Origin of the sequence: Psychroserpens burtonensis DSM 12212 (assembly GCF_000425305.1) — a bacterium.
GTDB lineage: Bacteria > Bacteroidota > Bacteroidia > Flavobacteriales > Flavobacteriaceae > Psychroserpens > Psychroserpens burtonensis.
The window spans coordinates 1-57,671 of the sequence record NZ_AUDE01000023.1; the positions used below are offsets into that span (position 1 = coordinate 1).

The following is a 57,671-nucleotide window of genomic DNA, read 5'->3' on the forward strand; positions in this document are numbered from 1 at the left end:
TTGAGCGTGTTCTGGAATATAACTACCAGCTGTACTTCCTCTACTTGGCGTGTTTCTTTTTAACTCTCTTGATACTGTACTTTTATTGACACCAATAATTATTGCTATTTGTGTAATAGTAATTCCTGTCTCTAATAATGCAGAGATTTGATACCTTTGTGACAAGGTCAATTGTTTATAATGTTTCATTCAAAACGAATATAAATATTGAGCCTAAAATAGATGGGGCTAGCCCCATCTATTTTAAATATTCGTGTTGCACTTATAACTTGAACTTAGAAGTTGATAACTTATTATTTAAAATAGTTTTCGAGCTACTTTTTATAATTTAATTACTTTTCATATACATACTGATTTAATAGTTTTTGTTGGTCTTGTTTTATGCGATGATTAATTACAGCTAATTGAAGCTAAAGTGATCATGACGACGTAAAACTCAATAGCTTCTCCATTATCGTCAACCTCAGGGATTTCATTAATTCTTACATATACGGTTTGATTAACGTCAATATTATTATAAACGTCATTAGAAAGTATGGCATTTGTTTCTAGTTGAGCATCTTCTATTGTGTTATAAAACACTATTGGAAACTCGTCATCTAATTCTAGCGTGTCATAAATACACTCAGAATAGTCATCTAGTATGAACTCCGAAATCCCTTCGTCTTCGATAAGTTCACATTCTTCAAAAATGAAGTTACCACAATCTTCGAAATCGGCATCGCATCTACGGTGTAGTAGAAGTTCTCGGTTGTCATTGGTTAATAATAGTGAGTTTTCGTCTAGGTATATAACTTTCCAGTCAAAGTTGAAAAATTCTCCGATTTCAGCGGCGTTAATAAGACTTATATTGATATGTAATTCATCCTCTATAATTAAGGGTGACCAGGATCCAAATAAAAGTTCTTCACCAACACTTAACGTGGTAAAACCATCATTCTCGTAAAAATAACCTCCTAAATAGGGATTCTCATAATTATAACTGTAACCGATTTTTAATGCACAGCTTTGAATGAACGCATTGCATTCTACTAATTCTTCTTCGTTAAGGCAGTTGCCAATAGCCACTTTTAGTTCTTCTTTTGTGGTTATAATAAGTTCTTCGCCTGATTCTAAAGTACCCTTGATTGGGAAGCTTATGCTGATAGAATAGTCTATATCTAAATTGTCAAGAAGCGTGCTAAATTGTTCGTCATTTACAATGAAATTTGTGGATACATAAGCATCAGTATCATCAAAGATGAAAAGAGTTAACGGATAAATAAAATCAATACATGCGATGCTTTCGTCTGGTCGATCTTCGTCGTTTGTGATGTCTTTAATGTTATCATATAAATCTGAATCGGACCTTATAACTTCCACAGTACTAATATCGAGAACAGCAGAAAGCTTGTCATCTTGATCATATGAACAAGAGTTTAAAAAGAGAAGTATAGCTAAAAGTGAAAATTTATAGAAGTTCATAACGGACTGTTTCTTAATAGACTCTTAAATCTTTAAAAGGTTGCGTCGATATATAAATAATTTTTAAAATTCATTCAATATTTTAAACTTGAGTTGTAGTTATTAATAATGCTATCAGTCACTTTACTGAAATTAAAAATAACGAACTTAATGTTAGGCTTATATCTTAGTTCCTATAAGATATAAAAAAACCTCAAACAGAATTGCTTCCATTTGAGGTTTATAATTAGGATTAAAAGAAATTAATCTTCCTTTTTATCTTCTCTAGGTTTGCGATCATCAGTACGATTATCACGACCTCTATTGTCACGAGAACCTCTGTTATCACGTCCACTAGAACGTTTATCATCTCTTGGTGGTCTTGCTACATAACCTTCTGGTTTTGGTAAGATGGCCTTACGAGATACTTTTTCTTTACGTGTTCTTGGATCTTGTCCAAAATACTTCACATCAAAAACATCTCCCATGTTGACAACATCAGATACATTTTCTGTACGTTCCCAAGCCAATTCACTTACGTGTAATAAAACTTCGTTTCCTGGAGCATCCATATATTCTACAACGGCGCCAAAATCTAACATCTTGATTACTTTTACTTCGTAAACGCTGCCAACTGTAGGTTTAAATAAGATCGCATCTATTTTTGCCATTACAGCATCGATACCAACGCGTCCTACACCTAAAATTTCAACAATACCTTCTTCGGTTACCGGATCCTCGTTAATCACGATCGTCGTGTCAGTTTCCTTTTGCATTTCTTGAATCACTTTTCCACCAGGTCCAATTAAGGCTCCAATAAATTCGTTAGGAACACGTCTTGTCACCATTGTAGGTGCATGTTCTTTAACATCTGCATTTGGTGTAGCAATTGTATCTGTTAATTTCTCTAAGATATGTAAACGACCATTACGAGCTTGTTTTAATGCATTCACTAAAATCTCATATGATAATCCTTTTACCTTAATATCCATTTGGCAAGCTGTGATCCCATCTGCAGTACCAGTCACTTTAAAATCCATATCTCCTAAATGATCTTCATCACCTAAAATATCAGATAATACAGCATACTTTCCAGACTCTGCATCAGAAATTAATCCCATTGCGATACCAGAAACTGGTCTTATCATCTGCACACCTGCATCCATTAAAGCCATAGTTCCAGCACAGACAGTTGCCATAGAAGAAGAACCGTTAGATTCTAAAACTTCAGATACTACACGTACTGTGTAAGGACAATCTTTAGGGATCATTCCTTTTAAACCACGTTGCGCTAAATTACCATGTCCAACTTCTCTACGAGAGGTTCCACGAATTGGTCTTGCTTCTCCAGTACAAAAAGGAGGGAAGTTATAATGTAAATAGAAATTTTCTTCACCTTCGTAAGATGGCATATCTATTTTATTCGCGTCTCTTGACGTACCTAAAGTAACTGTTGCTAAAGCTTGAGTTTCTCCACGTGTAAAGATTGAAGAACCATGTGTTGATGGTAAATAATCTACTTCACACCAGATAGGTCTAATCTCATCAGTCTTACGGCCATCTAAACGTAAACCTTCATTTAAGGTTAAATCTCTAATGGCAGCTTTTTCCGCTTTGCGGTAATAATCAGAAACTAAACCACCATAGTCTGCTAATTCTTCTTCAGAAAACGTTGCCTTAATATCTGCTTTAATTTCAGCAAATGCAGCACTTCTTTCGTGTTTAGCCGATCCAGCTTTTGCTATAGCATATACTTTATCATATGCCATATCATGAACCTTCTGTTCTAAAGCTTCATCTGTTTTTTCTCCGTCATATTCACGAACTTCTTTCTTTCCGAATGCTTCAGCTAATCTTAACTGAGCAGCACATTGTAATTTAATAGCTTCATGTGCAAACTTAATGGCATCAGCCATTTCGTCTTCAGAAATCTCATCCATTTCACCTTCTACCATCATTACAGAATCAGCACTTGCTCCAATCATCATATCGATGTCAGACTCTGCTAGTTGTGCTCTGGTTGGGTTGATAACAAATTCACCATTTACACGACCAACTCTTGCTTCAGAAATTGCGCATTCAAAAGGGAAATCTGATAATTGAATAGCTGCCGAAGCTGCTAATCCAGCCATTGCATCTGGCATAACGTTTTCGTCATGAGACATTAATTGTATCATTACTTGCGTTTCTGCAGTATAATCTTTTGGGAATAATGGACGTAATACTCTGTCTACTAAACGCATCGTTAATACTTCACCATCACTCGGTCTTGCTTCTCTTTTGAAGAAACCACCAGGATAACGACCTGCAGCTGCAAATTTCTCTCTGTAATCTACCGTTAACGGTAAAAAACCAAGATCTTTTTGTTCGTAATTGGAAACAACTGTACATAACATCATACATTTTCCTGATGTAACAACAACAGAACCGTGTGCCTGTTTTGCTAATTTTCCGGTTTCGATGGTAATTTCTCTACCATCTCCAAGGTCTATGACCTCTTTAAATACTTTTGGAATCATAAATTTTTTAAATTCTAATTAAACAATGGTCGTTGCGTTGTTGTAGTTGTTGTGTGACCAATGAAAAACTGTTTGTCCTGAATTAATTTCAGGGTCTAGCTTCTTATTTACGATTGTTATACTCTATCGTAAGAGTTATATTTTTTTGGGCGTTACCCTGAAGGGTCGGGCTTTCACCGCTCGCTCCTCCTAAAGTTGGGAGCTCAAACATACTGTTCAATCCCTAACGCAAACAAAAAACCACGCTAATAAGCGTGGTTTTTGTATTGAGATTATTTTCTTAAACCTAATTCTTTAACTATCGCACGATATCTTAGGACATCTTTCTTAGTTAAGTAATCTAGTAAGCTTCTTCTCTTACCTACTAACATAACTAATGAACGTTCTGTATTGTAATCTTTACGATTGTTTTTTAAATGAGCAGTTAAGTGCTCAATTCTTTGCGTAAATAATGCAATTTGTCCTTCTGCAGTACCAGTATCGTTTTTCCCTTTACCGTGTTTTGCGAATAATTCTTGTTTTTCTTCTTTTGATAAATACATGCTAATATTATTGTAAATGATTTTTATGTACGTTGAAAGTCATTCTTTCAAGCTGCAAATATACTAATTTTTAATGATTTGTATCTATTTACAATGTTGGTTTTGTTTTTTTTACACAGAAAATTAAACGTTTTCATTTTAGGATAGTCTTAACTTCATATTAACATCAAAAATTAAATTATGAATTATCTAAATCATGAACTCAATGATCACAATAAAAGGGATGTGAGTAAAGTAATTACAAAATTAATGTTCTCCTTAGTCGTTTTAGGTTTGACATTTGCAAGTTGTAGCAAGGATGACACTGTTGCGCAAGAAGAACAAAATGAAGATATTTCAGAGGTAAGGCTTTCTTCTGAAATTGATAAAGCTGCGAGCGTAGTAGGAGATCTTATTATTGATGCTTACGAAGGGCAGGAGCTTAGTGATTCTAATCGACTCGCTGAAGATCAATTACGTAATGGATTACCAGATTGCGTTACAATTACAGTTGTAGCACAACAAGGCTTTAGAGAAGTAACGGTTGATTTTGGAACAGCAGGATGCGTCGTGAATGGACACGTATTTAAAGGTCAAATCGTATTCTCTTACACTAGAAATCCTGATGCACAACACGTTTTAATTACTTATGATTTAGTTGATTTTTTCTTTGATGCTAAAAACATCATAGGAAGTAAAACGTTGTTGAAAGAATGGTCAAATGATGATGGTAATCCGCAATTTACGCACACCTTAGAGTTGACTGTTATTTGGCCTAACGGAACACAAGCGAGTAGAGAAGGGCTAAAGATTAGAGAATGGGTTGAAGGTTTTGGTAGCGGAGTTTTTAGTGATAACGTATTTGAAGTCACGGGAAATTGGTCAACGACCTTTATTAATGGGAATACGCATTCTTATCAGGTCATAACACCTTTACGTCGCGAAATGATATGTGATTATGTTGTAAGCGGAAGTGTGGATGTGGAGCGTACAAATTTTGGAGGAACGTTTGATTATGGAAATGGAAATTGTGATAATCAAGCAACGTTTACTTTTAATAATGGAACTGAGATTGAAGTAATTTTAAATTAAATTAAGTATTGATTTTTAGTCAATTAAAAAGCGAGCCGTATGGCTCGCTTTTTTTATGCTCTTAAAGGTTGATTTGTAATCAAATCGATATACAAATTCACTTTGCTTTTTAAATTCTTTCGATGCGTTATAAAATCTAAGAACCCATGTTCTAATAAAAACTCAGAGGTTTGAAACCCTTCTGGTAATTCTTGACCAGTGGTATCTTTTACAACACGAGGTCCAGCAAAACCAATTAATGCGCCAGGTTCTGCAATATTAATATCTCCCAACATAGCAAATGATGCTGTTGTGCCACCTGTTGTTGGGTCTGTAGCCAATGAAATATAAGGAATTCCCGCATCTGCAAGTTGTGCTAATCTAACAGAGGTTTTTGCGAGTTGCATTAAAGATAATGCTGCCTCCATCATACGAGCGCCTCCAGATTTTGAGATGATCATAAACGGAATTTTATTGTCAAGCGAGTGTTTAGCTGCACGAGCAATTTTCTCCCCAACAACACTTCCCATTGAACCTCCAATAAAAGCGAAATCCATACAAGCAATGACTAAATCTTCACCCTTAGATTTTCCAACAGCAGTTTTAACAGCATCTTTTAGATTTGTTTTTTCCTGTGCGGCTTTTAAACGGTCTGGATATTTTTTAGTATCCTCAAATTTTAAAGGGTCTTTAGATGTCAATCCGGCATCTAATTCTGTGTATTTATTATCATCAAATAGAATTTCGAAATATTCTTTACTTCCAATTCTAACATGATAGCCATCTTCTGGACTGACATAAAAGTTTTGTTCTAATTCTTTCGTGTCAATTATTTTACCTGTTGGAGATTTATACCACAGCCCTTTGGGTGTGTCTTTTTTCTCTTCGGTTGAGGTTTGTATTCCTTTATCTTTCCTTTTGAACCAAGACATTAAAAATGATTTTAATTAGTAGTTAGTGGTGCAAAGTTATAAAGTATTTACATTATTAAGGTCTTCAAATGCCTTTTTTAAACGTTCAACAAATGATTGTTCTCCTTTTCTTAACCAAACTCTAGGGTCATAGTACTTTTTATTTGGGACAGTATCACCATCTGGGTTTCCAATTTGTTGCTTTAAATAGGCTTCTTTTTCTCCCATATAATCTCGAATACCACTCATAAATGCATATTGCATATCCGTATCAATATTCATTTTAATAACTCCGTAACCAATAGCTTCTCTAATCTCTTCTACTGTAGAGCCAGATCCGCCGTGAAAAACAAAATCAATATGATTATGTGGTAAATTATGCTTTTGAGACAAAAACTCTTGAGAATTTTTAAGAATTTTTGGTGTTAATTTTACGTTTCCAGGTTTGTAAACACCGTGTACATTTCCAAAGGCAGCAGCAATTGTGAATTGATTACTTACTTTGCTCAATTCTTCATAGGCATAGGCAACTTCTTCTGGTTGTGTGTATAATTTTGAATCATCAACATCTGTATTATCTACACCGTCTTCTTCGCCACCAGTGATTCCTAATTCTATTTCTAAGGTCATCCCCATTTTGCTCATGCGCTCAAGGTATGTTTTGCAAATCGCGATATTTTCTTCAATTGGTTCTTCAGAAAGATCAATCATATGAGAACTGTAAAGTGACTTACCAGTTTCTTTGAAATGCTGCTCACTTGCATCTAATAAACCATCAATCCATGGTAATAATTTTTTTGAGCAGTGATCTGTATGTAAAATTACTGGAACACCATAAGCTTCTGCCATTAAGTGGACATGCTTAGCACCTGCAATACTTCCTGCAATTGCTGCTTTCTGGTGTTCGTTACTTAATCCTTTTCCTGCGTTAAATTGTCCACCACCATTAGAAAATTGAATGATTACTGGAGCATTTAAAGCTGCTGCGGTTTCTAGAACACCATTTATGGTATTAGAACCAATAACATTTACTGCTGGCAAAGCAAATCCTTTTTCTTTTGCTAAATTAAAAATCGCTTGAACTTCTTTTCCTGTAGCTACTCCTGGTTTTATGTTGTGACCCATGATTGTTTTTAGTTAAATGTTAAGTTTCAAAAATACATAAATTTTGAATAATTTTAATGGTTTTTACGAGTTTCATGGCATAGATATTTACGCAAACGTTATCGTTTCTGAAGAAAAAAAAGGGAGAAAAGATACTATTAAAAAGGATAGTTGACTCCAATGTTGTAAACGGCATTGTTAAAGTTGTACTCTTTAAACCAACGATCGCCAAGTGCTCTAGAAGGGTCGTAAGTTTTGAAACCTATATCACCTCTTAATACGAAGAAACTAAAGTCATATCGAATACCGAAACCAGAACCTACAGCAATATCTTTTAAAGAGTCAAAACCACCAAAGGTTGCAGCCTCATCATCTACGTTGTCAAAAACATTCCAAATGTTTCCTGCATCAACAAAAAAGGCGCCATTAAAACGTCCTAATAAATTGAAACGTTGCTCTGCACTCAATGTGATCTTTAAATTGGCCTCATTAAATTCATTGGTAGTTAATGAACTTCCTGGGCCTAAATTATAGGCGCTCCATGCTCTAATATCATTTGGTCCACCAGCAAAGAAACTTTTTGCAAATGGGATGTTATCTGAGTTGCCGTAAGGTATTGCAATCCCAAAATAAGTTCGAATTGCAAACTCGTTTTTTCTTCCCAGATCCCAATGTTTTACGTAGTCAATTTCTGCTTTTACAAACTGAGAGAATGGTACGTCAAAAACTTCATATTTACCGTCTTGATTTTTAGTAAGATCTAAAACGTTTGAGAGGTTAGATAGTAAATTTCCAGCAAGTTCTAAACGTAATTTAAGGATAGAGAAGTTTTTATCAAATAAGTTTTCTCGTCTATTTTTTACATAATTGAAACTAGAGGAGAAAATGAGGTTGTCTTCGGTAAGACGTTCTTTACGTTGCTTAATATTGTTAACGGTAATGAAGTCATCATCGGCTGTTGTAATTGAGGTGTTGCCAATAACCACCTCATTTATAAATTGATCTGCAGGATTAAAAGAGCCTCCTTCACTTGCAGGATCTCTCAGGGTTTCATCTGGACCTATAAATCCAATATTTTGTGCTATCGTATTTAATCTTTCAAACGAGTTTTGATACACGCCAAAATAGTTGGCTGTATTAAGGTTTTTTACAAACTGTACATTCAATAAATCAACATTATTAGTTACTTTTTTTGAAGGGTACCAGTTGTAGTTTAAAGTTCCTGTTAATGCTTGTTTATCTAATCCAATATTTCGTTGACTGGTTGCGCTTAAATTGATTCGTGTACTAGGTGACATGTACTTAGGAACAATTTTTTCTGTTTTAAAGGGGAGAAAAAACCGAGGAATACTCAACCTAATATTTCCACCAATTTCATTAATATCAAAAAATTGATCATTACTGTTAGAGGCATCTTTAGAAGACCCAATGGCACCAAGCCCAGAAATTTCTAAAGTTTCTGCGCCTCTAAAGATATTTCTAATCAATAAACCAGTATTAAAGGCAAAACCTACGGTTTGTATATTACTTTGTGATATTTCAAAACTTGTTGTAAGCTCAAATTTTTTCTTCGGCACAAGGTATACGTTCGCAATCAAGGTCGAGTCTTGTTCATTAGGGACGTAATCAATTCGCGGATATTTAAAAGCTTGTAATTCGCTTAAATAGCGATAAGTTCTGGTTCTATCGATATCTTTAAAGATGTTTCCTTTTGTAATAAACATGGCATCTGTAATCGCTTTAGGCCTGAATTTTAATTTATTGTAACTGTATATATTATAGTTTTTAAAGTTTACAGAGTCTGTTATTGTTGAATCTCGGTATTCATTTTTATAATCTGTAAAAATATTAACATCCTTTATTTTATACCTTTTAAAAGGGACACGAGCTACTGAATCTTCATTTCTTATGGCTCTATCAGCAATGATTAAATCTGTATTAATTTTTTTATTAGTTCCCACAGTATCAATGTCAAAGGTGATGTAGTCTTGTCCAAAATAATAAAAACCAGAATTTCTAAGCTGTGTTGTTAATCGGTCTCGTTCACTAGCGTAATTGGCTTCATTATACTGCTGACCTTTTGAGATTAAAGAGCCTATCTTTAATTTAGAATTGTACAATGAATCTATAATTGGAGTCTTTATGTTAGATTTAATTGAATCTAAAATATAAGGGTTTCCAGTAGTAACATTGTAGGTGACTTTTGCTCTTTGTGAGCTGTCTTTTTCGGTATTAAAAGACGTTTTTACATCAAACCAACCCTTACTGAAATAATATTTTTTAAGTGCTAAGGCTGTTTTTTCTGCTCTAGTTTCATTGTAGATTGCAGGCGCTTCTCCAGTTTTTATGAGCCAACTATTGAGATTTTTTCTAGATTGGAGTTCTCTATAAAACTGTTTTTCTGAAAGTAATTTTGTTTTCCAAGCAACTTTTCTAGGGTTATCCAATACGTTTGCTTTTAAAATAGAATCGATATTTGGTCTTGCCAAATTGTAGATGTGAACACGTAATGGAGTGCCTAAAAGAGTACCGTTCGGTTTTTGGTATTGAAGGTTGTCAACAGTCTCAGTGGTGTTTTTCTGGTCATTAACCAAAACGGTATTACTTATCAATAAATGCTCATCTTTTTTAACACGCTTCATGACATCGCACGAGAATATCGTGCATATCAAACTAAAGATTAATAGTCTTAAACCGTTATATTTCAAAAGAGAGAATGTTTGCATTTAAAATCAATTCAAATTTACAGTTTAAATACTATTTACCAATTGAATTGAAAGTAATAAATCTATGACGTCTTCAATTAATTTATGGGATGTTGTTTTCATAAGTGAATAGGATAACAAATAATAGACCAAAAAAGTATTACTTTGTGTTTTCGTTAAAATCACAAAAATTATAAGCTATTTTATGTTAACCAAAAGCCACATAAAGTTAATTACGAGTTTACATCAGAAAAAGTTTAGACAACAAGAACAACTATTCGTGGTAGAAGGAATAAAAGGCGTTAAGGAGTTTTTGAATTCAGAATTTAAGTTACATCTATTATTTTCTACGGATGCTATTTTTGACGCTGAGACGATACTGGTATCTGAAAAAGAATTACAAAAAATTAGTGGTCTAAAATCTCCCAACACTGCAGTGGCTATTTTTAATATTCCGACCATTCTACCGAATGCTCAGGAGAAAAAAAACAGTGAGTCCAACGGATTAATTGTAGCACTAGATGATGTTCGTGATCCAGGAAACTTAGGGACGATAATCAGACTTTGCGATTGGTTTGGCATTAAGAACTTAGTGTGTAGCAATGCAACAGTAGATTGTTATAACTCTAAAGTTGTACAAGCAACAATGGGGTCGTTAGCACGAGTTGATGTTCAATATACAGATTTGGAAACTTATATTAAGGATTATAATCATGACGTTTTTGGCACATTCATGGATGGACATGAAATATATTCTCAAAACTTACCAGATTGCGGTATGATTGTAATGGGAAATGAAGCAAATGGAATTTCAGAATCTATTGAGAAATTGATAACTAAAAAGCTAAGTGTCCCGAAATTTGGTGATTTAAAAGCTACCGAAAGTTTAAATGTAGCCACTGCAACTGCTATTATTTTGAGTGAGTTTAAACGGTCGTAAACAGGTACAGTCTGTAGTCTCAGTTTTAGAGGGAAATAATATAGCGTTTGAATGATATTCAGGGAGATTTGTGTCTCTTAAAATCTACAATATTGAGTCGTTTTCATAGTCGTAAGTCATTAGGGGTTTTAATGAATATTAACGTTACGGAATCAATCAGAAGGGCTTTAGTTACATCAGTAAGTGCTGAAAACTTCTTTTATTGAAACGTAAAATTTAAGAAGACACCACGGGTTTTCATTGTAGTAACATTTCCAGTCCATGGGCTATTTGGATCTTCATCTCTAACTAATTCATCATTAAGTGCAAAAACACCACGAATAGACGGTGTGAATTTAAAATACTGATTATAGAAATCGATTCCAAAGCCTAGTTCATAAAACAAAACGTTTTTCTTGGTTCTAAATTGACCTGCGGCATTATCATCTGGATTTTCCTCGTTACTGGATAAATTAAGAGCAGCAGAAACACCACCAATAATAAAAGGTTTAAAGTTATTAAATCGTTTGGTCGATACTTTTAATAATAAAGGAAAATGAACATATGTTGATTTTACTTCACGCATTAAATCAGAACTGTTAGGTTCTAAACCCTCAAAATAAACAGGATCATATTGTAAATTTCTGGTCGTAATAAATAAACCGGGTTCAAAGCGTAAATCCAGATGATCGTTAAGCCTCAGGTTAGAGACTAAACCAACACTAAAACCGGTACTGGTTTCTACCAAGATATCTGGTTGATCTTGTTCGTAAGTAAATTGATAATCATAACTATTTAACCCAAGGTAAAAACCCCATGACAGTCTTTGCTTATCAAAATTTTCAATATTTTTTATTTTTTCCCTAGTAAATAATTGTGCTGAGGCACTTAGAGATATAAAAAACAGTATTAAAATTATAAGTACTCTTTTCATGTGTTTATAGGTATTGTTTTCAACGGTCACATGCTGTTTGCTATTAATCATTTTCTTGGGTGATAATGCGTTCAACTTGCTCGTTTCATAAATATGATGATAATGACTTGTAAACACGTTACGCTTTAGACGCTGTATAAATTGAAGCGACACCTAAAGTTTGTGGTTGGTCTTGCACGTTAGTAAACCCAATTTTACGTAAAATATTGTTTAAAACCTCACCATAAGGAAAAACAGATGCAGATTCTTGTAAATAGGTATAAGCAGATTGGTCTTTAGAAAAGAGTTTTCCTATCGTAGACATCACATACTTCGTATAGAATTTATAACCCTGTTTGAATGGCGTTTTGGTAGGTACAGAGGTTTCAAGAATGACAAATGTCCCCTTTGGTTTTAAAACTCTAAGAATTTCGGCTAGTCCTTTATCTAATGTTTCAAAATTTCTAACACCAAAAGCTACAGTTATGGCATCAAAGCTATTGTCTTCAAATGGTAAATTTTCAGAATCACCAACAACCATAATGATAAGCTTATCTAAATTTTTATTTTTAATCTTTTTTCTACCGACTTCTAACATGCCATTACTAATATCTAATCCAATAATTTCTTTGGCATTAGTTTTAGCTAAGCTAATGGCTAAATCGCCTGTTCCAGTGGCGATATCCAAAATACGCTCTGGATTGGTTTTTGAGACAATAGCAACCACTTTATTTCGCCATTTGATATCAATACCAAAAGATATAACACGGTTTAAACCATCGTATTCTTTTGAGATGTTATCAAACATTTGAGCGACTTGTTGCTTCTTATTCAAATCACTATCCTTGTATGGAGTTACTTTTGAGGACATTTCTTTTTTTTGCAAATATACTCAAATCTAATAGTATTAAATAATCTAAGCTCTAATTTACAAAAGCATTAATGCCATAATAATGATGTATATTTGTATGTTTTTTTGAATAAAATTCCCATGAAAATAATTATTGCTGGAGCAGGAGAAGTTGGATTTCATTTAGCCAAACTATTATCATACGAGTCGCAAGAGATTACCTTAATAGATACCGATAAAAACAGTTTAGCTTATGCAAGTGATCACCTAGATATTAGAGTCATTAAAGGTGATGTGACTTCAATTGCTATTTTGAGGGAAGCGAGAATTGATACGGCAGCGTTATTTATTGCTGTGACGTCCTCGGAAACTACAAATATTACAGCGTGTGTACTTGCCAAGCAATTAGGAGCTAAAAAAACGATTGCTAGAATATCAAATTCAGAGTTTTTAGATGAAGAGGATGATGTAGGGTTTACCAAGTTTGGTATTGACGAATTGATCTCACCAGAAAATTTAGCAGCAGCAGAAATAGAATTACTGCTCAATCAATACGGTTTTAATGATACCTATGAGTTTGAAGAAGGAAAGTTAACCATGTTGAGTTTGCGCTTATCTAGAACAGCTAGTTTTGTTGGTAAAACTGTTAGAGCAGCTGCAGAAGTGTTTCCAGAATTACATTTTGTACCTATTGCTATTCAACGTTTTGGAACACAATATACAATCATACCAAGAGGTGATACCGAGTTTAAAGAAGGTGATAAGGTTGTTTTTATGACATCGAAAGGTGGAGATGAAGAACTGTTTGAGCTTTCAGGTAAGGTAAAAGCCGAGCTTAAAAATATTATGATTTTAGGCGGAAGTAAAATAGGCTATAAAACAGCCAAAGACCTCTGTGAAAGCAAATTTAAAGTAAAACTTATAGAAAGTAATAGTGAAGTTGCTTTTGAATGTGCAGATGATTTACCAAATGCACTAGTTATTAATGGTGATGGACGTAATGTTGAATTGCTTGATGAAGAAAACATTTCAGATATGGATGCCTTTATATCAGTTACAGGGAATTCTGAAACTAATATCATGTCCTGCCTAGTAGCAAAATCTAAAGGTGTTAAGAAAACAATAGCACTCGTTGAGAATATGGATTATTACCAGTTATCACAATCTATTGGTATCGATACTTTAATCAATAAAAAACTACTTGCAGCCAATAATATATTTAGATATATAAGACGAGGAGAGGTAGTCGCAATGACTAAACTCACCAATATGAATGCTGAGCTGCTAGAATTTGAAGTGAATTCAAAATCAAAAATCACACAAAAGAAAATTAAAGATTTAGAATTTCCACGTTCAGCTATTATTGGAGGAGTCATTCGAGATGATATTGGACTTATTCCTTTAGGAGATTTTAAAATTGAAATGGGAGACAAAGTCGTAGTATGTTGTTTGCCTAGGTCGATAAGTCAGGTAGAACGCTTCTTTTTCTAATTACAAAACATGAAACAGTCATTCTATACTTTAAAGGACAAAGCCTTTGTTTTTTTAATGCTCCATGTGAACATCACAAAAGATAATACGAACACATGAAACTTAACTATAAAATCATTTTTCATTTCTTCGGTTTACTCTGTCTTTTCAATGGTGGTTTTATGCTATTGTCTACAATTATAAGTCTTATTTATAAAGACGGAGTCACTCTAGAGCTGCTTATTGCAGGACTCCTCGTTTTAGTTTTGGGTGGCGCTTTGATGTTTTTTACAAAAGAACACAAGAAGGAACTTAACAAAAGAGACGGTTATATTGTAGTGGCTTTTGGTTGGATTGTCATGGCCTTGAGTGGTACACTTCCCTATGTCATTACAGGAGCAATACCAGATTTTACAAATGCATTTTTTGAAACTATGTCGGGTTATACAACGACAGGAGCAAGTATTTTAAATGATATAGAAGCGATCCCAAAAGGGGTCTTATTTTGGCGTAGTATGACGCATTGGATTGGTGGAATGGGAATTATTGTTCTCGCAATCGCTATTTTGCCATTGTTGGGTATTGGAGGTATGCAGCTTTTCGCTGCCGAAGCGCCTGGCCCAAATGCCGATAAATTACATCCAAGAATTACAGATACAGCAAAACGTCTTTGGCTCATCTATTTTGGTTATACCGCTGCCGAAACTATTTTGTTGCAAGTTGCAGGAATGTCCTTTTTTGATGCTATAAATCATTCTCTATGTACGTTATCAACAGGAGGGTTTTCTACAAAAAATGCTAGTGTTGCCTATTGGAATGGTCAGCCTGTAATACAATACATCATTATTGTATTCATGTTTCTAGCGGGAACAAATTTTGTATTGAGCTATTTTGCTTTCAAAGGCAAAATTCAAAAAGCAATATTTGATGAAGAGTTTAAATTGTATTTTAAATTTATAGCACTTTTTACTCTTATCGCGGCATTCATTATCTATTTTAGAGCAGATTTTTCTATATCGTCTATTGATCACCCTATGGTTTTTGGAAAAGCCGAAGCGTCTTTTAGACATGCGTTGTTTCAAGTGATTGCCATTATTACAACGACTGGTTTTGTGACTGCAGATTATACCTTATGGACGCCGTTTTTGGTAGTTTTCTTTTTTGGGTTGATGTTTTTGGGAGGCTCCGCAGGTAGTACTTCTGGTGGTGTAAAAGTCGTACGCCATATGATCATGATAAAAAATAGTTTTTTAGAGTTTAAACGTGCATTACATCCCAATGCTATTCTCCCTGTTCGTTATAATAAAAAAGCAGTTTCAGGAGATATTGTATTTAATATTCTAGGCTTTTTCATCCTCTATATGTTGGCCTTTATCGTTGGTGCATTGGTGTTTTCTATGATGCAAATAGATTTTGAATCTGCAGTGGGTTTATCTGCTTCAAGTTTAGGAAATGTCGGTCCTGCGTTGGGTAATTTTGGGCCAGTAAATAATTATGCAGAGTTGCCAGCTTTAGGGAAATGGTGGGCTTCATTTTTAATGCTGATTGGTCGTTTGGAATTGTTTACAGTTTTGATCTTATTGACACCTTTTTTCTGGAGAAACCGATAATATAAGAGTTAAAGCATATAATAAGCTCAATACACCTTGCTTTTAAAGTTATCATTTTGTTTTTGCATAGCTAAAATTATGCTTTGAATTTTCGGCTTGTTCTAACCTATGGATAATTCAATTTCTGTGGATAAGATTAGAGCTGTCAACGCGGATATCTCAAAATAGTTTATAAATATTTTTTCTTCGGAAATATTAATATCCACGGGTGTTTCGAGAGTTTTACGTTGGTTTTTAACGGTTTACAAATGAAGTGTATTGTAACATTTTATTCGACTGCACGTCTTATTAGTGTAATCAATTAAATCAAATAATCATGGAATTAGTAGTAACATCACAAAAATTAGAGCCGTCACCCATACTTAGATTAGAAACCGAATTTGTTAGACCAGAGGGTTTATTAAACTCTCATTATAAGTCGGTTGTAAATTATAATATACACCACACAAATACAACATCAATCTTTGGTATTAAGCAACTCTTAAAAAGCAGACAATATCAATTTACTTCAAGTATTGAAACTCTCTTAAAATTGTCTGTGTTCGCAACAGTATTGGCGTTTATCTTATAACTCCAAAAATGTAAAAAGCTATTGGCGTTAATTCGTTTCTGTTTCGAGTAATTGAAACATAATTCTAATTTACAGTAGTGATGTCAAACTTCATATAGGATAAACTATTATTACAAGATCTTTTAACTGATACTACTGAGCATTTACTCATATTATCTTTTACATTTTATTCAAGACGTTGTCGGCGTACTTAGGTGTGTGCGGTTTGATATACTTTAATTTTGACAGTTGGATTGCTGGAAGATATTTTAGTGTAAATAAAGATATTATGGGAATTTCATCAATGAATGCTACAGTTGGTAATAATAGAAGTTTATTAAATAATGGAAAACGCGTTCCGTTTACTAAAATGAATAGAGGATTTCGTAAAGAATTAAGTTATAAGCCTTATGTAATGCCAATGGTTTCCCCTCATATTTTGAGACGTATTAGAATAAAAATTCGAAGAGAAAATAGAAGATACCTTATAAAGCAAATAAATATAGGAGGGTAAGGAGCAATGATGACCATGATTAATTCTTTAAAGAATAATAATCGAAGGAGAAAGAATCACTCAGCTTTTAATAAGGATAAGTCTAGACGCTATAGCAAAGAAAGACCTTATGGTTTTCCTGAAGCGACAGCAGAAGCTTTGGAAAAGATCAAATCAAATATGATTAGAGAGCAAAAGGCGGATTGTATTAAGACTATTTTGATATTTATTTGCATCGTCGTGTTAATTTTAATTATTATAATTTAAAAATATATGCGTTTAGGAGAATCCATGATACGCTTATTAAAGAGTAATAATAGTATTAAACTCGATAAGTCTTCGAGGTTTATAAAAAACTCTTGGAGATTATGAAAAGAGTAGAAAACCAGAATTTGATTTCCCTAAGGCAAGTCCAGAAGTATTGGAACAAATACGATTGAAATCAAAAAAGGATTATAAAAGAATTCAGATTGTTTTTCTGTCTTTTTTATAATCCTTGTTATTATAGCTGTTTGTATGGTATTTTATTTGGATACTCCTTAGCTCACAGCGTCTTTAATTCGTTTAATTGCTTCAATAATCTGCTCTTGTGACGCTGCATAAGATATTCTTATACAATCTGGGTTTCCAAAAGCCACTCCAGTTACTGTAGCAACATTTGCATGCTCTAATAAAAACAACGAGAAATCTGTGGCATTTTCAATGTTATGTCCTTTTAAGACTTTTCCGAAGAAAAAAGAAATATTAGGAAATACGTAAAATGCGCCTTCTGGAACATTGGTTTTAAAGCCTTCAACTTCTTCTAGTAATCCAAGGATTAATTCCCGTCTTACTTTAAACTCGTCAACCATAAATTGTATGCGAGATGGCGACTCATTTAGAGCCGTAATCACCGCACGTTGAGCGATACAGTTTGCTCCACTCGTGATTTGGCCTTGCATCTTGGTACAGGCTCTTGCTATATATTCTGGAGCTCCAATGTAACCAATTCTCCAACCAGTCATAGAGAATGCTTTTGAGACACCATTTACGGTTACAGTTCTATCAAACATATCATCAAATTGTGCCATACTTGCATGACTACCAATAAAATTGATATGCTCATAAATTTCATCTGAAATAACTATAATGTTTGGGTAGTTTTGAAGCACATCTGCTAATGCTCTTAATTCTTCGGTACTATAAACTGATCCACTTGGATTACAAGGTGAGCTGTACCAAATCATTTTAGTTTTTGGCGTGATTGCTGCTTCTAATTGCTGAGGTGTCAATTTAAAATCGTTTTCTATTGACGTTTTTACTTCAACAGGAACACCTTCATTAAGTTGAACGATGTCACTATAACTCACCCAGTATGGACAAGGTAAAATAACTTCATCTCCTGTATTGATTAAAACCGCAGCGATATTTGCTAACGATTGTTTTGCGCCTGTAGATACTACGATTTGAGAAGGCTTATAACTGAGATTATTATCTCTTTTGAATTTAGTAATTATTGCATCTTTCAATTCTCCATAACCATCAACAGGTGTGTATGAATTGTAGTTGTCGTTTACAGCTTGTATTGCTGCATCTTTGATATAGTCTGGTATGTTAAAATCGGGCTCACCCAAACTTAAACCAATAATATCTTTTCCTTCTGCTTTTAGCTCTCTTGTTTTAGCTGCCATAGCTAAAGTAGCAGACGTGGACATGTTTAAAACTCTTTCTGAAAGTAGGCTCATTGTGATTACTTATTTTTAAACTACAAATTACATTAAGCGATACTTGGCTTTCTGCCTAATTCTTTTAATTGCTGATAATGTTCAGAAATAGCAATCCAAATAGAATTGTACTCGTTGTAAGGTAAACTAAATTCATGAGCAGTTTCTCTTACTATTTTGGCTATATTCTTATAGTGAACATGACTTATATTTGAGAATAAATGGTGTTCAACTTGTCTATTTAAGCCTCCCGTATAAAACTCGATAATCCAACTTTTAGGAGAGAAATTAGATGTCGTAAATAATTGGTGAATGGCCCAAGTATTTTTCATTGTTCCATTTTCATCAGGCATAGGCATTTCAGTATTTGGCATTACGTGTGCTAGTTGAAAGACGACGCTTAGAATAATTCCAGCGGTGTAATGCATAATTAGAAATCCTATTAAAACTTGCCACCAAGCATAACCTAAAACGATAGGCAAGACCACCCAAATGGAATAATATAATATCTTACCAATAATTAACTTCGTCCATTGTGCAGTAGGATTAGGGAAATCACCATAAGATAATTTTCTTTTAAGATAGGTATAGGTTTGTTTGAAATCTGTCGTAATGGCCCAGTTAACAGTTAATAAACCATACAGTAAAAACGCATAATATTTTTGATATTGATGTATTCTCAACCATTTTGAATGTTTCGAAAACCGAATTATTCTCCCAGCATCAATATCTTCATCATGTCCCTGGATATTGGTGTATGTATGGTGTAACACATTGTGTTGTACTTTCCAATTATAGTCATTACCAGCCAATATGTGTATGCTACTTCCCATTAGTCTATTAACCCATTTTTTACTAGAAAAAGAGCCATGGTTTGCATCATGCATGACATTCATGCCTACGCCTGCCATTCCAATACCAATAACCATCATGCATATAATCTGTAACCAAGTTGGTAGATCAACGGTCAATAGTAACACTAATGGCCCAAGAAGTAATGAGAACATTATTATTGCTTTTATGTACAGCTTCCAGTTTCCTGTTTTTTTTATGTTATTTTCTTTGAAATAGCCATTAACGCGCGTGTTTAGCGTTCTAAAGAATTTAGCAGAGTCTGTTCTAGAAAAGGTTAAGGTTTGTTTAATCATGCTATTAATTTTTTGATACAAGGTGAAAAATCACATGTTTCTATTTTAGCAAAGATAATTAATAAAAGCTCTGCTAAGGATAATAAAATCTTAAAAATATCCACATAAAAAGACATACTTTTGTCAAAACCTTATAAAATGACGCTCATCCAAGAATATTTCCCAGATTTAACTGAAGATCAAATCCTACAGTTCAAAAAATTGGAAGTCCTTTATAAAGACTGGAATTTGAAAATCAATGTCGTATCTCGAAAAGATATTGATGAGTTGTATCTAAGACATGTTCTACATTCTTTGGGTATTGCTAAGGTGGTTCATTTCAAACCTAATTCTAATATTCTAGATGTTGGCACAGGTGGTGGGTTTCCAGGAATACCTTTAGCGATTCTCTATCCAGAATGTCAATTTCATTTGGTAGATAGTATCGCAAAAAAAATAAAGGTGGTGAACGAAGTCGTTGAAGGCTTAGGGCTCACAAACGTTACAACTACACATAGCAGAGTAGAGGACATTAATGGACAATTTGATTTTATTGTGAGCAGAGCTGTGGCTGCGATGCCAACTTTTGTGCATTGGGTCAAAGGTAAAATTTCTAAAACGCAAAGACACGATCTTAAAAACGGGATTTTATATCTCAAAGGAGGTGACTTAACTGAAGAACTAGAACCGTACAAAACAGCCACTATTTATAAACTAGAAGCGTATTTTAAAGATGAGTTTTTTGACACTAAAAAAGTCGTGCATCTACCGTTAAAATATCGCGGGTAAAAAACAGGCTATTCGAAAAGTTAGCAGAAATGATTGCGATGGAAAATAATCCTAAAGATAAGAGTTAAACAATTAAATTTACTTTTTAAACGAGCTCTTCTATTTACACAAATAGATAACAAAAGAAGACTAACAACACGATGGTTTTTTTATTGTATTTAAAAAATTATTTCGTTTTCTTATTTTAGTTCTAAAAAGCAGTTGAAATATTTAACGATAAGCCTGTGTTTTCAGGAACAAATCTACAAACGCCTCCAACACAAAATAATCCACCACGTTGCCTACCGTAGTTAAGTGCTACTCTAGTTGCGCCTTTTGTATAGCTTCCTCCAAAATTATAGTAATGATTTTGATCTTCTTCAATATCATTACCATAATTATAAATATCTGCAACGTAAAAAGCCACGTTTCGATTTACGACATACTCCAATGTAGCTCCAGCCCAATTTTTTAAATCTTTATTAGCAGATAGGTGTTGTGCTTCAAGTCTTATTGATTTTCCATTGCCAAATTTTCTTGTGGTTTCAGCAACGATAATATTAGAAGTTATTGCTTCATCATCGGGGATGTAAGAACCTTCAATGGCTAGATTTTTATTGATTTTTAAATTTTGGTAAAATAATACGCTACTCCAATCTTTAGACCACTTTTTCTTTACTTCAAAATTAATGTCTTTGTAAAGTTTTTCCCCAAATTTAAATAGCTCACTGGTGTAAGTTGAATTATCTTGATCAAATGTAGCATCCAAAAGTGACCAGTAAGACATGTTAGCAGTTAATTTTGTGCCATATTTACCGCCAATTTTTGATCCTTTTTTAAAGGAATAATAGATGTCGATTTGTCCACCAATTTCTCCTGCTTGTCCACCATAATTTTGAATAAATAATGGGGATTGTGCTTGATATAAATAGATATTAGACAAGGAGTAATCTTGTTGTTTTGTTAGTGCTGGAGTAAAATTAACACTTCCCATTCCAAAAGCATTGTTACCAGGTTTTACTAAATCTCTATCAGAGAAAAACGACATATTCTCTAAACGTCTAAATGTGCTAGATACTCCAAAGCCTTTAACGGTATAGCCTGTTGTTAGTAGCATGGCACTACCATCAAAGTATTTCCCTTCAATAATCTCTGGTTGTCCTAGTGATGCCGAAGAAAATGAAATATCTTCACCTTTCAAAGAATATTCCGAGTTAACAAAAAATTCACCAAAGTCTACATTAAATCTAAATGCATATGAATTAATTAGTTCAGGAAAGTCCTGAGTGTCAAAAGTGTTGTCTGGATCGAACTCATCAACAGGAGCTATGAAATCTTCGCTTTTACCAACATAACTTGCGCCAAAGTTAAATCGAGATAACCTTTCAATACCTAACACTTCTTTTAAATCAATATTTAAATCTAAACCAAATACGTCTCCTTTAGAATGTTCAAAACCAATTCTGTGTTTACCATATAATGCAGTCAAATTTAAATAATTGGTTGGCATGTATTTTATGCGTCCACCTCTTAAGGCATTATTGAGGCCTAATTGCCTTTCTTCAAAAGTCCTTAATAATAAGCCACTACCAAATTGCTCATAAAAATGACCTGCAGTAATATCTAGTTTTTTATTTCTAAAGTTGATGTAATAATTAGATAGTTCTGTCCCTTTATATTCAGGAAAGTAGCTTAGTAAAGGCAGTGGTTCGTAGCTTTCCACTTGCACGCCAATGGTAAAGTTATCTAAAAAACTATAATCTAATCGTAGATAGCTATTTGCTCTTAAATGTTTATTTGCCAAATCAAACTCAGGAATAGGGTCGTCGAAGTTTCCTAAAACGTTATCATTAACATACCATTGCGCATTAGACTCAAAACTACCTGCTAAGTTATTTGAAATTTGTTTAATTATAGATTCTTTTTCTTCAACTGTTTCTTGTGCAAAACTTAATATAGGAAGTATGAGCAAAAATAAAATCGCGATTTTTTTCATGTAAGGGTAGTTGATTGGCTTATTCTTAAGTTTAAGAATGTTTTTTAATTTCTTCAAAAAGTTCAGCTTCAGAACCTGGTGTATATCCTGAATGTCTGAAAACAATTTTGCCATTCTTAATTATTAATGTAAGTGGCACCGTAGAAGCTCCTAATTCTCTTTTTAAATCGTTATTAGTATCCAATAATATCGTAAAATCCCAAGCTTTTCCATTAACTAAGGGTTTTACTCTACTTACTGTTCTAGAATCGTCTACCGAAATTGCATAAACTTGAACGTTAGTTTCGTCTTGCCAATCTGTGTATACATCATTTATGGCATCTAATTCATTTTTACAAGGAACACACCAAGTTGCCCACAGTGACACAACAATAAGGTCATTATCTTCGCTTATCTCTTGTAAGGTTGTTCTATCACCATCTAAACTTTTAATTACGGCGTTAGGTAAGTTTTCCTGGGCTATAAGATTTAAACTTACTGCAAATAGTAGTATATAGAGAAGTTGTTTCATTTGTTAATTTTTTTGTTAAAATTAGTGTTTTATTATTGAAGATTTAAGCAAATAAATTATAAATTGCTGCTTTCAAATAAAAAAAAGTGAGATAATCTGACTTATTTTAATCAAAAACAAAAAATATACCAAAGATGAAAATTAAAAGTATTTTAAAAGAATTAGTAGTGTTATCCTTCGTGGTTTTTGCATTTGCTTGTAGTAGCTCCGATGATGATTCTGGTTCAGCAACTTCTATCACAGTAAGTGGAAACTCTTCGTCTGTTTTTGTTGGAGAATCTGTAACTTTTATAGTAGAAAACAATTTAGGAACAAATGTAACAGCGAGTTCAGAGTTAGAAATTGGGAATACAGTAATTTCAAATCCTTACACATTTAATATTGTAGGTGACTTTGAAGTTACAGCTACTAATGGAGGTTTAACAAATTCTACAATAATAACTGTACAAGCAGTGCCAGTGCCAACGGCAATAACAATTTTTGCAGATACTGATTCGTTTTGGTTTGATGAGGGTAGTGCAACGTTTGCAGTAACAGATGATTTAGGTAATAATATAACAGGACTTGTGACTTATGCTGCTGAGTCAGGTGCATTAACTAATCCAGCTACTTTTGCAAGTGCAGGAGTTTATAATGTTACAGCGGTTTTTACGTTGGAAGATAACACGACATTAACATCTAATGTCATTGAAATTAAAGCGGTGGAGTCTACACATACAACTAAAGTACTGGTTGAAGATTATACAGGAACTTGGTGTCAATATTGTCCGAGATTAGCATACGCTTTAGAACAAGCAGTTGCAGCAAGCGCTAATATCATTCCTGTGGCATTACACGATGATAATGATATGCCTTTTCCAAATATCACTTCACTATTAAATACTTTCGGTATAGATGGTTTTCCTCAAGGAAGAGTCAATAGAACAATTAGCTGGAACGAATCTACAAATCAGCCAGTTGCGCTCTTAGCTAACAGACAAAACATGGGGTTAGCAATAAACTCATCTATTTCTGGTACTACAATAACTGCAGAGGTAAACGTTCATTATGATTTAAAAGCTGATTCTCAAAATAGAATCGTCGTGTATTTATTAGAAAATGGTTTAGTATATCCTCAAGTTAATTTTTATAATGGAGATCCTTCTAGCCCTTATTACCAACAAGGAAACCCTATTGTAGATTTTGTGCATAATCATACAGCAAGGACAACGTTAACAGATGTTTATGGTGACGATATTCCTGTTGAAGATTCAGTTACTGGTAGTACTTATACTGCGAATTACACATTAACTGTTCCAGGAAGTGTACAAAACACTGGTGAATTAGAGCTAGTTGCTTTTGTAGTTGGACCAGATAATAGGGTGTTAAATGTTCAAAAAGCAGATTTAGGAGAGACTAAAGATTTCGACTAATCATATAATACATAATTTAAAAAAGGCTAGATATCAAATATCTAGCCTTTTTTTGTTCTAAACTGCTCACCATCCTTAATAATTAGGCCTACAGAATTTAGACAATATTCTAAATTAATTTAATAACGTACTTTAGAAAAGCGTAAAAAATAATATTTCGATACTAGTGGAAACAAGTGCTGAAAATGAACTTGGAACTAAAACAGAAAATTTTAAAATCCCTTTACTTAAATAATATCTTGTAGCGTTTAAAAAAAACAAGAACTACTAGTTGTTAAAAATTAGAGCGCTCAAATTATTGAAACGTTATAGTTGTCATTTCTTCAATGTTAGCTGATATAGGGTATACTAGAGTGTGTATAAAAGTTGTAAGAATAGATACATAAAAGAGGAGTCTGGTATAGGAAATAGAGGTTTGAATGGACTATGAGAATAGTTAAAGAACGAATTTTTTAAGTATTGAAATTAACTATTGACAAAAAAGCTCAAGAGCAATTAGAGTTTATGAAGATTTGGGATTTCTTTCAAATCATAAAGGCATCGATATACATTTTGAGTTATTAATATTAAGAAATTTAACCTATAGTTAAAACTTAGATTATTAAATTTTAATAACTTAAACTTATTTCAATGCACATGATGTAAAAAAAAGAGACTGGATAATCTAGCCTCTTTTTTACGTATCAAATTTGGATTTATTTACTTCATAATAACCTTAGTTCTGTACTTAAAGTTATTTTTCGTTATGATATTAAGGATATATACTCCAGAATCTAAATTTAACGGTATTGTTAATCGTCTATCTAGAGTTTGATTAGATTGATATACAGATTTACCAGTGATGTCAACTATTGAAATCATAGCACGGTCGAGAACCTTGTTACTAAGTATCGTTAAATCACTATCAATTGGGTTTTTCTGAATTTTAAGAGTGACAAAGTTTTCAAATTCAACGTTTGATAAGGTCTCTGGCATAATTTCACTTAATGCAAATGCCACATTTTGCTCTGTTAATTGTACGTGGTTCTCATTCTCATCTGGCATATACCAATTTACAAATGGTGTCGTGTTAGTGGTGTCACCCGAACTGTCAGGATCCCCTAGATTGATATCAAAAAACCAATCTATTTCATTGTTAGTAATCTCTAAAGCCATACCGCTTACAGAGGGTATAAAACTAAACTTATCTAGCTGTAATGCTAATATGAAATTATCAATTAATGGATCACCTCCCAAACCTTCTGTAAATCCTCCAAGATCAAAAAGACCACCAGATGCTGCATCTACACCATTTGAAAAACTAGGTGCTTGTGCGTTAACTTCAATATTGAAAATATCTATAAAGCCTAGAAAAACAACATTTATTTTACTTATTTGTGCAGTGGTATTAATTGCAGGTGTTAAATTGATTTGAATTGTCGCGTTTGTTGATGGCCCTACATTGTTAAACGTATCATCAATAACCGTAAATCCAGGAGTTATATCAGTTCCCATTAAAGATTGATATGGTGCGCCAATACCACTCCCATTTATCATCGATACATTTCTTGTGTTTTGAGGATATCCAGTTGGTGTTAAGGCATTAATATTAGCATCAAAAACGAGTTTATAGGGATGAGGTTCTGGTAACAACTTTGTTGGATCAAAATTAACATCACTACCAGCTAATAAATGTGATTCAAAATGATCAACTAATAATTGTCTTGCTGCTGGAGATTTTAAAAGTCCGTTGACAACAGGTTGCAATGCTTCAACGTTTAACCCGTCACCGAGACCAAAGCCAAGGAAGTTAAATTGATGTTGAAACGCTAAGGGAACATTAGCTCCTAGGTGAGGTGAGTCAAAAGAAATCCAAAGTCGTGTTTCATGATCTTGAGCATTGTTTTCCATGTAATTTAGAGCAAAACGTGAAATTAATCCACCCATACTTGGGCCGATAATGACCAGGTCTTCATCTCCCACTTTATTTGTGTTAAGTGTGTTGATTAAATCTACAAGTAACATGGAGTTGCGCTCAATAAAATCTGCACCGCCATTAACAAGAGTGCTTCCTGGATAGTCTATTTCATCAATTACTAAATCGCCATTGACATCAGTAGCATCATCGATATTTAAAAGTGTATTACCGGTGTCATCAAGTCTAAAATAAGAAGGGAAATTGAGTACAACGATGTCAAACCCTTCTGCTCTTACAAGATCTCCTAAATTTTGATTTCCTTCAGACCCTGTGAAATCTAATAAGTCATATAAACCAGAAATCGTTCTTGTGTCACCTGGATCAAACCCATCAATAAGAATTATAGGTTTATCTAGAATACCAGTATCTGTATCTAAAAACAGTTCATACTCACCTAAACCTGCAAATTCTGTAATACCAGTATATCCAGATAAATCTGCCGCAATAGTTGATTCAAACTCAATAGTTTGAGATTGACCGAGTAAAGGAAGTATTAATAGAAGTAAAATGTAATGTTTTTTCATTGTATATGAATTGAATTGATTTCGCCTCACAAGATACAACGTTTCAGTAAGTTAATTATGTGTTCCTAATGTTTTAGGGTGAAAAGCAAAAAAAAATCCTCAAACTGTTAAGTCTGAGGATTTATAAATAGAATTAAGTTTTAATTAACCTAAAAATGGATAACGATACTCCGTAGGTGTTACAAATGTTTCTTTAATCATTCTTGGTGAGACCCAACGTAATAAGTTAAGAACACTTCCTGCTTTGTCATTTGTTCCAGATGCTCTTGCTCCTCCAAATGGTTGTTGACCAACAACTGCTCCAGTAGGTTTGTCGTTAATATAGAAGTTTCCTGCGCAGTTTTGTAACACATTTGTAGCTTCCTGTATTGCATATCTATCACTTGATAAAATAGCACCAGTTAATGCATATTCACTAGTTTCATCCACAAGTTTCAATGTTTCAGAAAAATCATTTTCATCATAAACGAATATCGTCATTACAGGACCAAATAACTCTGTATACATGGTTGTGTATTTTGGATTAGTGGTCACTATCACTGTAGGCTCTATGAAGTAACCTTTACTTTTATCATAGTTTCCACCTACAATAATTTCAGCATCAGTATCCGTCTTAGCTTGGTCAATAAATTTTGCTAGTTTATCAAAAGAGCCTTCATGAATTACTGCGGTAATAAAGTTGTTGGTGTCTTCTGGAGAACCCATTTTAAAAGATTTCACATCTTTAATAACACGTTCCTTTACCGTCTCCCACATATTTGAAGGGACATAAGCTCTTGAAGCAGCACTACATTTTTGACCTTGAAACTCAAATGCACCTCTGGAAATAGCGGTTGCTACTTGTATTGGGTTGGCGCTTTTGTGAGCAACAATAAAATCTTTACCACCAGTTTCTCCTACAATTCTTGGATATGTTTTATAATTATGAATGTTATTCCCGATTTTTTTCCAGAGCTCTTTAAAGATAAACGTAGATCCGGTGAAGTGTAATCCAGAAAAATCTGGACTATCCATAACCGTATCTGTAATCATTTCTGGATCACCAAAGACAACATTAATAACACCAGCAGGAACACCAGCTTCTCTAAAAACATCCATTATGATTTTTGCCGAAAATATCTGACTATCACTAGGTTTCCAAACCACAACGTTACCCATCATCGCCATACAAGCAGGAAGATTTCCAGCAATTGCAGTAAAATTAAAAGGTGTTACCGCGTATACAAACCCTTCTAATGGACGATATTCTAATCTGTTCCAAGCGTCACTTGTACTATCTGGTTGTTCATGATAAATATCTGTCATGAACTGTACATTAAATCTTAAGAAATCTATCAATTCACATGCAGCATCAATTTCTGCTTGATGAACTGTTTTAGATTGTGCAATCATTGTAGCTGCATTTATTTTTGCTCTATAAGGTCCAGCGATTAATTCGGCAGCTTTTAAGAAAATACCAGCACGTTGTTCCCAAGGTAATTGAGACCATTCTTTTCTAGCTTCTAAAGCTGTAGCAATAGCATCATCTATATTAGATTTTTCTGCTACATGATAGGTTCCAACAACATGTTGATGATCGTGAGGTGCAGACATGGTTTTTGTGTTTCCTGTCGTTACATCCTTCCCGTTGATGTACAAGGGCACATCGATAGTTTCATTAAACATCTTTTTGTATGCCTGTAAAACTTCATCGCGTTCAGGAGACCCTGGAGCATACGATTTAACAGGCTCATTTATAGCTACTGGTACGTTGAAAAATCCTTTTCCCATCTTAATATGTATTTTTAATTTGGTTATTATTTTGTAACTGTAAAGTTACAATTTTTTGACGACTAACGAATTTCAAAGTATTAAAACAAGGTTAAAATAACCGGTAATTTTTTGTAAGTTGTCACCTTAATTATTACCATGAACGACGGAATAATCATAATCCTCGCCTATCCAGAAACCATTGTCTCACATGCAGAAGAATGGTACTCAAAGTTTTTAAGTTTTTTTTTCATCGGAAATAGAAAACACGTAAGAGCTGGTCATGCGGCTTTGGTTTTAGTTAATAAGTCAACAGGTGTTCTAGAATATCATGATTTTGGGAGATATATTGCGCCTGTTCCTAGCGGAAGGCTTCGTGGTAAAGAGACCGATTTTGAATTGCGTTTTCCAATTTCCGCAGAAATAAAGGATAATAGAATTGTAAATTTAGACGAGATCTTGAAGTTTTTGGCAACACATCCAACATTAACACATGGTAACGGAAATATGTATGCTTCGGTTTGTGATGTCATAAATTATAAAAAAGCGAGAGGGTATATAGAATCGATACAAAATCAGGGATTTATAAGGTATGCAGCTTTTGTAAAAGACGCGTGTAATTGTGCTCGTTTTGTGACAAATGTTTTGATTGCTAGCGTTACAAATACGTCTATAAAATCTAAACTTATTAAATCTAAAGGTTTTACGCCTAGTACAGTTGGTAATGTTGTTATTGCTGATACTGCGAACTATGTTTATATAGTATCTGACATTGGCAAAATCTCAAAGTTTAACTCTACAGTTAGTAGATTGAATAGACAGATGTTTCTAGATACTCTGAAAGGTCATGACAGAGGTTTGACTGGAAATCTAGAACCAGCGCACAACCATGTTAAAGGTGATCAAGCGCAATGGCTTGGTGGTATTGGAGTTGGAGCCTGGTTTGAAGTTTATAATCTAGATTCTAAAACCGAATACAGATTTCGACGAATTTCACCTGACGGACATGTGCATTGCGACGGGATCTATAAACTTACTTCAGAAGGTTTTGACTATAATTCAAACTATAAATTTTTGCATTATTCTAATTGTAAATTTTTTCAAATCAAACAAAACGAAACAACTTACAGATTTGAGTACCTGAAAAATTTTGACTTGGACAGAGAGTAGTACCGATAGAAGATTGCAAAACGAGAGGCTAAAAAGAAAGATTATTGGAAAACAATTGGTTTTTTACTGAACACTTTAGTTTAGCGCAAAAGGAGCACTTAATTTAAATGAAGGTATAGTTACCTTGAATTTTTTAGAATCTGTGAAATTAATCATATTGTAATGACCATGCATTGCACCAAAGGGAGAGGTGAGTAAGCATCCAGAATTATAGGTATGAGATTCACCAGGTTTTAAGACTGGTTTTTTACCGATTACACCTTCACCATCAACAATTTCATCATTATTAAGAGCATCTAAAATTCTCCAGTGCCTTGAGTTTAATTGAACAGAAACCTTACTTTGGTTCTCAATAGTTACTTTATAGCCAAACGCAAAATGCACCTTATAATTTTTATAAAATGTACCCTCGAAAGATGTTTCGACAGAGATTTTGATTCCGCATGTAACTTGTTGTACCATTAAATTGTTAAAATAATTTATAATTATAGATTAATTTTTAGACTAATTTCCACCCTTTTTTAGAATTAAGCAAATTTTTAACACTTTAAGGAGGTGCCTATCGATTAATTGAATTATAAATCGGTTGAACTCGTGAATTTTTCGATTGTTTTAAAGAAATGCATAATATCTTTTTCTTGTAAGAGGCTATTAATAGTGACCATTCTCACAAATTCTTGATTTTTAAAATTTCCGAAGCCAACCATAAGTTGCGAATCTTCATATAGTGCTGTGCATAATGTATGTGCAGGAATATCTTTGTAATTAAAACATATGGATATCGAGTCGTCAAAACTATATAAAGTATAATCTGGATGCTGATTGATATAGTCTCTAGCTATTTGAGCAAGATTGAATTGATGGTCAACAATCGTTTTTAATCCGTTACTTCCAACCGATTTCCATAAGGTCCAAAATTTTAAAGCATCATTTCTACGACCACATTGCAAAGAGGTTTTTCCTAAATTAAAATCGTCGTCATCTGTTTGGTATAGATATTCTGCATCGTTAGAAAACGATTGGTTTAAATGCTTTTTATCTTTTGCTACTATAATTGAACAGCTTAAAGGTGTGCCAAGCATTTTGTGAGCATTGACACTAAAAGAATTAGTGTGTTCAATACCTTTTACTAAATGCTTATACTCATCGCTAAAAATAACGGCACCACAATAGGCACCATCTAAATGAAGCCATACATCATGTTTTTTACAAACTTTACTAAGGCGTTCTACATCATCAAAAGCGCCTAAAACTGTCGTTCCTGCGGTAGCATTTACAAAAAAGGGTTGGTAGCCTTGTTCAATATCTTTTGAGATTTGCTGGTCTAGATCTGCTGCCAACATTTCACCCTTATCATTCGTTTTTACTCGTCTTACTTGATCTCTTCCAACACCAATAAATGACGCGTTTTTAGCGATGGAGTAATGCGAAGCTTCCGAAGTGTAAAGCGTCATTTTATTTGAAACTCCTGCTGTTCTCGCCGAAGGATTATATTTGTCTCTAGCCATTAATACAGCCATATAATTACTCATTGATCCTCCAGGTGCAAACGTGCCATCTGCAGAATCTGGATATCCAATCATGTCACAAATGGTTTTGAGTATAGTTTTCTCAATCCCAACTTGTGGTCCCGCAACTTTATAAGTGTACATGCTATTATTTAACATGACTGCTAATAAATCACCAAGTGTAGCTCTATCAATTCGACCGCCAAATAATTGATTGTAAAAGGAGGTAGAAGCGGTTTTAGGTGTGCTTTTTATAATTCCCTTCAATGTTTTTATAAAATCTTCGTCAATAGTTGGCTTATCATTTAAGCTGAGGTCTAATGTTTTGTAGAGTTTAGAAGTGTCAATAGGTGTGGCAACAGGATTGTTTTTCTCTTCGGAAATGAGATATTCTACTAGCTCAGTAAATAACTTTAGGTCTTTATGCATGTGTTAAGTTGATTCTTTAATTTTGACTTTTGTAAATTTATCCCTATTTTATCGAACATATTACTAAAAAATCCTTAAATCTTAAAAACGCATCTTGGAAACTCCTGAAAACATTCAAAAACTTGTAGACCTTTTAGCTAATAATTCAAATGAAGAGTATAATGCAGTGCTCAATGATTTTGATTTTAGTACTATAGATTTTAAACCTTACCAAAGTTGGTCTAGTAAAAAATACACCCGTAATTGCCTGTATAAGGATTTAAATTTTGAGCTCATATTATTGTGTTGGGAGCATGGTCAAGAAACTCCAATTCACGGTCATGATGGAGAGGATTGTTGGGTCTATTTATTGGAAGGGGAGATGAAAGAAGTGTTTTTTAACATGGACGACAATGATAACTTAATTGCAGATGATTCTCAAACCGTAGAGACCAATCAAGTCACATTTATGGATGATAGTCAAGGGTTTCACAAGTTGAAAAATGGTCATGATGGGCGATCTATGAGTTTACATCTTTACGCTAAGCCTATAGAGAATTGTGAATCTTTTGACGAAAAGTCACAGCAGTTTGTAAAAAGATCTCTAAATTTTGATACCAACAGCGATAAGTATTAGTTGGATATATTTACAGAAGTCGCTTCACCAAATCCAATGAGTTTATCAAAACGAGCCCCTAAGTCTCTGTAATACACTAATACTTTATAATTATTTTCTGTTTGCCAAAAATCACCACTAATTTTACCTTCGTCTAAATTACCTTTACTATCAACAATAACATACTTGTAATTATAAAATCCTTGTTTGAGTTTCATAATAGACTCATAGTTTCCGCTTTCAGAGTTAAATATTAGCTGGTTGCCTTTTTCTAGAGCATAATTATTATAGTTTCCATAAATATAAATTTTACTACCATCTGTCAATTTGGGATGTAAAAGAGAAAAATGAATATTTGTATAATCGGCTTCGATATCTACGTTGTCTCGATCTATTGCGGTTATTTTAAAATTTCCATTAATGTCAGGATTATAAGTATACGGTCTATCAAACCTCGGGATGTCAGTAAACAAATAACCATGATAAATGTCTTTTAAATCAATAAACTGAATACCAATATTAGCTGCTCTAACATCTTTATTTTCAAAAAACCGAAACTCATTACTTCCCCAAAACGATGTTTCGTTGAGATATCTGTAGATGAGTTCTTTTCCAATAATATATTGTGGTTTTACATTTTTTATAGCAGTATTGAGATTATTATTCTGAATGATAACTGTTTTAATCGTTTCCATTGGATTATTTAAATTGAGGCTACCCGAATTAATGATAATATCAACCGTTTGCTTTTCGTCAATAAAACGGACATCTCGTTTGCGCTTTATTTGTACTCCTACGCCAACTTCTTCTTTGTAGATCATGAATTTTCGTGTGAACATGAGTTCCTCATTTTCATCAAAAATAGAGATCAAATAATTACCTGTTTTTGTTAACGCTCTTGTTTGTCTATTAGGAATAGGTAGTTTATAATGTGAATACAGTTGAAAGGCATTGAATGAATTTTGATAATCTACAATTCTAAAATTATCAAATCCCTCCATATATTCCATTTTCACCAAGTTTGATTCGGTCCAATCATAATTATAGTGTTCAATAACATAGTAGAAATCTGGCTCATTAGCAGTTAGGACGTCAAATTCTAAATAAAAGGCTTCACCAAGTCTCAAAATAGGAAGTTGACCTTGTGGTGAGCTTCTACTTTTAAAGGTGATGGTTTTGATGTGTTCTGGAGGGTTGATTTCTTCGACTTGTGAAAATCCTTGAAAAGCAAATAATACTAGTAATAAGTGAATGGAAAACGTTTTAGTCATCGTATTTTTGTTTATAACTGTAAATATAAACAAAATCTGTGCCTTAAAATTATAGAGCTTATTTAGAATCGTTAAAAATAATAAACTTAAAATATAGGGCTATTATATTACTCAATAAATTCGTAAATTTGCACGGATTTTTAGTCAACTAATTTCAATATAAAGCGTATGTCAAAAGACATTAAGATTAAAAAAGGTCTGGATATAAAACTTGTAGGTGAAGCTGATAAAACAGTTGAACAAGCCATTATAAGTAATTTCTGTACAATACGGCCTGAAGATTTTCATAGTGTTATTCCTAAACTTGTAGCAAAAGAAGGAGCTACTTTACAAGCAGGCGATGTTATTTTTTATAATAAGTCAAATGAAGATGTGAAGTTTGTGTCTCCGGTTTCTGGTAAAGTCGTAGAGGTGCAAAGAGGACCAAAACGTCGCATAGATGCTGTTAAGATTCAAGCAGATAAAACTCAGTCTCACAAAGATTTTGGTGTATTCGATATGAATTCTGGTGCCGCAACAACCAAGGCACATTTATTAGCCTCAGGATGTTGGGTTTTTATCAAGCAGAGACCTTATGATGTGATTGCAAATCCAGAGAAATTACCTAAGGCGATTTTTATTTCTGGATATTCTACTGCGCCATTAGCTGCAGATTTAGATTTTGTGCTTGCAGGAAAAGAAGAGGCGTTACAAGCAGCCGTATCTGCTTTATCGAAATTAACTGAAGGTCAAGTTCATATTGGTGTTGGGTCGAGTAACTCACCATTGGCCAATATGAAAGATGCTACGGTTCACAAAATATCTGGTCCACATCCAGCCGGAAATGTTGGTACACATATTAACAAATTAGATCCCGTTAACAAAGGAGAAACGGTTTGGACGGTGAATGCACAAGATCTTGTGATTATTGGAGAATTGTTACTTACTGGGAAATTTAATGCTGAGCGTTTAGTAGCTCTTGCAGGTTCTTCTGTAAAAAAGCCAAGATACTTTAAAACGGTAATTGGTAGTGAAATAGCAACAATGATTTATGATAATGGCGTTGATAAAGAGGGTAATGATCGTATTATCTCTGGGAATGTGCTGTCAGGAAAGCAATTGAATCCAGATGGAAGCTTAGGCTTTTATGATAACTTGATTTCTGTAATTCCTGAAGGTGATGATTATGAATTTTTTGGCTGGAACAAACCAATATTTAATAAAATTTCGACGTCTAGAGCCTTAACATTTTCTTGGTTAAATCCTAAGAAAAAGTATGAGTTGAATACGAATACAAATGGTGAACATCGTGCTTTTGTAATTACAGGATCTTATGAGCAAGTATTTCCATTGGATATATTTCCAATGCAAATTTTAAAAGCTTGTAAATATGAAGATTTAGATGAAATGGAAGCTCTTGGAATGTACGAAGTTGCACCAGAGGATTTTGCATTGACAGAATTTATTTGTGTGTCTAAACAACCACATCAAGATATTATTAGAAAAGGATTAGACTTAATGCTTAAGGAAATTGGATAATTATTAAATTTTCTTTAAAAAATGAAAAATAGTAAAAGAGTATTCGTTTTTCAAAGTAAAATGAAACATATAAAAGATGAGTTTAAAAAGTAACTTACATACCCTAAAGGAAAAATATAAAGGAACTAAAATGGCGCCGGCGTTTAACGCACTCCACACCTTTTTATATTTACCAAACGAGACCACTCATAATGGAACTCATATCAAAGCTGCCGATGATTTAAAGCGTACAATGAACATCGTCATTATGGCCTTGTTACCTTGTTTAGTCTTTGGTATGTATAACGCGGGCTACCAACATTATGTAGCTTTAGGTGAAATTGAAAGATCGACTGGTTTTTTAGCGTCTACATTTTGGACGATGGATAACTTAATTGTAGGTATGTGGCAAGTATTACCATTGGTAATCGTGTCTTATGGAGTTGGTCTTGCTGTTGAGTTTTTATTCGCAGTAATCAAAGGTCACGAAGTAGAAGAAGGATACTTAGTAACGGGTATGCTAGTGCCTTTAATTGTTCCAGTAGATATTCCGTTATGGATGTTAGCTGTGGCAGTAGTATTTGGTGTTGTTATTGGTAAAGAGGTGTTTGGAGGTACAGGAATGAATATTCTAAATCCTGCATTAACCATTAGAGCTTTTTTATTCTTTGCTTATCCAACATGGATGTCTGGAGATAAAGTTTGGGTTCATGGAGCAGTTGAACGTGATCAAATGATCGCAAATGGTTCTAATTTAGATGCTATTTCGGGGGAAACAATATTGGGAAGTTATGCACAGAGTAATATGGTAGACTTTAGTTTTTTAGATATGTTTTGGGGATTAATTCCTGGTTCTGTTGGAGAGACCTCAAAGTTCTTAATTATTATAGGTGCACTATTCTTAATCTTTACTAAAATAGGAAGTTGGAGGATTATTGCATCGACATTGATTGGAGCACTTACAATGGGATTAATTTTTAACGGAGTTGTTTCTGCAGAATGGATTGGAGAAACAAGCAAATTCTATGGATTAATGAATGTACCATTCTGGCAACATTTAATTATTGGTAGTATTTTATTTGGAGCAGTATATATGGCAACAGATCCAGTAACCGCCTCTCAAACAAATAAAGGAAAATGGATTTACGGGTTCTTAATTGGTTTCATATCCATTATGATTCGTGTATTTAATCCGGCATATCCAGAAGGCGTATTCTTGGCAATCTTGTTAATGAATGTATTCGCACCTACAATTGACCACTATGTGGTTCAAGGAAATGTAAAGCGTCGTATGAGACGTTTAAAACTTAAAACTGCGTAATTATGGAAAAAAGAACAGATAAAAACGGATACACAATAATCTTTGCCATAATTATGGTAGTGGTTGTTGGGTCTTTATTAGCTTTTACAGCATCGTCTCTAAAACCAAATATAGCAGAAAACGAACGTATTGAGAAGCAACAAAATATTTTGTATGCTTTAGGTGTCAATGACAACGAGGGTGATGGTGATATTACATTTGTATCTACTAAAGAAGTTGCAGCGTTGTTTAAGACAAAAGTTTCAGAGCAATTAGTGTTAGAGTCTAAGGATGGTAAAATTATTAAAACAATGACCAGACAAGAATTTATGGATGCTAATAATGGTAAAGAACCTTACCTAATTGATGTCAAAAAACAACAGGCTAACGCCAAAGCTGGTGAATCTCGTTTGTTGCCTTTATTTGTTGGACAATCAAAAGATGGAGAAACACAATATGTCGCTCCAATTAGAGGTAAAGGTCTTTGGGATGCCATTTGGGGATACGTTGCAGTAGACAAAGATATGATTGTTAGAGGTGCATTTTTTGATCATGCAGCAGAAACACCGGGTTTAGGTGCGAACATTAAGCAACGGTACTTTATGGATGATTTTGATGGAGAGCATTTATTGACAGATGCTGGAGTCTTTAAAGGTATTAAGGTTGCTAAAGGAAATGCAGATCCTAAAAATATGGATAAGACAGATTATGAGGTTGATGCTTTAGCTGGTGCAACCATTACAGGTGACGGTGTATCTGCCATGATAAAGGCTGATTTTAAATTATATATGCCTTACTTCCAAAACTTAAAAAAAGTGAACTAAACTATGGGACTACTTTCAAAAAAAGACGCTAAGTTAATAACAGATCCGTTAGCAGATAATAATCCAATTACGATTCAAGTATTAGGGATATGCTCAGCCTTAGCAATAACAGCAGAACTAAAAGCGTCCTTAGTAATGGCCATTGCAGTACTTTTTGTAATGGGTGTTGGTAACGTTGTGATATCATTAATTCGTAACTTGATTCCTTCAAAAATTAGAATTATTGTACAGCTTATTGTCGTTGCTTCTTTAGTGATTATTGTAGATCAAGTACTTAAAGCTTATGCTTATGAGTTGAGTAAAACACTCTCTGTGTTTGTTGGACTAATTATAACAAATTGTATCATTATGGGACGTTTTGAGGCTTTTGCCCTCGGAAATGGGCCTTGGAGAGCATTTCTTGACGGAATAGGAAACGCTGTAGGATATGGTGTGATTTTGATTATTGTTGGATTCTTTAGAGAACTATTAGGATCTGGGACGCTATTCGGAATACCAGTATTAGGTGATGCTATTGAAAAAACAGGTTTGTACTCAACAGGTTATGAAAACAACGGATTCATGTTAATGCCACCAATGGCTTTAATTATTGTTGGGTTATTAATATGGGTACAACGTAGTAGAAATAAGGATTTAATAGAAGACTAAAAAAGGTATTCAGTTTCAAGTAGTCTCGTTCTAGTAACACGCAAACGGATAACAAAACTGAAGTATTAAAAATAAAAGACAATGATAGAACACATCGAATTATTTTTCAAGGCTATTTTTATCGATAATATGGTATTTGCAGTATTCTTAGGTATGTGCTCATACCTAGCAGTATCTAAAAAAGTGACTACAGCAGTAGGTTTAGGAGCAGCAGTGATTTTCGTTTTAGCGATTACAGTGCCTTTAAACTGGTTGTTGGATCAATACCTTTTACAACCAGGAGCCTTAATATGGTTAGGTCCTGAATATGCAGATTATGATTTAGGTTTTTTATCTTTTATCATGTTTATTGCTACCATAGCAACAATGGTGCAACTAGTGGAAATAGTAGTTGAGAAATTCTCACCTTCATTATACAACTCACTTGGTATTTTCTTACCACTTATTGCCGTAAACTGTGCTATTTTGGGAGGCTCTTTATTTATGCAATCTAGAGAAATTGAAACACTAGGTTTAGCATTAAATTATGGAGTATCTTCTGGTATTGGATGGTTTTTAGCAATTCTTGCAATTGCGGCTATTCGTGAGAAAATAAGATATTCTAACGTGCCAGCTCCTTTAAGAGGTTTAGGAATTACATTTATTATTACAGGTTTAATGGGTATTGGTTTCTTAAGTTTTGGTGGTATGTTAACAGGTGGAGATGAAGAAATAGTCGAGGAAGAGAAAACGGTTGAAGTTCAACAAACAACTGAAGATAATAAAGAGTTAGCTAATAATACTAAAATAATTGAATAGTATGATACTTTTAGAAGCAGGTACAATAGGGACAGTAGTAGCAACTGTAGCAGCGTTTTTAATAATTTCGCTTATACTCATAAGTCTATTATTATTTGTGAAACAAAAACTATCACCATCGGGTCCAGTAACGATCACAATTAATGGTGAACGAGAAATAGAAGTGGCATCTGGTAGTACATTACTAACGACTTTGAGTGCAGAGAAAATATTCCTACCATCTGCATGTGGTGGTGGTGGTACATGTATTCAATGTGAATGTCACGTCCTTGAGGGAGGTGGAGAAGCTTTACCTACAGAGACTCCTCACTTTAGTAGAAAAGAATTAGCAAATGGAGCACGTTTATCTTGCCAAGTGAAAGTTAAACAGAATATGGAAATTACAATTCCAGAAGAGGTCTTCGGAATTAAAAAATGGGAAGCTACTGTAGTTTCAAATTATAATGTGGCGACGTTTATAAAGGAGTTTGTTGTTGAAATTCCTGAAGACATGAACTACAAAGCTGGTGGATATATTCAAATTGAAATCCCTGAGTGTGAAATCAAATATTCAGATATGGATGTTGAAGCACATCCAGATGATCATCCTGGTGAACCAAATAAGTTTAAAGCTGATTGGGAGAAATTTGGCTTATGGCCTTTAGTTATGAAAAATAACGAAACGATTGAGAGAGCTTATTCTATGGCTTCTTTCCCTGCTGAAGGACGTAAAATCATGCTTAATGTACGTATTGCAACGCCTCCTTTTGATCGTGCGAAAGGCGGTTGGATGGATGTGAATCCTGGTATCGCGTCGTCTTATATATTTGATCAAAAGATTGGAGATAAAGTAACAATTTCAGGCCCTTATGGAGAATTCTTTATCAATGAGTCTGAAAGTGAAATGTTGTACGTAGGTGGTGGTGCAGGTATGGCTCCAATGCGTTCACATTTATATGAATTATTTAGAACCATAAAGACGGGACGTAAAGTAACGTATTGGTACGGAGGACGATCTAAAGCCGAGTTATTTTACATTCACTACTTTAGAGCATTAGAGAAAGATTTTCCAAACTTTAAATTCTATATGGCACTCTCTGAACCTATGGAACAAGACAACTGGAAAGTAAAAGAAGATCTTGATGCGCCTGGAGATGGTTTTGTTGGATTCATTCACAATTGTGTAATTGATAATTATTTGTCTAAACACGAAGCTCCAGAAGATATAGAATTATATTTCTGTGGACCTCCATTAATGAATCAAGCGGTTCAAAAAATGGGTGAAGATTTCGGTATTGCCGATGAGCACATTAGATTTGATGATTTTGGAGGTTAGAATTACTTCGAAAACAGTAATGTCATAGTCGATATTTTAAAAATTTGAATAAAAAACCAGCTCCTTAAGAGTTGGTTTTTTGTATTTAATAAAGTGATTAAAGAATAAGAATGCTATTGTAAAGCATTAATAGGTTAGGGTGTACTTTGGTTGGTTGTTTTTGACCTCAAATAGTTTGGTGTAATCCATAACGTTTGTCACATTATCTAATTGACACAATAATGTAATAACTGCGCAGAGGCCATTAAATAATACTTCTTTGTCTTGTGGATTTTCTGGTCTTTTATGATATCGTTTAAATGGTAATTGGTAACCACATGCGCTTAGAAAAGTAGCTTCAACCTGTAATAATTCTTGAGGTGTATAGCCATTAAAACGCCTATTTAGCATTTGGTGTACATTTCCGAGGTAATTCAGTTTAAGAGATCCGTGATGGTCAGAGAGGTGCTGCCAAGAATCTGTGCGGTCTAATATATTACCTACTGCACAACTTTTACAGCATTCAGGATGTAGTTCGTTATCATGATAAGCGAGATAGAGTTTTTTAATGGCTTCTTCTAGTCGTTGAGGCGTTTTCATAGTATCACTTGTTGAAGTTTCTACAAAAGATACAAAAAAAATAAAAGTGAATACAAAACTTTAACAGTGTATTACCCGTTAGAGATTATCTAAGTCTTGTTGATTTTCTTTGCTTTCTTTTTTCATCTTTATGTAACCCGTCACTAAACGTACTCCTAATCTTGCAAAAAGTATAATGGCAATTACCATCACGATATTAAATCCGTCCATAATATTATTTATATTCCATGATTAAAAATACAGCAGTGCTATCTCCAATATTAAGTACTTCGTGTGTAGAAATTTCAACTTTGCTAAAACTATAACCAGTTGGAACAGTAACCTCTCGAGTTCCTGTGGTATCTTTTATTCTGAATTTACTTCCAGCCAGTGTATAAGCAAAGTGCGGATTGTGATAATGTTTCTCGTGACCAACATTAGGAGCAAATGAACATTTTAAAACTCTTAAGTTCTCGTTGTCTTCTATAACTTCGCACACAGCTTCATTATTCCAGCCAGCTTCTAAAGGATCTGGTAAGCCACTTTGGTTTTCGCAATGTAGCAGTATTAACGACAGAAAACAGATAAATGTTACCTGATAAAGTATTTTTAGAGGAAGTTTAATACGCATTTAATTGGGGTTTATTTATGCCCATGAAGGTAATGAATTTTTGCCTAAAAAAAGGGACTCACCTATTTGTCGTCTTACGAGTTGTGATTACAATATGTGCAGCATCAAAATATTTTCAAAGTTCCTAACCCTCTTTTGTGAGGCGTGATACTAATTATGATGTTATTATCTCTGATATTTTTATATAGAGTCTATTCATTAATGTGTTGTGCAATCTAAATCCTAGTCATTACAATATTGATTTTGCCAATATCATAGCGCAGCTACTTTTTATATTCTTATTTCGGAAATGAGCAGTTGATGAATAGGAATAAAAAGGTTAACCTTATTTTCAATCTTTGTTTAAATCGTCTTGTATCAATTGATTCAATTTGTGAAGAAGCTGTATCATCTCTTTGTGAGCGGCCGCAATTCCTGTATTGTTCATTACTGAAAGTTTTAGTCCATTTCTAAATTCGTTTTTCTTTAGCAATTGGTTCAATTCAGGGATTACTGTAGCGGTATGTATTTGTGATGGGTGAATAGGTGTGGCCACTCCAGTTGCAGCTGTTTTTTGAAAGTCCAATGCATTGAGCATTTTGCCATTTTTTATGGAAACATTGTATAGATACTCCTCGTACTCCCGATACATGTGATGCTCACCATTATTTATGTATACATACATTTTATCTAGTTCTAATAATTGATTTTTAATAGAATCATTAGTGATGTAATTGAGATTACCTGAGCTCACTAATTCTTTGTAAGTATTGTTTGTAGGAATGAAGATTAATCTTTGAAAAACTTGGTTTATAGTCATTTCTAGTGAGATGATATCACCTGCTGTTTCCAGAGTTTTAAAATCGAGCATGCGAGCAGCAGCTTGAGCTGTTGCTGCCCTATATTTCATGATACTGTCGTTGTTTTTAAATTCTATTGTGATATCTGTTTGCACGTTTTTTAGGTATTTTATTTCTTGCTTGCGAGACTTTCTGTCCTCATTACTATTATTAATGGTCAGGGCGATTAAAATCCCAATAACCACAAGAATGATTTCGCCCAAGGCATAGAGTAAGTACCTACTCACTTTGTTTTCTTTAATCATATTTTGGCGTAGGTTTCTGAAGAATTTTATCATTTTCAATATTTTATTTATCGAGCTCTTGGTTTATCAATATAATAATTTGCTCTGTCGTATTCATCATGTTTTTGTATTCTACAATAAGATCTTCACTATTAAATTGAGCGAGAACAAAGCCATTTTTAAAAGTTCTGTTTTCTAAAAGGGTTTTAACTTCTGTTAATTCTAATTCTGGAAGTGTTTCACTTTTACTAACTTGTGCTTTTAAGTTCTCTATAGAGGTGTCTAAATCAATAATTTCAAAAAATTTGTCGTAGAGATAGCGTTCATAATCTTCTTCCATTTCACTTTCAATAAAACGTATAATGCTGAGATTGTTTTGTAGATTTTGCAAGCTATCTTTCATTGTTTTATTAGATAGGATAGAAAGTTGTCCAGAGTTTAAGAGCTCTTGGTAGGTATTGTCATTGTTCTCAAAAGGATACCATTCCATAACTGTCAAGGAATGAAAATTAAATGCATCTACATCCAATGTTTTTTTTGCATTGAAAAAATCTAATACTAACTCAACAGACGTAATTGTATTGTTTCTTTCAGCTATAAAATTTTTGAGTGATTTCAAATTGAGTTTTAAGTCTATTTTTATGTTTTCTATATAGACCTTCTCGATAGTTCTTTGCTTTCGGTTTTCGCTCCAATTATTAATTTGCAAGGCTATTAAAATACCAAAAACCACTAAGATTATTTCGCCAAGAGCATAGAGGAGGTATTTCGTAGTTTGATTTTCCTTAATCAAGGATTTACGGGTGTTTCTAAAGAGTTTAATCATATTTGTTTTCTGAGAAAGTAAATGTCTTTATGGTTTTGATGAAAGTGCAACAGAAATCAATTTAAAGTATAACTTTTATTACATGTTTATTGATGTCTAATTCTTATACTGTTGTTATTGTATCAAAGTTCTTAATTTATTTTCAATTGATGTATTCAGTTCTTCTGTTTTTTCGAATAATTGCTTGTAGAAGCTATATTTAATAGCGTTAATAAATAGACTCTCTACTAATGGTAGCTTAAATTCTTCATCCTTTTGTAGTGTTTTCATTCCAATTGTTGATCTGCAACGCAATCAAGATACCAAGAACTACAAGGATGATTTCGCCAATGGCATATTTGAAGTATTTACCTGTTTTATTCTCCATAAGTAGGTTTTGACGTATTTTTCTAAATATTGTAATCATAAGCTAGTGTTATTTAAGAACAACCAACGCTTTGTCTATTTCATTAGTCAACTCATTTATCCTAGTGATCATATTTATATAAAAATCGATGGTTACTTGTCTAAAGAATATACTTTCGTTTAAAATAATTTTAAAGGCATCATCTTGTTTTGCTTCGTCAAACTTGTGTAATACAATAGCTTTTTTTTTAAATTCTGGATTATAATAATCCTTGCTGTCTGGATTAGAAAGGATCATCTCTGGTGCATTGGGATCCAATTTACAATATTTTAGAAAATAAGGTAGTTTTACATTATACGTCTCATAAGCAGGTAAATCATTTTCGATTTTCTTAATAGCTGTGCTAAAAAAATCGTAAAATCTTGAAATATCATTTCGTAAAGAATTATTAGTTAAAATACCAATGTCGTTATTTTGAAGATTTGCAAATGTAGATTCATGTAGCACAATTATTAAAGGTGTTGTGAGTGCAGCATTGTAATCTATGACTGTTGCTGGATAATCTAAGTCGCTTGTCAAAAAGTTTAATAATTTTTTTTCCTCATTGATAAACGTAGAATGATACTTAATATTAAAATTAATATCTAGTGTATCTAATGTGAGGTCTTTTTTTAGGTTTTCTAAAAGAACGATTTCTAAAGTTCTAGCTTTGCGTTCTTCTTTCCAATTATTTACTTGTAACGCAATCAAAATTCCAATAACCACAAGGATAATTTCTCCAATGGCGTAGAGTAAATATTTTGAAGTTGTATTTTCTTTAATCATGGATTTACGTATATTTCTAAAGACTTTAATCATCTTAAAATTGAAAATAAATGAACTGTTCGCTATGGCCTTGAGAAATAGAAATTAGAAAAATCATTATAGCCCAAGTTACGCCTAATATTAGTGGTGATATTTTATGAGACATTTCTTTTAACGATGATTTTCTCATTATCCAATGACAGATAAACAACAGGCTAATAAGTACAAGAACCTTAATGATATCAAACGATTGTAGGATTTTATCACCATCTGGATTCATGAAAAACATGGAGCTAATCATGTTTTTTGCAGTTGAAAACTCCCGAGCTCTAAAAAATACCCATGTAAAGTTGACTAAGATATAAGTAAGTAGCGCAAATAGTACTCCATTAAAAGCATTAATTTTTATATGAATGCGTTGTTTTAAAACACGCTCAGCCACTAGGTATAATCCATGTAAAGCACCCCAAATGACAAAAGTCCATGCTGCGCCATGCCACAAACCACCCAATAACATGGTAATCATTAAAGCGACATATAATCTTGTAATGCCATGCTTATTTCCTCCTAATGGAATATATAAGTAATCCCGTAGCCATGTGGATAATGAAATATGCCAACGTTTCCATAAATCGGAAAAACCAATAGAAGCATAAGGATATTTAAAATTGTCTGGTAAAATGATGCCTAGCATCAATGCAATACCAATAGCACAGGTAGAATAGCCTGCAAAATCAAAGAATATTTGTCCAGAAAATGCTAACGTACCTGTCCATGCATCTAAACCATGCAGGATGCTTTTTGAACCAAAAATTTTATCTGCAGTTCCCGAAAGTAATGTGTCTGCTAAAACAACTTTTTGAAAAAGGCCTATAGTCAATAGGAAGAAGCCCCAAATAAACTGTTGTGTAGTTGCTTTTTTCTCTTCGTAAAATTGGGTAATTAAATCTTGAGCACGCACAATTGGACCAGCAACTAATTGAGGAAAAAAAGTGACATACAATGCAAAGTCTAAAAACGTTCGAGCGGGTTGAATCTTTTTTTTATAGAGATCAATAGTGTAAGACATGGTTTGGAACGTGTAGAATGAAATACCCATTGGTAAAATAATATCCATTGGTAAGGCTTCATAATCAAGACCGATTGAACTCATTACTAAGGTAAAATTCTCCAACAGAAAATTTCCGTATTTAAAAAATGCTAAAAACCCTAAATTTACGACCATACTCAATAGCAACCATAATTTCCGTTTACCTTGACGTTCTTCGACTGCTAGTTTTTTTCCGGCTGTGTAATCAACAATGGTTGAAATCCAGAGCAGAATGACCAACGGTGGATTCCAAAGGCCATAAAAAATATAACTTGCCAATAATAGAATGCGTTTTCTATTATTCCAACTAAAAATATTGGCATAATACAGTACTAAAACAATAACTAAGAATACGATAAAGCTCAATGAATTGAATAACATAATTAGTTGGTTTTAGAATTAGTAAACGCATCATCTTTTGTTAAAATCGAGACTAAGGTTTTTGTGAAATAGATAGCATCTTCATACGAAAGGTGAGACTCTTCTGGGCATTTAAGATCTTTAAGTGTATCATAATCTTCAAAGTGATAACTTTTTACGCGTGCTTGTTTTACTAAGTCATCCCAAAACTCGGTTCTTGGTAATACTTCATGTTCTCCAACGCGTGTGGCTCCACTTGAGGGTAATCGCACTAATATGACATTTCCGTTTCTTGCTTTGAAGGTATTGAGGTCTTTTAGAAAAAAGGCCATTGTAGAAGCCTTGTCAGGTGGTGGTACTCCGTTTCCGAAGAATTCCCAAACTTTTATAATGGTATTTGCAAAAGCGGTGTCAGTTGCGGTGCGAGAGGTCATGGCCATATTCCGGTTGGTATCGACATCTCCAAAATAGTAAAATGGTGGTGCAATGGGAGCGCCCGTTCTGTTACCGATTTTTACTTGACGTAATAATGATTTCAAATCGATATCATCATCCCATTCTTCTTCATCTGCAGATACAAAAGCAAAGCTTTTTTGTAACGGAACAGATAATTCGTAATTAATACGCTGTGCATAGGTTCTGTCTTGATAATGATTAACTTTAGACTGCGACCTTTTCCATGGAAAAGCCTCTGGAAATGTTGTAGAAAAAAATAGTCCAGGTGTAACGCCTATGATTATGGAACCATTATAAGTTGTGTTATTGACGATATCATGAAATGTAGGTAAAGGCGAAGACCCTGTGGATGCGAGTTGAATAAGCTTTTTTCCTGTGAGTTGTTCAAATGGTTTTAGTTGAATATCAAAAAAAGCACGTGAAGATCCTAAAACGATAATATCCTCTTTTGTTGCAGTTTCTACATTTGCACGATGTTTTGCCCATAAAGCTTTTTCGTCATTTAGTGTTGGGTAATAACCTTGTAGTCTCCAGTAAATTTCCCATGAACTCAATAGCACGAGGCTTAATGCTATTGTAATGACTAAAGATTTTTTTAAATTCATGATGGTTGGTGTTTAGTTAGTGCTTAGGAGCTTCACTTCGGTAACTGTCAAAAAGCGTCTTCGTATGCATTTGATCAAATTGTTTGGTGTCTTCATAGTGTCGAAAGAGCCATAGTTAAAAGATAAGAGCAGTTAAAAATTTTAATACCTTCAATTAGATATGTTTTTAGTGGTTTCTAATTTTTAGTATAAAATATTATCAAATACTCGTTCTAAGTAGCGCTCTTTTGGTGAGAAATTTTTGTCGGAGAGAAATACTTCAAGAATTTCTTGCTTTAACTTATTGAGTTCTGTTGGTGTATATTCATGATGATTAATAGCATCTTCTATTTTTTCAAAACAATCATCTTCCTCGTCACAACAAAACTCATTGTATAATTTGTCAAAGGTTTCTGGATCGGTTTTAGATTTAATTAAATTAATTTCTGCTTCAGATTGTTCTTGGTCTATTTTAGCACTGAGTAAAAGAATATAAATTTTCAACTCTGATTTTGACCATTTTGCTAATTTGTTTTTCATAATTTAATTTAATGAGTTGTATTCTTTTAATGTAAATTATATTGATTTTTTTAAAAAGCCAATGCTAGGGAGAAAGGAATTCTCTTAGTCAAAAACTTCTATAAAAGTATGTTGTTTAACTTATGTCAAGTTAATCGACAGTGGGCTTATTGTCAACCACATATTCATGTGGTATTAAAAAGACTATTTGTGATGTTATGCTTTACTAATTTTGTGAGTAATTTGATTATGAAAGGTTTTATTCAAGAGGAAAGTTGAGTCTTTTGTTAATACGCGTTGCTTTTTTATAATAGCAGAAGAATCATCAAAAAAAAACATAGGATTTTCATTTGTGACTACTATTCTAATTTTTTGTCTTGTATCGAATTCTTCGTATTCTCCTTATAAAAGTTTTACAAATAATGAATATTAACTGATTTGGGCTTTATTTAAATTATTTTAAATCAAGAAGAGGCTCTTTAAATAGTCGAAATTCTTGCTTATTTACTTTTGTAGCTAGTGTTCTTTATATGTAAAGTAATTAAAGGAAAACCAGTGCCGGTCCAAGGCCATAGATGTTTACTTGTTCTATTTGGAGTACTAGGTTTTAACGGTTATTTCTAAAGCATTCTAGGATTTATTTAGAGTTCATTATCAATTAATACAATAAGTTGTTCGCAATAAGTTTTCATTTGTTCTAATTGCTTGTTGATAACGCTGAATTCGTATATAGCCATAACAAAGCCATTTTTCTGTTTGGTATCTTTTAACATGGCTTCAAATTGCTCTTTAATTAAATCTCTATTTTCGCCAGCTTCACCGTTACTCACGTAGTACATGTAATTTTGAACAATTGAATTCATATCCATCGTATTAAATGAGAGCTCGTACAACTACGTTTCTGGATCATACCTAAAATGTGCTTCTTCATCTTTCATGATTTTATAAAGCGATTCCATATTAAGTAAAGTGTTTTTGATGGAGTCGTTTGAAAGTAAAGCTAGGTTGCCAGAATTCATTAATTCTTGAAAAGTGTTATTAATTGGAATCCAGAGGTCTTTAAATCTTCATAAAAAGCCCTATTCACCTTTATGACTTTCATTCCATATACAGGGCCAAATAACGAATCAAGTTTAGGACTGTACTCGTAATTTGGGTTTTCCATAAGTTTCTCCAACTGTTTGATAGACTTTTGGATATGGACTAAATTTTTAAGTTCAGCTTTCATCTTATTTCTATCTACTGTTAAACCTTCTTTCGATTGAAGCAGGATTTTGATTTCTTGAATGTCATCTTTTTGATTGCTATTCCAATTATTGATTTGTACAGCAATTAAAATACCAACGACTACCAGTACAATTTCGCCGATTGCTTAGATGAAATATTTGGATGTTCGATTTTCTTTAATCATATTTTGGCGGATTTTTCGAAAGAATTTTATCATTGGTTATTTTGAGTCTATTTCGTTATCAATCAATTTTAGCATAGCATCCAATTCCGTTTTCAATTCTTCGTAGTAATTTTGATTAAGATATCTAGCGGTTAAAATAAAATCCGTCAGTTCATTTTCTAATTTTTGAGATTGCAGTAAATGAAGATTTCCAAGTTTAAATTTGCTTTCTTTTATATCGAAGGTGTCTCCTTGGGCATCTGTAATCATTTTTTTCGCATTGCCATCAGCATTCATAATTGCTATTATATCTCTTCTGACAACAGCATGTTCATCTTCTTGAAACCTAATTTTAGATAGTAGCCCTTTACTTGACGATAAAGCAAATTTTAATTTAGCATTACTAAAAATAGAAAGTTTTCCCGAACTAATTATTTCGTCCAATACCGCTTGATTTGGATGGTATATTACCTCCCAATTTGTCATTTCCATAGCTAAAGTGGAAAATTCCTTTTCGGTAATTGCGGGAATATCGGGACCCATGAGATCAGAAATTTTTAAAGCATAATCGGCATTACTTTTATTGACAGCTATCACCTGTTCTAGTTTTTGGTGACTGTATTTAAACTCTTCTTTTAAAGCAACGAGATACTGTTGCTCAATACGACTTTGTTTAGAATCCTCATTCCAATTGTTAATTTGAAGGGCAATCAAAATACCAATAACCACAAGGAAGATTTCGCCAATGGCGTAGAGTAGGTATTTACTAGCTTTATTTTCTTTAATCATATTTTGACGAATTTTTCGGAAGAATTTAATCATCAGTTAGTAGTTGTTAAATCATATTCCTTTTGAATGTCAACAATGAGACTTTTGGCGTTTCCTTTTGCCCAAGACATATAAAACATATAGGTTTTTAAATCTATGGTACATTGGGCAATCTCATTGTAATAGTCTGTTAATGTCAAAACTTGCGGTTGTAATAATTGTAAATGTTCCATTTTTTGAATCGCGCCAAAATCGTAATCAACTGAAAACGTATCAGAATTCATAGCATCGTAAGATTGAATATACCCATCAAACGCTTTAAAACTGATAATTTTTTTTCTGATGGTTTGCAAATTTTCAAAAGCTCTTTTAGGATTAAACTCTGGCACTGTAAATGCTATTCTTTCGTAATAATCGGAAAGCTCTTGTACTAGTGCTCTATTAGCAATACCTTTTACTGAACCAGAATTTATGAGTTCGTCATAAGCTGATTTATTTAAAACTGCCTTACTATAATCTGTAGCATATTTAAACGAATAGTAATATATATTCGCTGTCTCATCTTTTCCGTCTATAGTATTACTTATGGACGCTCTTAAAGAATCTAGACCTTGAACAATAAAGGTATTAGTTTTAATGTTGTTTTCACATCTAAGGATATCATAATTTAAATTTTCAATAATTTCTTTCATAGATGCCAATTGATGTGCTTTTGTCTTTCTGTTTTCATTCCAATTATTGATGTTCAAGGCAATCAAAATCCCAATGACCACGAGGATGATTTCTCCAATGGCGTATTTGAAGTATTTGGTTGTTTTTCCTTCGGAAATGTAACGTTGTCTAATATGTCTAAAGAATTTTATCATGGTTATGGTGTATTCAATTCATTTTCTATCACACGGATTAATTTCGCATTTTGCTTTATTAATAGCTCTAAAACATCAATGTTGTTTACAATTTTTAGAGAGGCTTCAAAGAGTATTTGCTGGAATTCCGTGTCTTTTGAAAGTGCTATGAGTTCTGCGCTATCAATAAAATCGTAAGATAAGTCCTGTACGGTTGTATTTTTATATTTATTTTCAAACCAATTGGTAAGCTTGTACATTTTTTTAGTTCCTAAAAAAATGCGCATTTTATTTTTTATAACGTCCTCTAGATCAGAGTAGATATCGTCCATATCTTTCATTTTCCTGAAATAGATTAATATTTCTTTTCTAATGCTTTCATTGGTGATTTTTGTCGCTAAAAAGGGATCATTTTCTTTTGTTATTGGATTGTAATAAGGCAAAAATCTAATAATGCTAGGGTTCTCTATGACAATTGTGCTATCATTTTTTACACCTATTTTATATAACTGTTCCTGTAAAAAATCGACGTCTTTAAGTTCTTTAAGGTTTTTACCATAGGAAACGGAATCTGATTTGATGTCCAATAATAGATTGCTATAAACATCCCGAAGATTACGATTTTGTTTTCGTTGTTCATTCCAATTATTAATTTGAAGCGCAATCAAAATACCAATAACTACGAGGATGATTTCGCCAATGGCGTATTTGAAGTACTTGGTGGTTTTGCCTGTTTTCATAAGGTTGTATCTTATTTTTCTAAAGAACTTTATCATTTGCTAGTCTAGTTTTATCAATCTCTAAGTACTAATTCTTTATCAATGGCTACCAAAAGCGTATCGCCTGCTGTTAAAATGCGCCTAAATACTTCACGTCTATAGACATTATTTAAAGCTTGTGTAGAATTTAAATAATTATCTAAAGATAGGTAGGTTGCCGATTTTGGATTGTTTATCCAAGTGGTATCTATGGTTTTTAAATCTAGTCGTGGATTTTTAATCTGCCTTATCAAAAGTTTGTAGGGATGCATAGCTGGGTCTAACTCATATAATTCGGATAGTGCTGTGTTTACACTTCTAATATATTCTATATGTGCTTCTACCAGTAAATAGTATTTATTAATCCTTTTTTTTAGTTCTTTATTCTTCATAGCATACATACTGCCAGAATTAATCATTTCAGTATAGGTATTCTGGTTGATAAATAATTCATTCCAAAAAGTACTATTTAAGCGAGTTACCGAATCTATGTCTTTAACGGTCTTGGCTTTGTAGAATAAGTCTAAACCAAGTTCTAAATCTTTTTCATACGTTGCAAATAGAGAGTCCTGATTCTGTAAATTTGAAATATCCGCTTGTAAATCATTTTTTATATTTACCAGTAAGGCGACTTCTTTTTTTGATGCGTTTTGTGTTTCTTTCCAAGTGTTAAGCTGCAACGCAATTAAAATCCCAATAACTACAAGGATAATTTCGCCAATGGCATAGAGTAAATATTTTGAAGCTTTATTCTCTGTAATCATTTTTTGTCTAATTTTTCTAAAAATCTTAATCATAGGTAGATAATTTTGCTTCTATATGTTGTAAAATTTTTGTTTGTATGTCATAAAGTGTCGTAGCTCGTTTTACAATAAAAAATGTATTAAGACTTCTTGAATGAATATAATTTTCGAAGATGGGACTTGTTAAAATGTTTTGCTCATCCGTATCAAAAGCACTTTTAGTAGGTTGAATTAGGGCGTTTTTAAAATTTTTAGATTGATAATTTTCAATGATAAATGAAGCTTGTTGCGTTTGGTTATCATAGATTAGTTTTGTGCTTAACTTATAATAGTCATAATTTAATTGCCAGTCGGCTATATAATTTTTGAGTTCATCATCTACAAGTACTAATTTTTCTGACGCTAATGTGGCTATGGAAGCATTAAATTCTGGTACGTATATCGTTGAAAACATAAGCGAATCGAGTTTATGCTTCTCAACTTCTATTGGATTAGGGCTTATTAAACTTGATAATTCAGCCGTACTCGCCTTGACAAATTTATGCTGTTCTAACTTTAGTTGTAATTCGGTTTGGTTTCTCGAAAATTCATCTTTCATTTGTAAGAGCACCTTGTAGGCCTCTTTTTCTAATTTATTATTTTCGTTCCAGTTATTAATTTGTAGGGCTATTAAAATCCCTATAACTACTAGGATGATTTCGCCAATGGCGTAGAGTAGGTATTTTGAAGTTCTGTTTTCCTTAATCATATTTTGTCTAATTTTTCGGAAGAATTGTATCATTATATTTTTCTTTCTAATTCGGAATCAATTAATTTAACGAGTTCTTTGCAAACTAAAATTTGTCTTGCCATTAATTCACGTCTTGACGTATTACTAAATCCTTGAATATAATTTGCGCTTTTATAAAATGCCAAATAGGTTGGTGCGTTTACGTTATGAACCCACGTTGTATCGATATCTTTTATATGTATAGGTTTCGTTTTAAGTCTATCCCTGAGAAGTCCATACCGAAACAAATCGGGAAGGTTTGCTATGTTTATTACTGAATTATTGATTTGAATAAATGCTAAAGAATAATTGTTTGCTTCGGCATAAAACCGCGTAATTTTTGTTTTGAGTGTTTTATTTTTAAGATTATAAAACTTTCCTGTATTGAGCATTTCGTCATAGGTGCTTGATGTTAGTGGAAACACCTTCAATTGGGTAACAATCAGTGTGTCAATTTGTATAAAATCTTCAACGTTTGGGTTGTCATTAAATAGTTTTAAACCATAGGCAGTTTTTTTCTCGAAAGTTGCATAAAGTGAATCTAGACTTTTAAAATCTACAATGTTGGTTTGGATTTCTTCTTTTAAGTTTTCTAGGTCATCGCGTTCCTGAACAATTTTGATTCGGTTTTGATTCCAATTATTAATTGCCAAAGCAATCAAAATACCAATGACTACTAAAATGATTTCGCCAATGGCATATTTGAAGTACCTGCCTGCCGGCAAGGCAGGTTTGCCTGTTTTTCCTGTTTCCATGAGGTTATATCTTATTTTTCTGAAGAATTTTATCATAGCTTTTTAAAAATAATTTTACTATTGCTCTCAATAATCGTATCATTTTCTCTTGCAAAATATGTAAAGAAATTTCTGCCTCGAGTAACCATTTGATTTTTAGAAAATGGAATCACTTCAACAGCGACACTATCGCCTTCAATTTTTAAAAAAAGGTTTTCGTTTTCCTTGTAGATTTTAAATTTGTTAGGTAAGGTTGTACTCTTAATTAAGGAATCATTTACTGTATTTGCGATGGCTTCATAGCTACCTATAAATGGTTGTAACTGGTCGTTTGTATATGTAAAACTGGGATTTACGTCAGCTTTATTTAATAATGTGGCAATTTCAGTATAGTAATTAATAGCGTTTGAGCGGTATGCGAGTGCTACGCCAAGGTGATTTCTAATTGCCAGCGAATTAAAAAAGTAAACTTTATTTTTATAACCGTAGTCTTCTAACATGTAGTTGTAATAATTTTCATCTCCAACTGCTGTATCGTCTGAGAACCAGGAATAGTTATCTGAATAGAATTTTATGTTGGTCTTGACGGCATCCAATAATTCTTTATCAAAGTCATCAAGACTTGCTTTAAGTTTTGAATCTAAGGTGTTTAATTTCTTTATTATGGGCTTATAGATTATAGGCGTGTTTTCCCTATTTGCAATTAAAAGCTGATAGGCATCATTAGTTAATTGAAATTGGGTGAATAGCGTAGTCATATTAATAAATTCTGGGTGCATTGGGTCTGCATAAGTTTCTTTAGTTACGCGGTTTTGTTTGACAGCCCAAAAGACACTGTCCTTTTTATGGAAAAAGTCTATTTCATTTTCAATAGTCGCAATGTTGACATTGAGCTCATTTAAGACCTCTTCTAATAGGATGTCAATTTTTGCTTGTGAATTATGGATTTCATTAAGATTATTTAAATACAAAGCAATTAAAATACCAATGACCACAAGGATAATTTCGCCGATAGCATATTTAAAATACTTTCCAGTTTTGTTTTCCATTAGCAAGTTTTGTCTAATTATTCTAAAAAATTTTATCATCTTAATGAATTGAGATTGTTACCATCATCTATTTTGAATCTATTTTCTCGTAAATCGCAAAAACGTTGATACCACGAGAGATATAAAGCTGGTCTTTTTTTTGTCTATCAAACACAAAAAAAGCATTATATGAATCTATGAAAAAAGTATTTTTATCATAGTATAATAAATTTATCTGAAAATTGCTTTCACTTGGTTCGAATTCCAATTGACCGTCTTTTAAGGTAATATTTACTGTTTCGTCCCATATGTCTGTATTTATAGTTTCCTTTAATTTGTAAGTACCAACGTAATTCTTTGAAAAAGTGGTGTCCTTATATGTATAACTCACACTATCTGGAATGTCATCTGTACTGCCAATAACCTCTTGAATTTTGAGATATAGGTCGATAGTTTTTACTCTATACTGATTACTTAATGCAAAAATATTTATCCTGTAACTCATGTAATTGCCCACAAGATTTTTATAGTTTTTATCATTAAGGTAATAGTCGATTTGTGCATCATTTTTTATGCCTTTTAACTCATCTTGATACCAATCAAAATTACTTTCATCATCTATATTTTTGTAAACCGTACTTCTAATTTTATCGTTGGCAACGTCGATATTTGTTTTTAGAGTAACATACAAATCTTTAATTTCAGGAAGTAAGTCTGCATATTTTTCTGGCACATTATCTATGTTTCCTTTGAGGTTATCAAAACCATTGGTCACAATTTTAAAGTCGCGATAGTTATAGCCTATTCTGTAAAATCCGGATTTTTTAATATCTTCTGCGGTGTATTTATTGTTTAGAAAAGCCTTTGAAATAGAATCTGTTCTTACGTGATAATCAAAAATCCTATTAGAGGCTTTTAAATCGGTTACAATATCATTTTGTATTTCTTTTAAAATGCTTGTAATTTTTGCGTCGTTGTTTTTTTGCTGATTCCAATTGTTGATGCTCAACGCAATCAAAATCCCAATCACCACTAGGATGATTTCGCCAATGGCATAGAGTAGATATTTGGAAGTTCTGTTTTCTTTAATCATACTTTGGCGAATTTTTCTAAAAATTTTTATCATAAATAGAATACGTTATAGTTTACGTTTTTAGTATTTTCAATACTTTACCGTAAGTTAATTGTCGCCAAATCCATTCCACAGGTCCAAATTTGAAATGCTTTAACCACAGTTTACTTAGTACTATTTGAAGTAGAAAAACACCAATGGCAATAGCCATAATAATTGAGAATCCAAATTTACCAGCATACCCTAATCCAATTCCGTAGAAAAATGAGACTCCAAAAAAGGTTTGAAATAAATAATTAGATAACGCCATTTTTCCAACAGGCGCAAATGCATTTAATAGCTTTGGTTTTTTTCTGTACAGCAATGCTAATCCTGAGGCAATTGCTATAGCTAATGGTACAGTTCCAAGGGCGTAAGAAACCGTTTTAATGAAATCCCAAAGCGGTTCTTGGCTTCCGAAAAACACAACATAAGTTCTAAAGGTGCTTATTGGAAGTCCGATAACAAACCCCCAGATTGTCACTTTTTTCAGAAATTTGGTGTCGTTTAATACATCTTCTTTTAATAGTTTCCGTCCTGCCCAAAGCCCTAGTAAAAAGATACCCAGTACTTTGAAAACACGTCCTTCGTCTAAGATGGCACCAATGCGACCAAAGGTGTTACCTATATTATATTTAAAATAATCCAATAAAATTTCGTTGGATTGAAACTGCTTAAAATCAGGATATATTTTGCCATTCCACACTTCTGTAGCGAAGCCACGTTGTTCGTAATAAGCACTGGATAATTCGAAAAAAAAGTCGGCATAATTTAGTTTGGTAACATAGACAAAAAGCCAATTTGCTATCGGAAACAAAATGAGAATACTACCAAACACGATTAGTTTTCTATCAGAAAAATTCACGAAGCCAATTAAAACAAAGCCAAGCAATGCATATAAAGTGAGGATGTCTCCTAACCAAAAAAGACACAGATGAATTAATCCAATAACCAAAAGCCAAAACATGCGTCTTCTAAAAAAGGGCGCAAAGGGTTTATTACTAACATCTAATTTATAAAACTGCATGGCACAACCAATACCGAATAAAAGCGAGAAAACGGTATAGAATTTCCCATCGACTAAGGTGTGCATTATAAAATCGAAAGTTCCATCAAAGGCAAATGTTGTACCTGTAAAACGATCTTCTAACGGAAAGGAAAAATAACCTGAAAAGGTTAAAATATTTGCCATAAATATGAATAAGATAGCAATACCACGAAGCACATCTAAAAAATCGATGCGATGCTCCTTTTGTACTGGTATTATTTTGGTTGGGTTGGTTGGTGTTATCATTATAAGCTATTGTGCAGTGGTTAATTTTTAGTTTTATTCATTTCCCAATTCTTGTTTAATACTGTCTAAAATAGACTGGATCTGATTTCGCATGTCTTCTTGTCGTTTTAATCTATTAAACTCATCAAAAGATTTTAGAAACAAATTGCCAAAGTAGCTATCATTTGTAAAGAAAGATTCAGAAATAGCAAGGCTGTCAATTGATATAGGTTTATAATCAAATTTATCCCTAAAATAACTACCTGCTATTTTTAAAAAGAGATGATTTGTTTCTTTATTAAGCTCTTGTAATAAATGCATAGAATTCTCTTGATCTTCAAATCCAAGCTCATAGTCTGCCATAAACTGTGCTAATAAATTTCTTAAGTTTTCATTTTGTATGAGGTCAATTTTACCAGCACTGGTTAACGAGTTGTATGCTCCCGTCACCAGTTCTTCACGGTGCCAAGATGTACCATAACCGATAAGGTAAGTTAAGGAATCTAAATGCGTATCATAATAGTGGAATTCCGTTTTGTCCTGTCTTTCATGAATATTTATTAAGGTTTTACTGTAGCGCATTACTTTAGACTGCGACTTTATGGTGCCCTCAATTCTGTCTTTAGATACCATAAAATCTGCTTGCAACGCTTTTAGGATTTTAATTTCTTCATTTTTTGCTTTTCGGTTTTCATTCCAAGTATTGATTTGAAGAGCTATCAAAATTCCAATGACCACGAGGATAATTTCGCCTATGGCATATTTAAGGTATTTACCTGTTCTGTTTTCCATAATTTGTTTTTGACGAATATGTCTAAAAAATTTAATCATTTT

57 protein-coding genes and 2 pseudogenes (1 of these 59 running past the window's edge) are annotated in these 57,671 nt (G+C 33.2%); 16 read left to right on the forward strand and 43 right to left on the reverse strand.

Annotation, left to right across the window (positions count from 1 at the left end; genetic code table 11):
• The 4 genes from H593_RS18970 to rpsO all read right to left on the reverse strand — a co-directional run.
• Positions 1-189, reverse strand: a 189-nt coding sequence (locus H593_RS18970) for a helix-turn-helix domain-containing protein (protein ID WP_037052093.1), incomplete at its 3' end; no start/stop codon positions are given.
• A 201-nt stretch (positions 190-390) separates the two neighbouring features.
• On the reverse strand, positions 391-1,464 hold the full coding sequence (locus H593_RS0110735) for a hypothetical protein (RefSeq protein WP_028872455.1): 1,074 nt from the start codon (positions 1,462-1,464) through the stop codon (positions 391-393).
• A 242-nt stretch (positions 1,465-1,706) separates the two neighbouring features.
• Positions 1,707-3,962, reverse strand: coding sequence for a polyribonucleotide nucleotidyltransferase (locus tag H593_RS0110740; RefSeq protein WP_028872456.1), 2,256 nt, complete (start codon positions 3,960-3,962; stop codon positions 1,707-1,709).
• Positions 3,963-4,234: 272 nt separating this feature from the next.
• On the reverse strand, positions 4,235-4,504 hold the full coding sequence (gene rpsO / locus H593_RS0110750) for a 30S ribosomal protein S15 (RefSeq protein WP_028872457.1): 270 nt from the start codon (positions 4,502-4,504) through the stop codon (positions 4,235-4,237).
• A 180-nt stretch (positions 4,505-4,684) separates the two neighbouring features.
• On the opposite strand from rpsO, the gene H593_RS0110755 reads away from it, so the two are divergent.
• The gene (locus H593_RS0110755; RefSeq protein ID WP_028872458.1) at positions 4,685-5,575 is read left to right on the forward strand and encodes a hypothetical protein; all 891 of its coding nucleotides are present in this window, start codon (positions 4,685-4,687) and stop codon (positions 5,573-5,575) included.
• A gap of 53 nt (positions 5,576-5,628) precedes the next feature.
• On the opposite strand, the gene accD is transcribed toward H593_RS0110755, so the two are convergent.
• The 3 genes from accD to tamL all read right to left on the reverse strand — a co-directional run bounded on the left by accD (position 5,629) and on the right by tamL (position 10,295).
• The gene (gene accD / locus H593_RS0110760; RefSeq protein WP_028872459.1) at positions 5,629-6,486 is read right to left on the reverse strand and encodes an acetyl-CoA carboxylase, carboxyltransferase subunit beta; all 858 of its coding nucleotides are present in this window, start codon (positions 6,484-6,486) and stop codon (positions 5,629-5,631) included.
• Positions 6,487-6,522: 36 nt separating this feature from the next.
• Positions 6,523-7,590: a class II fructose-bisphosphate aldolase gene (gene fbaA, locus H593_RS0110765; RefSeq protein WP_028872460.1), complete on the reverse strand. Its 1,068-nt coding sequence runs from the start codon at positions 7,588-7,590 to the stop codon at positions 6,523-6,525.
• Positions 7,591-7,727: 137 nt separating this feature from the next.
• A complete protein-coding gene (gene tamL, locus H593_RS0110775; protein ID WP_051229703.1) occupies positions 7,728-10,295 on the reverse strand; it encodes a translocation and assembly module lipoprotein TamL in 2,568 nt (855 codons plus the stop codon).
• Positions 10,296-10,479: 184 nt separating this feature from the next.
• Here tamL and H593_RS0110780 point away from each other — a divergent pair, with 184 nt between their 5' ends.
• Positions 10,480-11,214 (forward strand): TrmH family RNA methyltransferase, encoded by a 735-nt coding sequence (locus tag H593_RS0110780; RefSeq protein ID WP_028872462.1) that lies wholly within the window; start codon positions 10,480-10,482, stop codon positions 11,212-11,214.
• Positions 11,215-11,413: 199 nt separating this feature from the next.
• Here the strand turns inward: H593_RS0110780 and porT are convergent, their stop codons facing one another.
• Together porT and ubiE are read right to left on the reverse strand one after the other, a co-directional pair.
• Entirely contained in the window at positions 11,414-12,127 is a 714-nt protein-coding gene (porT, locus tag H593_RS0110785) for a type IX secretion/gliding motility protein PorT/SprT (protein ID WP_028872463.1), read from the reverse strand.
• A gap of 118 nt (positions 12,128-12,245) precedes the next feature.
• Positions 12,246-12,977 (reverse strand): bifunctional demethylmenaquinone methyltransferase/2-methoxy-6-polyprenyl-1,4-benzoquinol methylase UbiE, encoded by a 732-nt coding sequence (gene ubiE / locus H593_RS0110790; protein WP_028872464.1) that lies wholly within the window; start codon positions 12,975-12,977, stop codon positions 12,246-12,248.
• A 120-nt stretch (positions 12,978-13,097) separates the two neighbouring features.
• On the opposite strand from ubiE, the gene trkA reads away from it, so the two are divergent.
• The 4 genes from trkA (at position 13,098) to H593_RS0110810 (ending at position 17,100) form a co-directional block, all read left to right on the forward strand.
• A complete protein-coding gene (gene trkA / locus H593_RS0110795; RefSeq protein WP_028872465.1) occupies positions 13,098-14,447 on the forward strand; it encodes a Trk system potassium transporter TrkA in 1,350 nt (449 codons plus the stop codon).
• Between the two features lie 95 nt (positions 14,448-14,542).
• Positions 14,543-16,036, forward strand: a complete 1,494-nt coding sequence (locus H593_RS0110800) for a TrkH family potassium uptake protein (protein ID WP_028872466.1) — start codon at positions 14,543-14,545, stop codon at positions 16,034-16,036.
• Between the two features lie 316 nt (positions 16,037-16,352).
• On the forward strand, positions 16,353-16,607 hold the full coding sequence (locus tag H593_RS0110805; protein WP_028872467.1) for a hypothetical protein: 255 nt from the start codon (positions 16,353-16,355) through the stop codon (positions 16,605-16,607).
• 268 nt (positions 16,608-16,875) lie between these two features.
• Positions 16,876-17,100: a hypothetical protein gene (locus H593_RS0110810; protein WP_157588826.1), complete on the forward strand. Its 225-nt coding sequence runs from the start codon at positions 16,876-16,878 to the stop codon at positions 17,098-17,100.
• Positions 17,101-17,618: 518 nt separating this feature from the next.
• On the opposite strand, the gene H593_RS0110820 is transcribed toward H593_RS0110810, so the two are convergent.
• Positions 17,619-18,803: a pyridoxal phosphate-dependent aminotransferase gene (locus H593_RS0110820; RefSeq protein WP_028872470.1), complete on the reverse strand. Its 1,185-nt coding sequence runs from the start codon at positions 18,801-18,803 to the stop codon at positions 17,619-17,621.
• Between the two features lie 32 nt (positions 18,804-18,835).
• On the reverse strand, positions 18,836-19,930 hold the full coding sequence (locus H593_RS0110825; RefSeq protein WP_028872471.1) for a fatty acid desaturase family protein: 1,095 nt from the start codon (positions 19,928-19,930) through the stop codon (positions 18,836-18,838).
• Between the two features lie 138 nt (positions 19,931-20,068).
• Here H593_RS0110825 and rsmG point away from each other — a divergent pair, with 138 nt between their 5' ends.
• The gene (gene rsmG / locus H593_RS0110835; protein ID WP_028872472.1) at positions 20,069-20,698 is read left to right on the forward strand and encodes a 16S rRNA (guanine(527)-N(7))-methyltransferase RsmG; all 630 of its coding nucleotides are present in this window, start codon (positions 20,069-20,071) and stop codon (positions 20,696-20,698) included.
• A gap of 190 nt (positions 20,699-20,888) precedes the next feature.
• Here rsmG and H593_RS0110840 read toward each other — a convergent pair whose 3' ends face one another.
• Together H593_RS0110840 and H593_RS0110845 are read right to left on the reverse strand one after the other, a co-directional pair.
• Positions 20,889-22,673, reverse strand: coding sequence for a DUF6029 family protein (locus H593_RS0110840; RefSeq protein WP_028872473.1), 1,785 nt, complete (start codon positions 22,671-22,673; stop codon positions 20,889-20,891).
• A 31-nt stretch (positions 22,674-22,704) separates the two neighbouring features.
• Complete coding sequence (locus tag H593_RS0110845) at positions 22,705-23,184, reverse strand: TlpA family protein disulfide reductase (RefSeq protein ID WP_028872474.1); 480 nt, start codon at positions 23,182-23,184, stop codon at positions 22,705-22,707.
• 134 nt (positions 23,185-23,318) lie between these two features.
• Between H593_RS0110845 and H593_RS0110850 the strand changes: the two genes are divergently transcribed.
• Positions 23,319-24,596, forward strand: a complete 1,278-nt coding sequence (locus H593_RS0110850) for an Omp28-related outer membrane protein (protein WP_028872475.1) — start codon at positions 23,319-23,321, stop codon at positions 24,594-24,596.
• 699 nt (positions 24,597-25,295) lie between these two features.
• On the opposite strand, the gene H593_RS18975 is transcribed toward H593_RS0110850, so the two are convergent.
• Positions 25,296-27,077, reverse strand: a complete 1,782-nt coding sequence (locus H593_RS18975) for a T9SS type A sorting domain-containing protein (RefSeq protein ID WP_037052096.1) — start codon at positions 27,075-27,077, stop codon at positions 25,296-25,298.
• A 144-nt stretch (positions 27,078-27,221) separates the two neighbouring features.
• Entirely contained in the window at positions 27,222-28,847 is a 1,626-nt protein-coding gene (gene pruA / locus H593_RS0110860) for an L-glutamate gamma-semialdehyde dehydrogenase (protein WP_028872476.1), read from the reverse strand.
• A 138-nt stretch (positions 28,848-28,985) separates the two neighbouring features.
• Here pruA and H593_RS0110865 point away from each other — a divergent pair, with 138 nt between their 5' ends.
• Entirely contained in the window at positions 28,986-29,996 is a 1,011-nt protein-coding gene (locus tag H593_RS0110865; protein WP_028872477.1) for a DUF6695 family protein, read from the forward strand.
• 75 nt (positions 29,997-30,071) lie between these two features.
• Here H593_RS0110865 and apaG read toward each other — a convergent pair whose 3' ends face one another.
• Both apaG and H593_RS0110875 read right to left on the reverse strand, forming a co-directional pair.
• Entirely contained in the window at positions 30,072-30,458 is a 387-nt protein-coding gene (apaG, locus tag H593_RS0110870) for a Co2+/Mg2+ efflux protein ApaG (protein WP_028872478.1), read from the reverse strand.
• A gap of 113 nt (positions 30,459-30,571) precedes the next feature.
• On the reverse strand, positions 30,572-31,933 hold the full coding sequence (locus H593_RS0110875) for a pyridoxal phosphate-dependent decarboxylase family protein (protein WP_028872479.1): 1,362 nt from the start codon (positions 31,931-31,933) through the stop codon (positions 30,572-30,574).
• 94 nt (positions 31,934-32,027) lie between these two features.
• Between H593_RS0110875 and H593_RS18980 the strand changes: the two genes are divergently transcribed.
• Complete coding sequence (locus H593_RS18980) at positions 32,028-32,549, forward strand: cysteine dioxygenase (protein ID WP_051229705.1); 522 nt, start codon at positions 32,028-32,030, stop codon at positions 32,547-32,549.
• On the opposite strand, the gene H593_RS0110885 is transcribed toward H593_RS18980, so the two are convergent.
• Complete coding sequence (locus tag H593_RS0110885) at positions 32,546-33,799, reverse strand: type IX secretion system plug protein (RefSeq protein ID WP_028872480.1); 1,254 nt, start codon at positions 33,797-33,799, stop codon at positions 32,546-32,548. The two genes, H593_RS18980 and H593_RS0110885, sit on opposite strands and share 4 nt — an antisense overlap.
• 168 nt (positions 33,800-33,967) lie before the next feature.
• Here H593_RS0110885 and H593_RS0110890 point away from each other — a divergent pair, with 168 nt between their 5' ends.
• The 6 genes from H593_RS0110890 (at position 33,968) to nqrF (ending at position 40,181) form a co-directional block, all read left to right on the forward strand.
• Positions 33,968-35,317 (forward strand): Na(+)-translocating NADH-quinone reductase subunit A, encoded by a 1,350-nt coding sequence (locus H593_RS0110890; protein ID WP_028872481.1) that lies wholly within the window; start codon positions 33,968-33,970, stop codon positions 35,315-35,317.
• Positions 35,318-35,393: 76 nt separating this feature from the next.
• Positions 35,394-36,617 carry an NADH:ubiquinone reductase (Na(+)-transporting) subunit B gene (locus tag H593_RS0110895; RefSeq protein WP_028872482.1) on the forward strand — a complete coding sequence of 408 codons (1,224 nt, stop codon included), beginning with the start codon at positions 35,394-35,396 and terminating at the stop codon, positions 36,615-36,617.
• A gap of 2 nt (positions 36,618-36,619) precedes the next feature.
• Entirely contained in the window at positions 36,620-37,420 is an 801-nt protein-coding gene (locus H593_RS0110900; RefSeq protein ID WP_028872483.1) for a Na(+)-translocating NADH-quinone reductase subunit C, read from the forward strand.
• Positions 37,421-37,423: 3 nt separating this feature from the next.
• Positions 37,424-38,068: an NADH:ubiquinone reductase (Na(+)-transporting) subunit D gene (locus H593_RS0110905; protein ID WP_028872484.1), complete on the forward strand. Its 645-nt coding sequence runs from the start codon at positions 37,424-37,426 to the stop codon at positions 38,066-38,068.
• 81 nt (positions 38,069-38,149) lie between these two features.
• Positions 38,150-38,866: an NADH:ubiquinone reductase (Na(+)-transporting) subunit E gene (gene nqrE, locus H593_RS0110910; protein ID WP_028872485.1), complete on the forward strand. Its 717-nt coding sequence runs from the start codon at positions 38,150-38,152 to the stop codon at positions 38,864-38,866.
• A gap of 4 nt (positions 38,867-38,870) precedes the next feature.
• Positions 38,871-40,181 (forward strand): NADH:ubiquinone reductase (Na(+)-transporting) subunit F, encoded by a 1,311-nt coding sequence (gene nqrF, locus H593_RS0110915; RefSeq protein WP_028872486.1) that lies wholly within the window; start codon positions 38,871-38,873, stop codon positions 40,179-40,181.
• 126 nt (positions 40,182-40,307) lie between these two features.
• On the opposite strand, the gene H593_RS0110920 is transcribed toward nqrF, so the two are convergent.
• From H593_RS0110920 to H593_RS0111040, 25 genes and pseudogenes are all read right to left on the reverse strand, one after another.
• Positions 40,308-40,760 carry a hypothetical protein gene (locus H593_RS0110920; protein WP_028872487.1) on the reverse strand — a complete coding sequence of 151 codons (453 nt, stop codon included), beginning with the start codon at positions 40,758-40,760 and terminating at the stop codon, positions 40,308-40,310.
• 78 nt (positions 40,761-40,838) lie between these two features.
• On the reverse strand, positions 40,839-40,970 hold the full coding sequence (locus H593_RS21415) for a hypothetical protein (protein WP_261793647.1): 132 nt from the start codon (positions 40,968-40,970) through the stop codon (positions 40,839-40,841).
• Between the two features lie 4 nt (positions 40,971-40,974).
• Positions 40,975-41,370: a cupin domain-containing protein gene (locus H593_RS0110930; RefSeq protein WP_028872488.1), complete on the reverse strand. Its 396-nt coding sequence runs from the start codon at positions 41,368-41,370 to the stop codon at positions 40,975-40,977.
• Between the two features lie 331 nt (positions 41,371-41,701).
• On the reverse strand, positions 41,702-42,454 hold the full coding sequence (locus H593_RS20015) for a DUF6090 family protein (RefSeq protein ID WP_028872489.1): 753 nt from the start codon (positions 42,452-42,454) through the stop codon (positions 41,702-41,704).
• Positions 42,455-42,497: 43 nt separating this feature from the next.
• Complete coding sequence (locus tag H593_RS20020) at positions 42,498-43,259, reverse strand: DUF6090 family protein (RefSeq protein WP_028872490.1); 762 nt, start codon at positions 43,257-43,259, stop codon at positions 42,498-42,500.
• A gap of 114 nt (positions 43,260-43,373) precedes the next feature.
• Entirely contained in the window at positions 43,374-43,529 is a 156-nt protein-coding gene (locus tag H593_RS20995; RefSeq protein WP_169338360.1) for a hypothetical protein, read from the reverse strand.
• Positions 43,522-43,665, reverse strand: a pseudogene (locus tag H593_RS21260) (DUF6090 family protein); the annotation flags it as partial. The gene H593_RS20995 and the pseudogene H593_RS21260, both read right to left, overlap by 8 nt.
• Before the next feature lie 9 nt (positions 43,666-43,674).
• Positions 43,675-44,430, reverse strand: a complete 756-nt coding sequence (locus H593_RS0110950; protein WP_028872491.1) for a DUF6090 family protein — start codon at positions 44,428-44,430, stop codon at positions 43,675-43,677.
• Positions 44,431-44,464: 34 nt separating this feature from the next.
• A complete protein-coding gene (locus H593_RS0110955; RefSeq protein WP_028872492.1) occupies positions 44,465-45,880 on the reverse strand; it encodes an MBOAT family O-acyltransferase in 1,416 nt (471 codons plus the stop codon).
• Positions 45,881-45,882: 2 nt separating this feature from the next.
• Positions 45,883-46,920: a hypothetical protein gene (locus H593_RS0110960; protein WP_028872493.1), complete on the reverse strand. Its 1,038-nt coding sequence runs from the start codon at positions 46,918-46,920 to the stop codon at positions 45,883-45,885.
• Positions 46,921-47,103: 183 nt separating this feature from the next.
• Positions 47,104-47,439, reverse strand: a complete 336-nt coding sequence (locus tag H593_RS0110965) for a hypothetical protein (RefSeq protein WP_028872494.1) — start codon at positions 47,437-47,439, stop codon at positions 47,104-47,106.
• Between the two features lie 620 nt (positions 47,440-48,059).
• Complete coding sequence (locus H593_RS0110975; protein WP_147231273.1) at positions 48,060-48,281, reverse strand: hypothetical protein; 222 nt, start codon at positions 48,279-48,281, stop codon at positions 48,060-48,062.
• A 155-nt stretch (positions 48,282-48,436) separates the two neighbouring features.
• Positions 48,437-48,646 carry a hypothetical protein gene (locus H593_RS0110985; protein ID WP_028872496.1) on the reverse strand — a complete coding sequence of 70 codons (210 nt, stop codon included), beginning with the start codon at positions 48,644-48,646 and terminating at the stop codon, positions 48,437-48,439.
• A 57-nt stretch (positions 48,647-48,703) separates the two neighbouring features.
• A pseudogene (locus H593_RS21615) lies at positions 48,704-48,787 on the reverse strand (DUF6090 family protein); the annotation flags it as partial.
• Between the two features lie 78 nt (positions 48,788-48,865).
• Positions 48,866-49,597 carry a DUF6090 family protein gene (locus H593_RS20025; protein WP_169338362.1) on the reverse strand — a complete coding sequence of 244 codons (732 nt, stop codon included), beginning with the start codon at positions 49,595-49,597 and terminating at the stop codon, positions 48,866-48,868.
• 32 nt (positions 49,598-49,629) lie between these two features.
• Positions 49,630-50,442 (reverse strand): DUF6090 family protein, encoded by an 813-nt coding sequence (locus H593_RS20030; protein WP_028872498.1) that lies wholly within the window; start codon positions 50,440-50,442, stop codon positions 49,630-49,632.
• 2 nt (positions 50,443-50,444) lie between these two features.
• Positions 50,445-51,161: a DUF6090 family protein gene (locus H593_RS20035; protein WP_028872499.1), complete on the reverse strand. Its 717-nt coding sequence runs from the start codon at positions 51,159-51,161 to the stop codon at positions 50,445-50,447.
• Between the two features lie 53 nt (positions 51,162-51,214).
• Positions 51,215-51,976, reverse strand: coding sequence for a DUF6090 family protein (locus tag H593_RS20040; RefSeq protein ID WP_028872500.1), 762 nt, complete (start codon positions 51,974-51,976; stop codon positions 51,215-51,217).
• Positions 51,969-52,703: a DUF6090 family protein gene (locus H593_RS20045; RefSeq protein ID WP_028872501.1), complete on the reverse strand. Its 735-nt coding sequence runs from the start codon at positions 52,701-52,703 to the stop codon at positions 51,969-51,971. Before H593_RS20045 ends, H593_RS20040 begins: the two co-directional genes overlap by 8 nt.
• Positions 52,703-53,446 (reverse strand): DUF6090 family protein, encoded by a 744-nt coding sequence (locus H593_RS0111015; RefSeq protein ID WP_169338363.1) that lies wholly within the window; start codon positions 53,444-53,446, stop codon positions 52,703-52,705. The genes H593_RS20045 and H593_RS0111015 overlap by 1 nt, the downstream gene beginning before the upstream one ends.
• A 32-nt stretch (positions 53,447-53,478) precedes the next feature.
• Entirely contained in the window at positions 53,479-54,474 is a 996-nt protein-coding gene (locus tag H593_RS20050) for a hypothetical protein (protein ID WP_028872503.1), read from the reverse strand.
• Positions 54,475-54,541: 67 nt separating this feature from the next.
• Positions 54,542-55,546: a DUF6090 family protein gene (locus H593_RS0111025; RefSeq protein WP_028872504.1), complete on the reverse strand. Its 1,005-nt coding sequence runs from the start codon at positions 55,544-55,546 to the stop codon at positions 54,542-54,544.
• 52 nt (positions 55,547-55,598) lie between these two features.
• Positions 55,599-56,858, reverse strand: coding sequence for a DUF418 domain-containing protein (locus tag H593_RS0111030; protein WP_028872505.1), 1,260 nt, complete (start codon positions 56,856-56,858; stop codon positions 55,599-55,601).
• Positions 56,859-56,891: 33 nt separating this feature from the next.
• A complete protein-coding gene (locus tag H593_RS20055) occupies positions 56,892-57,668 on the reverse strand; it encodes a DUF6090 family protein (RefSeq protein WP_051229706.1) in 777 nt (258 codons plus the stop codon).
• Positions 57,661-57,671, reverse strand: partial view of a hypothetical protein gene (locus H593_RS0111040; protein WP_037052106.1) — the 3' portion only. Its footprint extends 1,006 nt past the window's final position; 11 of the gene's 1,017 nt are visible here — the last part of the coding sequence; its start codon lies off the right edge, out of view; it ends in the stop codon at positions 57,661-57,663. Before H593_RS0111040 ends, H593_RS20055 begins: the two co-directional genes overlap by 8 nt.

Excerpts from the sequence above, each read along its gene's own strand:
- H593_RS0110985 (WP_028872496.1), bottom strand. The coding sequence starts at position 48,646 with ATGAAAGCTGAACTTAAAAATTTAGTCCATATCCAAAAGTCTATCAAA.
- H593_RS0111025 (WP_028872504.1), bottom strand. The coding sequence starts at position 55,546 with ATGATTAAAGAAAACAGAACTTCCAAATATCTACTCTATGCCATTGGC.
- H593_RS20050 (WP_028872503.1), bottom strand. The coding sequence starts at position 54,474 with ATGGAAAACAAAACTGGAAAGTATTTTAAATATGCTATCGGCGAAATT.
- H593_RS20020 (WP_028872490.1), bottom strand. The coding sequence starts at position 43,259 with ATGATTAAACTCTTTAGAAACACCCGTAAATCCTTGATTAAGGAAAAT.
- H593_RS0111015 (WP_169338363.1), bottom strand. The coding sequence starts at position 53,446 with ATGGAAACAGGAAAAACAGGCAAACCTGCCTTGCCGGCAGGCAGGTAC.
- H593_RS0111030 (WP_028872505.1), bottom strand. The coding sequence starts at position 56,858 with ATGATAACACCAACCAACCCAACCAAAATAATACCAGTACAAAAGGAG.
- H593_RS0110805 (WP_028872467.1), top strand. The coding sequence starts at position 16,353 with ATGGAATTAGTAGTAACATCACAAAAATTAGAGCCGTCACCCATACTT.
- H593_RS20025 (WP_169338362.1), bottom strand. The coding sequence starts at position 49,597 with ATGATTAAAGAAAATAAAGCTAGTAAATACCTACTCTACGCCATTGGC.
- ubiE (WP_028872464.1), bottom strand. The coding sequence starts at position 12,977 with ATGTCCTCAAAAGTAACTCCATACAAGGATAGTGATTTGAATAAGAAG.
- H593_RS20035 (WP_028872499.1), bottom strand. The coding sequence starts at position 51,161 with ATGAAAACAGGCAAAACCACCAAGTACTTCAAATACGCCATTGGCGAA.
- pruA (WP_028872476.1), bottom strand. The coding sequence starts at position 28,847 with ATGGGAAAAGGATTTTTCAACGTACCAGTAGCTATAAATGAGCCTGTT.
- H593_RS0110740 (WP_028872456.1), bottom strand. The coding sequence starts at position 3,962 with ATGATTCCAAAAGTATTTAAAGAGGTCATAGACCTTGGAGATGGTAGA.
- H593_RS0110825 (WP_028872471.1), bottom strand. The coding sequence starts at position 19,930 with ATGATTAAACAAACCTTAACCTTTTCTAGAACAGACTCTGCTAAATTC.
- H593_RS20015 (WP_028872489.1), bottom strand. The coding sequence starts at position 42,454 with ATGATTAAAGAAAACAAAGTGAGTAGGTACTTACTCTATGCCTTGGGC.
- H593_RS18975 (WP_037052096.1), bottom strand. The coding sequence starts at position 27,077 with ATGAAAAAACATTACATTTTACTTCTATTAATACTTCCTTTACTCGGT.
- rsmG (WP_028872472.1), top strand. The coding sequence starts at position 20,069 with ATGACGCTCATCCAAGAATATTTCCCAGATTTAACTGAAGATCAAATC.
- H593_RS0110735 (WP_028872455.1), bottom strand. The coding sequence starts at position 1,464 with ATGAACTTCTATAAATTTTCACTTTTAGCTATACTTCTCTTTTTAAAC.
- H593_RS0110875 (WP_028872479.1), bottom strand. The coding sequence starts at position 31,933 with ATGCATAAAGACCTAAAGTTATTTACTGAGCTAGTAGAATATCTCATT.
- H593_RS0110885 (WP_028872480.1), bottom strand. The coding sequence starts at position 33,799 with ATGACTAAAACGTTTTCCATTCACTTATTACTAGTATTATTTGCTTTT.
- H593_RS0110905 (WP_028872484.1), top strand. The coding sequence starts at position 37,424 with ATGGGACTACTTTCAAAAAAAGACGCTAAGTTAATAACAGATCCGTTA.
- H593_RS0110780 (WP_028872462.1), top strand. The coding sequence starts at position 10,480 with ATGTTAACCAAAAGCCACATAAAGTTAATTACGAGTTTACATCAGAAA.
- H593_RS20045 (WP_028872501.1), bottom strand. The coding sequence starts at position 52,703 with ATGATACAATTCTTCCGAAAAATTAGACAAAATATGATTAAGGAAAAC.
- H593_RS0110920 (WP_028872487.1), bottom strand. The coding sequence starts at position 40,760 with ATGAAAACGCCTCAACGACTAGAAGAAGCCATTAAAAAACTCTATCTC.
- nqrE (WP_028872485.1), top strand. The coding sequence starts at position 38,150 with ATGATAGAACACATCGAATTATTTTTCAAGGCTATTTTTATCGATAAT.
- H593_RS0110955 (WP_028872492.1), bottom strand. The coding sequence starts at position 45,880 with ATGTTATTCAATTCATTGAGCTTTATCGTATTCTTAGTTATTGTTTTA.
- apaG (WP_028872478.1), bottom strand. The coding sequence starts at position 30,458 with ATGGTACAACAAGTTACATGCGGAATCAAAATCTCTGTCGAAACATCT.
- H593_RS0110845 (WP_028872474.1), bottom strand. The coding sequence starts at position 23,184 with ATGAAACAACTTCTCTATATACTACTATTTGCAGTAAGTTTAAATCTT.
- H593_RS0110850 (WP_028872475.1), top strand. The coding sequence starts at position 23,319 with ATGAAAATTAAAAGTATTTTAAAAGAATTAGTAGTGTTATCCTTCGTG.
- H593_RS0110950 (WP_028872491.1), bottom strand. The coding sequence starts at position 44,430 with ATGATTAAAGAAAATACAACTTCAAAATATTTACTCTACGCCATTGGA.
- H593_RS0110965 (WP_028872494.1), bottom strand. The coding sequence starts at position 47,439 with ATGAAAAACAAATTAGCAAAATGGTCAAAATCAGAGTTGAAAATTTAT.
- H593_RS20040 (WP_028872500.1), bottom strand. The coding sequence starts at position 51,976 with ATGATTAAGATTTTTAGAAAAATTAGACAAAAAATGATTACAGAGAAT.
- H593_RS0110895 (WP_028872482.1), top strand. The coding sequence starts at position 35,394 with ATGAGTTTAAAAAGTAACTTACATACCCTAAAGGAAAAATATAAAGGA.
- accD (WP_028872459.1), bottom strand. The coding sequence starts at position 6,486 with ATGTCTTGGTTCAAAAGGAAAGATAAAGGAATACAAACCTCAACCGAA.
- H593_RS0110975 (WP_147231273.1), bottom strand. The coding sequence starts at position 48,281 with ATGAATTCAATTGTTCAAAATTACATGTACTACGTGAGTAACGGTGAA.
- H593_RS0110840 (WP_028872473.1), bottom strand. The coding sequence starts at position 22,673 with ATGAAAAAAATCGCGATTTTATTTTTGCTCATACTTCCTATATTAAGT.
- tamL (WP_051229703.1), bottom strand. The coding sequence starts at position 10,295 with ATGCAAACATTCTCTCTTTTGAAATATAACGGTTTAAGACTATTAATC.
- H593_RS0110800 (WP_028872466.1), top strand. The coding sequence starts at position 14,543 with ATGAAACTTAACTATAAAATCATTTTTCATTTCTTCGGTTTACTCTGT.
- H593_RS0110820 (WP_028872470.1), bottom strand. The coding sequence starts at position 18,803 with ATGAGCCTACTTTCAGAAAGAGTTTTAAACATGTCCACGTCTGCTACT.
- H593_RS20030 (WP_028872498.1), bottom strand. The coding sequence starts at position 50,442 with ATGATAAAATTCTTTAGACATATTAGACAACGTTACATTTCCGAAGGA.
- H593_RS0110865 (WP_028872477.1), top strand. The coding sequence starts at position 28,986 with ATGAACGACGGAATAATCATAATCCTCGCCTATCCAGAAACCATTGTC.
- porT (WP_028872463.1), bottom strand. The coding sequence starts at position 12,127 with ATGAAAAGAGTACTTATAATTTTAATACTGTTTTTTATATCTCTAAGT.
- H593_RS0110930 (WP_028872488.1), bottom strand. The coding sequence starts at position 41,370 with ATGCGTATTAAACTTCCTCTAAAAATACTTTATCAGGTAACATTTATC.
- H593_RS0110755 (WP_028872458.1), top strand. The coding sequence starts at position 4,685 with ATGAATTATCTAAATCATGAACTCAATGATCACAATAAAAGGGATGTG.
- rpsO (WP_028872457.1), bottom strand. The coding sequence starts at position 4,504 with ATGTATTTATCAAAAGAAGAAAAACAAGAATTATTCGCAAAACACGGT.
- H593_RS20055 (WP_051229706.1), bottom strand. The coding sequence starts at position 57,668 with ATGATTAAATTTTTTAGACATATTCGTCAAAAACAAATTATGGAAAAC.
- trkA (WP_028872465.1), top strand. The coding sequence starts at position 13,098 with ATGAAAATAATTATTGCTGGAGCAGGAGAAGTTGGATTTCATTTAGCC.
- H593_RS0110960 (WP_028872493.1), bottom strand. The coding sequence starts at position 46,920 with ATGAATTTAAAAAAATCTTTAGTCATTACAATAGCATTAAGCCTCGTG.
- H593_RS0110900 (WP_028872483.1), top strand. The coding sequence starts at position 36,620 with ATGGAAAAAAGAACAGATAAAAACGGATACACAATAATCTTTGCCATA.
- H593_RS0110810 (WP_157588826.1), top strand. The coding sequence starts at position 16,876 with ATGGGAATTTCATCAATGAATGCTACAGTTGGTAATAATAGAAGTTTA.
- fbaA (WP_028872460.1), bottom strand. The coding sequence starts at position 7,590 with ATGGGTCACAACATAAAACCAGGAGTAGCTACAGGAAAAGAAGTTCAA.
- H593_RS20995 (WP_169338360.1), bottom strand. The coding sequence starts at position 43,529 with ATGAAAACACTACAAAAGGATGAAGAATTTAAGCTACCATTAGTAGAG.
- H593_RS21415 (WP_261793647.1), bottom strand. The coding sequence starts at position 40,970 with ATGGACGGATTTAATATCGTGATGGTAATTGCCATTATACTTTTTGCA.
- H593_RS0110890 (WP_028872481.1), top strand. The coding sequence starts at position 33,968 with ATGTCAAAAGACATTAAGATTAAAAAAGGTCTGGATATAAAACTTGTA.